Raw genomic sequence first — 44,282 nt, forward strand, 5'->3', positions numbered from 1 at the left:
CGCTTTGCAACTATCAAAACGTCTGCGAGGATTTCAAAGTCACGTTAACTTGATTCCCTATAATCCCATTCAGGAAGTAGATTATAAAAGACCAACCCGCGAGAGAATAGAAGCCTTTGTTAACGTTCTTCAAGAACAAAATACTGCGGTTAGTGTGCGTTATTCTCGCGGTTTAGAAGCTGACGCTGCTTGTGGACAATTAAGAACAACAAAAAGGTAACTAATAACTAATCATTAATCTTAGGGAACTCAACTCAGGACTAGCTCTTTTATCCATTTTCCCCCACCGTGAGTAGAGAGATAATCTACCATTTCCAGAAATAAAGTTTTAGGTCCTTGTCCTTCTCTAATATGGGGACTGACAAAATCAAATGTCCATTCTGGCAGAGGTTTTAGGGGTTTGAGATTTTCATATACATCGAAACTCACATTATTTAAAGTGATATAAGCTGGATGAAAATCAAACACTTTTAAGCCTGGAACATGAAGTCTTGGGTCAGACCAACTCCAAATAGGTTCTTCTTCAAACATCTCCATATCATCTTCTAAAAAATAGGGAATTCGCCATAAATTTGCTCCCTTCCATTTGAGACAAAAAGGTGCTAAATTAGGTACTCTAGGCAATAGTAATGAACTATCAATAGAAATACCATACTCTGAACTAGCTTTTCTTAAAAAGCGTGTATGTTGATAGAGAGCATGAGTTCTCATGCTAGTGGCTTCTGGGGCTAAATTTTTGATAAATTGTAATACTTCATCTTCCGTAGAACCCTGACTGCTTTCCGGTAAACAATTAGGATGAATACCAATTTCAAATAGCTGGTGATGAAATTTTAATTTATCGAGGAGGGGAGAATAATGAGTAATAAACCATGTTGCTTTTACTTGCTTTTCTATTAAACAATCAGCCACATATTCAATCATCCAATCTGCTGCCCAGTCTACATCAATAGTCAGTAAATAATCATTATTTGCGTGCATTTTATTATTTGCTAGAGTAGATAAATATTGAATGCTGATTTTCAGATTTTAGATATCTAAGCCCGCTCATTTTGCCACCAGTTGACAAGATTACGTAATCCCTCTTCCAGAGATATAGATACTTCAAAGCCTAACATCTCTTTTGCTTTCTTTGTATCAGCTAGACGACGCTGCACCGAATTGACTTTCCGTGCTGGACCATATTCGGGTTTTAAATTCGATTCCATGACTGCTAATAAACTTTGAGCGAGATCGTTGAGACTGGTTTCTACTCCACTAGCAATATTAAATACTTCATCGGTGATATCAGCTTGAGCAGCTAGAATATTGGCTCTAGCAATATCTTCAATATAAACAAAATCCATTGTTTGTGTACCATCACCGAGGATTAGTGGTGGTTTACCTGAAGCAATTCGTTCCATCCAGCGAATCAAAACTTCAGTATAAATACCATGTATATCCATGCGAGGTCCATAAACATTAAAGTAACGTAAAGCTACATAATTAAGACCGTACATTTCATGAAAACTCCGTAGTAATCCTTCATTAAAAGTTTTCGCTGCACCGTAGAGAGTTTGGTTATTGAAAGGATGATGTTTCTCTGAAGTAGGAAATTCCTCAGCCATACCATATACTGAGGCTGATGAGGCGGCTATCACCTTCTTGACACCAGTTTTAACCGCTGCTGCTAATACATTAAATGTGCCATCTACTAACACTTCTAATGCTAAACGGGGTTCTTCAGCGCATTGAGTGATGCGAATAGCTGCTTGGTGGAAAACCACATCCACTCCTTCCATGACCTCAGATAGTAACTTGTTGTCTCGAATATCACCTTCAACTACTGTTACAGAACCATTAGCTAATGCCCAAGCTATGTTTTCTCGCCGTCCACGCACAAAGTTATCTAAGATAATAATCTCAGCTATTCCCTGTTTGACTAACTGTTCTGTGATGTGAGAGCCAACTAAACCAGCCCCTCCCGTAATTAATACTCGTTTATTCTGCATCTTTTGAGTCCCCTTCGATTGTAGATTTTTTTCGCCACCGCAAAAAACGAGCCGGGACACCAGCAACAATTGCAAATGCTGGTACATCTTTGGTGACTACTGCTCCAGCACCAATAATACTTCCTTTGCCAACAGTTACACCAGGTAATATGACCGCATTCATGCCAATATCAGCCCCTGTTTCTATCTTGACAGGCTTAATTTCTAAGTCTGTTTGGATAATTGGTAGTTCAATGGGTAAGCCACTATGAGTCGAACCTAGCACTTTTGCCCCTGGACCCCAACCTACATCAGCTTCAATTTCTAGGTTACGGGCATCAAAGTAACTCTGGGGTCCAATCCAAACGCGATCGCCGATCACACATTTCCCGTCAAACCGTCCCTGAATATAAGTTTGCGAACCAATAAATACGTTATTCCCAATTTCCAAGGTTTCTAAGTGTTTAAATCCTACATTACTGCCAATGGATACATTATGCCCAAATTGACGTGTGACAGACCGCCAGATAGCTCGTCGCATCATTTGGTCGAAATCTCCCTCACCCATGGCAAAGCGGGCGTATAGCTCGATTAAAGCCTCTTTTGCATACTGATTGCTGAGATAGCTGGATAGCCCTATTTCAAATTCGGGATCGGCTTTGATTTCTTGTCTACCATGAATAGCTTTAACTACTTGCATTTCGTGAGTCATGGCTTTAGTTTTATCAATTTGCCTTGTTGTTGCATTGATTGGTTAGCGGCTTCGAGTATTTGTACTACTTGTAATCCATTTTGACCATCTGTGATGGGAAGGTTGTTAGTTTTAATGCAGTCAACAAAATGCTGTATTTCTAAATATAAAGGTTCAGTAATATCTAGTTGTGGGGCTAACATATCCCCCAGCCGATAATCAACCATCATTTTATAAAAGTTTTCAGGATTATTAGTAAGAGTAATTCCTTTGTCGTAAATTTTGACTTTTTCACTTGGTTCTAAATCATCATAAACAATCATCTTCATTTCTCCACCAATCAAGGTGCGCCGAATTTTCACAGGTGCTAACCAACTGACGTGAATGTGAGCAATTAAATTGGTATCGAATAATAAGGTTAAATAGCTAATATTTTCATGTCCTCCAGGAATATGACTCATGCCAAAACATGAAACTGCCACTGGCTTTGAGGGTAAAACGTAGTCCATAATTGCCAAATCATGAACTGCTAAATCCCAGATTACGTTCACATCCTGTTGAAACAATCCTAGATTAATCCGCACTGAATCGTAGTAATAAATATTAGCTAATTCTTGGTTGACGATCAGTTCTCGGATTTTGCGGACAGCACCTGTATAGATAAAAGTGTGATCTACCATTAATACAAGCTGACGGCGATATGCCTCTTCAATTAGTTGGCGAGCCTGTGCAGATGTTGCTGTGATCGGCTTTGATACCAAGACGTGTTTACCAGCCCGCAATGCTGCCAAAGCTAAATCAAAGTGGGTTGAGACTGGGGTAGCGATCGCAATAGCATCAATTTTAGGGTTTTCAAATAGCTCTTGACAATTTGTTGTTACTTGAATACTAGGATATCGAGCCAGCACCTTAGTTAAGTATTCCGGTTGGAAATCGCTGACTGCGACAACCTGTGTTTCTGGTACTTCAGCAAAATTCCGCACCAGATTCGGTCCCCAGTAGCCATAACCGATGACACCGATATTAATTGTTTCCATTTTTGATGACTATAGCAATCCCATTTGAGTGAATTAATTTAACCACTTCAGGCACAGAGGAAACAAGAAGCAGAAAATTTTCCGACTAACGCTGTCGCACATCACCGATAATCCGAGCGGGTACACCAGCGACGATTGCGTAATCGGGTACATCATGAGTGACCACTGCTCCAGCCCCTACTATGGCATTTTCGCCAATTGTGATTCTTGGTAAAATAGTAGCATTACTACCAATGGAAGCTCGACGTTTAACTAGGGTTGTGAGAGTTTCCCAATCGGCATCAGTTTTTAGGCTACCATCTTCATTAGTGGCGCGGGGGTATAAATCGTTGGTAAACATGACTCCATGAGCGATGATAACTTCATCTTCAATGGTTACGCCCTCACAAATAAAACTATGAGATGATATTTTGACTCTGGCTCCGACAACGACATTTTTCTGGATTTCCACAAATGTGCCAATTTTAGTTTCATGGCCAATCTTGCAACCATAGAGATTAACTAACTCTGGATGAAAAATTTTTACATTCTGACCCAGTTGGACATCTTCAGATATTGGCATTAATACTCTTTAATTTATTCATAATTCAAAAATCTTAAGCTAAAGTTGTCTCATAAATCAAACTCTTCACCAGAATATCCTAAAGTTGTCTCATGAATCAAACTCTTCACCAGAATATCCCTCAAATTAGTTTTAGCAAACCCTATTTGTTTGCTGAAGAAGAGGCTGCTGCTGCCGCTGCGATCGCTAGTGGTTGGATTGTCGGCGGTCCCAAGTTGGCAGAACTAGAACAATTATTTGCTCAAGCTGTAGGGGTTAGTTATGCAGTTGGTGTCTCTTCTTGGACTACAGGTGCTTTTTTGGTACTTCATGCTTGGGGAATTGGTTCTGGTGATGAAGTGATTGTCCCTTCTTACTCTTTTATTGCTACTGCTAATGTCGTGCGTCATGTTGGTGCTACTCCGGTTTTCTGCGATATTGACTTAGCAACCCACAATCTAGATGTCAATCATGTTGCTAGTTTAATTACACCCCGTACCCGTGCTATTATTCCTGTTGATCAATTGGGTATGCCCTGTGATATTGATGCTATTAACGAGTTAGCAGCCCGTCATAATTTGCACGTTCTTCAAGATGCAGCCTGTGCCATTGGTAGTCAGTCCCAAAATCGCCCCGTGGGAAAGGATGCAGAAGTGGCTGTATTTAGTCTCCATGCCCGCAAACTGGTTACTTGTGGGGAAGGGGGTATGGTGGTGACAAATGATGAGCAATTGGCTCATAAGCTGCGGTTACTGCGTCATCAAGGCATGGATTTAAACGATTTTCAACGACATCAGGCTGATCGCCCGCTAGTGGAATCCTATCCAGTCATTGGTTATAACACCAGGCTTACGGATATTCAAGCGGGGGTAGCAGTTGTACAAATGGGGCGACTGTCAGAAATCCTCCGTCTGCGTCGTCAAGTTGCTGAACATTATCAACAGCGATTGAGTCATTGTTCTCAACTGAGACTACCCCAAGAACCCAAAAACTGTCTCGGTAATTGGCAATCTTATATGGTGGCATTAAGCTCTGATGCGGGAATAACTCCTCTGGAATTGATGACAGCTTTGCACAGTCAGGGAATTCCCACCCGTCGGGGGGTGATGGCGGCGCATTTAGAACCTTGTTATCAGGAAGTTAGTATTGCTATAATTCCACCCTTACCAAAGACAGAATATGCGATCGCTCACAACTTCCAGTTACCTATCCATCCTACCCTGTCTGAGCAGCAAATTGATTATGTTTGCGATCGCTTTTTATTATTACTAAATTGATAAGATATCAAGATGAGAACAATCAAATTCCACAGGATTCGTAACTTAACCACATGAATAAACAGTCGCCAAACATTTATTTGTTGGGGCTGGAGAAGTAAATATTGCCAAGCAGTCCAAATAGGTAGATTTTCTTGAATGCGAAATAGAAGTGTGAAGTAGGTGTTTTCTGGTTCTTGTAACCAGCGTCTGATCAAAATTTTTAGAAGTTCGGTTTTTCTTCTTGGTGCTTGCATACCTAATTTGGGAGTGATAAACCAAATTAGCTGCCCGACAATCAATTGAATAAAAGCATCTGATTCACCAACAAGACACTTTTCAAAAGCAAGAAAAGACTCTTTTAAAAGTTGGGTATCTGAGTGAATAGTTGCTTCTAAAATATTTAGCATTGGTTTCATGAATGCTAACCGATTTGTTAATTTATCGGTGTCTTGGGGATGAATTTCCAAACGGTAATTCAAAGCATCCTCGGAAGTAGCGATCGCATCCTGAAAGTAGTTGAGAGTCTGTTGCGATCGCAAATCTATACTCATAGATTGTTCATGCTGACGGTATCCAACCGTAGCTGTTCGATTCTCGATGAGGGGTTGAGTAACGCTGAGTCTCTGCCAGGTGTAGGTGTCAGTACAACCCCCAAATTGGATAGGCCAACCCCCTAATTTATTCATTTCAGTGCGTCGAATGACAACCGCTGAGTTGGTGGGAATTTTAGCTACAGGGAAAATCTCCCAGGGATCAAATGGTATTGCATTCAATTTTGGTGGTGGAAAAACAAGACTATCATCTGATTCAAAAAGTTGGCAAGTTGCGATCGCGGCTGGACATTCGGGATGCTGTTCCAGAATATCATTCATAAGTCGTAGGTGACTAGGATGCCAGATATCATCATGATCTAAAAAAGTCACTAACTCCGCTTGCGTATGCTGGAAGCCAAAATTACAAGCCGATTGCGCTCCTTTACTAGGATTGCGAATTAACTTCACTCCTGAAAACGCTCTAACCATCTCTGGAGAATTATCCTCTGAACCATCATCCACAACAACAACTTCGGAGGGAGGATGTTCTTGAGATAAAACTGATTCTAGAGTTTGACGAATCCATTTTTCTCCATTGAATAGTGTGATAATAACGGCAACATCCATAGATTTATAAACGGTGTTAGTTTTATTCAGCAAGCCGTGAATACTCTAACATATTTAATTATATCTACTTACTTAACCATGAATAAAAAAGTACGTAGTCATACCAAAAGCTACCACTATCACCAATTTCCGCACCAAGCTGGGTTCTAGTCTGCGGGCAAAATGAGCGCATAAATAACCACCCAGAGAACCACCAACCGCCATAATAATAACTTGATGCCAGGCGATCAAATTAGCGAACATGAAAGGAATAATTGCCACACCATTAATACAACTACCCAACAAGGTTTTAAAAGCATTAATAGAGTGAATATTTTTAATCCCTAAAAAAGTTAAAGTTGCCAACATTAAGATGCCTACTCCAGCACCGAAAAAGCCACCATATATAGAGATTAGCAATTGAGAAACTAGGAGAATTAATAAAGGTGGCGGTGCAGAAGCATCGTTTTTACCTTGAAGTTGTAGCCAGCTTTTCAGAGATTCGCTAAATGTAAATATCAATGTTGCTGATAGTAACAAATAGGGCAGCATCTTTTTAAATACATCCGGTGATGTATATAATAAAGCTACAGAACCTATGACACCACCAACTAAACTTGTACCAGCTAGTAATAATAATTGTCGTTTTTCGATGTTTAAATCTCGACGATAAGCTCCTGCACTAGCGATCGCAGCTATCCATAAAGCAGTATTATTTGTAGCATTAGCCGCAATTGGTGCGACACCTGTAAATATCAGGGTAGGAAAGGTAATAAAACTGCCACCACCCGCTACAGCATTGAGTCCACCGGCAATAAATGCGGTGCTGAACAGAAGTAAGCTATGGATTAAAGTTAAATTTTGCGGCATTTTCTGTAATTAATAAACTCAGTTATACTGTTGTACAATAAAATACTGTAAGTTTATCAAATTATAGTTGATTTAACTTTATCTTCTGGGTGCTGTTAAACCAGGGTAAATTCTCGAAGGTAGTCCAGGAGTTGTTATCAACCCAGGAGAAGCAACTCTTCCATAGTTGGGGTTATTAATTAATGTTTGAATAACCTGGGGATTAAAGCCTAGTTGCGGTAAGTTAAACTGCTCTGTAGCTGTTCTTCCTAAATTTGATAATACACCAAGATTTGTCAGATTTGTACCCAAATTAACTGCACCAGGTTGGGTTAGATTTGTGAGTAAATTAGTATCAATCTTGCCACCAGTAATTGCAATATTTCCGGCTTGGGTAAAATCATTAATCTTCTGAAGAGAAGAGACAACACCATTGATAGTTATAGGAGTATTATTAAAAAGTAGAGAATTACCATCAGCAGTTTGTGATCTTCCAGTTATTAAACCAGATAAAATCCCAATTGTCGGTTGACCATTTTGGAGAATACCTGCTAAATTACTAACTTCTTTTAATTGACCAGTCCCTTGAAAATTAGATATTCTGCCGATGTCAGTTTCTAAATTAAATGAGTTAATATCTAACCCAGTGAATCTATTAGCAATAGGGACTATGGGATTGTCATAGTTATAATTCAGATTTCCAGATAGATTACCACCTTGAATCATAATTTGCCCTTGAGCAGGTAAACTAGCAGCTAAAATATAACTACTAAATATTCCCATTCCTAAAATATTGCTACTAAATTTAGTCCGCATTTTTTGCAACTCCCATTATAGAAAATTTGTATCTTAATTGGTAAAAATATAGTTTTAGAAACTAAAAGTTGTTCGGAGAACACCAATGGTAATCATGTCGCTATTCGAGCTATGTCTTGGCTCAAATATTAAAATTACACCAGGAGTAATATTAAGATTATCTGACATTCGATAACGATAGAAAGCTTCTACATGAGTAGTAGTTCCTGGTTGTCCTCCCGCATTACCAAGAGAATCTTTGAGAATACCCGGCAAATTATTACCTGTTGGTAAATCACTGCTGACAATTTTAGGAGGTTGTCCTACATAAATTCCCCCCAAATTTCCTTTTCCCAATAAATCAGGGAAATTGAGAAAAGCCATCCAATTATTAGTTTCTATACTCCCTGATTGTCCCGGTATGTGAGAAGTCGTAAAACCACCCCAACCACCAATTGTAAACTTTGGATTAACCTGCCAAGATGCAGTAGCACCAAAAGCATCAGTTGTCAGAGGACTATTACCTGTAGGTGTATAAGCCAATAAATCATCACCAATTCCAGTTCCTAAAAATCCTGTAGTTGAGTAGGAATTAATATAATTTAGTGCTAAATCAATGTTATTAGTAGGAGCAATATTTAATTGCACTCCGGTGGCATTTCCCCCATTAAATAATCCGGCATTTTGGCTACTATCGGCGGGTTTATTTGCTGTATAAACTGCTTGTAAACTAATTCGTTTATTCATTTGCCAATCAAATCCCAAACCACCTGTACCATTACCAATTGCTAAAATTGGGTTACGTTGAGCAAAGGCAGAAATGGGACCTTTACCTGCACTTTCTATGCGGTTTGCTCCTCGAAAAGTGTTGATAGGATTAACCCCTGCTGGCCCAACTATTACTGCTACTTTATCACCTACTAAAAACCGATAATTGAGGTCAGTTAAAACTAAGCTATTATCTGTATTACCTTCATAAGCCAATCGGGTATCATTAGTTATTCGTGGGGCATTGAAACTAGCTGTACCCCCATTACCAGCTTGTAATCCTGTTAGTAAAAAGCTGCGATTTTTAAATTGGGTAAGTAGTGTTAGTTGTAGATTACTAATAACGTTGATTTTTGTCCCGTTATCTGTTGTTTCTTTAATGCCATCTTTGGGTGATAAATCTGCACTATTTTCACTCCGTCCCTGAATACCAAAAATTGCTTGTCCAAATAGTTTGGTAGTTGTCGAAAATTGATTTGCTTCTAATGTTGTTGTTTTTGCCTCTAAAGTATCTATTCGTCCCCGGAGTGTGGCTAATTCGGTTGTAAATTCTTCTGTAAGTTTTTGTAATTTGATAAAATCTTCTTTTGTGACTGCGTTACTGGTGCTTGTAGCTATCAATTCATTAACTCTATCCAAACAAGCATTTAACCCAGCAGCAAATTCATAGCGCGTTAAAGCTCGATTTCCTCGAAAAGTTCCATTGGGATATCCAGCAATGCAAGCATATCGTTCTACTAGAGATTGTAAAGCCTGAAATGCCCAATCTGTGGGTTCTACATCTCTTAATTGAGAAACTGATGTAACTTGTTCTATCTCTAATGAATCAACATTTTCGGCATTAGCTATAGCATGACTAAATAAGGCATAAGTTAAATTAACTACAGATACCAGTAATATTCTTGTTATTAACGTTATCATCTTTGCTTGCACACCACATATTAATAAGTGATGATATATTGATATTTTTATTTTCGCAATATCTATGCAATATCAGAGACAAAATAGATAACTTTGGTTGTTTTTGCCTTGAAGCAACCAGAAACAATTAAGCTATGATGAAGTTAATTTATATTATTTTTGTATACTTTTTGCGGGCATTATGCCCGCATTACATATTTTTACTGATGAGATTCTAACCAGTTCAACAAATCCTCAATAGCTGTAAAATCTAGCAATGCTTCACCGAGGGATTCTAACTGATTTAAAGAAAGAGTTTGAATTTTTTTCCTAATTTCTTCTGGTAAATTTCCTACCCGTTTTTGTAGTTGTCGAACCACAAGATTTTGCTCACCTTCTTGTTTACCTTCTTGTTTACCTTCTGCTATTCCTCGCTCGTAGCCAATGCGCTCACCTGTAGTAATATAAGTCATAGTTCGCTCCTGTTCAAATTGTTTAAAATCTTGCCAAAAGTCCGCTTCTAATGCCTTTGGTAACATCATAACCCAGTCTATAAAGCGGTAAAGGTTACGAATATCCTTTTCTTGCAATCCTTGTTCATAAAATGCCGTGCCGTCAATGGCACAATCTTTCACTATGTGTAGGCCTTTACAAGAACTGATACCAAAAATATGTCGTTTTGATATTTTAGGATTATAGTTATAGAAGCAACTCTTAGTGCGTCTGACAATGGTTCTTCCCAATCCACTATATACTACAGACTGCGGTGCGGCTTATCTTGGTGATTCCCTACAATTGCTGGATCAATTGGAATCTGACTCAATAGATTTAGTGCTGACATCACCACCTTTTGCCTTGCAACGCAAAAAGGCTTATGGCAATGTAGAGCAGGAAGATTATGTTGATTGGTTGCTTGAGTTTTCCAAAAAAGTTTATCGAGTTCTGAATTCAACTGGTAGTTTCGTACTTGATTTAGGTGGAGCTTATGAAAGTAAACGTCCAGTTCGCTCTCTCTATAACTATCGGGTTTTAATTAAACTTTGTGATGAATTGGGATTTAGACTGGCTGAAGAATTTTTTTGGTATAACCCAGCTAAACTACCTTCACCAATTGAGTGGGTTAATAAGCGAAAAATTCGAGCAAAGGACTCTGTAAATACCGTCTGGTGGCTCTCAAAAACTGATCATCCTAAAGCAAATGTTAGTAATGTTTTAGTACCTTACTCTGAGCGAATGAAGAAGCTACAGGCAGATCCTCAAAAATACTATACACCGAAAGAAAGACCTTCAGGACATGATATCAGTAAGAATTTTGCTACTGATAATGGTGGTGCTATACCATCAAATTTATTAGAGATTGCAAATACTGAAAGTAATTCTAGTTATATTCAATTATGTAAATCTATTTCCATACCCCCTCATCCAGCGAGATTTCCTCAAAAGTTGCCAATGTTTTTCATTAAATTTTTGACTGATCCTGGAGATAAAGTTGTAGATATATTTGCAGGCTCAAATACTACAGGTTTTGTAGCTGAACAGCTAGAAAGAAGTTGGATGGCTTTTGAAAAAGAAGCATCTTATTTAGCATCTTCAGCTTTCCGGTTTCTAGATAAATCTCAAAGCTCGAAGGAGGCTCTGACTCTTTATGAATGTCTTGTTACTCAAAAAGAATCTGTTTGTTTAACTACTTCAAAGCAATTAGCTCTGAAATTATGAAGGTTACTTCAAATTGGCAAATTTCCTGGGATTGTTTATTCATTCTGTTTAGGATAAACCAACTCACCTTCTTTTTCTATTAAACTTAAAGGGATTTTAGGGTTATTAATAGATTCCATTCCTCCACGTATTCTAGATTCCCAGTAACTGAACTTAGTCTCAAGTGAAGTAGGGTCAACTCTGTATATAGCTTTTAATACTATTCCTTCATACACAGCAATGTACCAAGCTTTTACAGCACGATATTTGGCGAGGATATCAAGGTTAAGATGATGATTGGTGGTGACACTTTTACTTAAAAGTTTATTAATTGTTTTTAATTCATATTCATTTTTTTCTGCATCAATTGCATCATTGCCTTCACGTCCAGGTGATATCCGCAAACCAAGCAAGATTAAAACTTGAAGAACTTTCCCTCCATTGTCTTGAAAAACATCATTAATACCATACTCGTTTGCCAGACTCTGTAATTCCTGAATAGCCCCAAGTGCTGTCTGTAATCGTTCTAAATCTGAACGGCGCTCTTTAGTTGTATTAACTGCTTCCCTAACAGGTTCAACAAGAGAAGGAAGAACTACCGGAGTTTGTAATTCAGTGAGAAAGTTTGTACTGGTATCTGTTTGGGGTGTGACATTCATTAAGTATGCTACTGACACTTTCAGGGCTTCAGCAATATCTAAAATTGTTTCAAAAGACGGAGCGCGTTCACCTCGTTCTATGTAGCTAATATGCTCAACGGATTTATCAATATCCTCTGCCAACTGCTCTTGTGTAATACCTCTTTCTTTGCGAAGGGCTTGGACTCTATCACCAAAAAGCTGTTTAGCTTCTTTATACCTTTCAAAACTCATAAAAAATCAAAACGAACTAAAAGTACGTCTTGAATCTTATACAAAGCATCAAAATATAAAAACGAACTAAAAGTACGTTTATGCTTAGAGTTCAATTAACTACCTAAATTGGGTTAGTATTTGAACAAATTTTATTTACTACTTCCTTAATTCTGAAAGTTACAGAATAAGTATCTCAGATAATATTAGGTTTATTTAATCCTAGAAAAGCCTAATTTACCTAATTTCAACAACAAGCATAGGTGTACAAAATCTTAGAAAAATCCAACAGTTTCAGTGCAGAAGGCTGAATAAAAAAGTTACCAACTCCCTCATCTCCCCACATAATTGAATTCTCATCATCTGAGTTCATTTGCAATAGCAGAAAATCATAACCTTCCTCCTCCTGCAAATCTGCACGATCATCATTTTGCACAAATGCCGGATATCCTCCTAAACAGTGTCCTCCTAATAATTCCTCATATTTTTCTTCATACTCATTGAGAAAATCATCTACAAGTTCTTCTAAAGAATTTTCCTGTGCTTTAGTGAGATTACTTTGTTGAAAGATGGTAAAATGGCTTTTAACTAAGGATCTAAACCGATAATCTGATGCACTCATAGGAGTTGATTTAATAGCGAAATTTAAAGCCAGACAGTCTACTAATGGTAAACCTATTCCTGGAGGTAAAAAATCAAAATCATCTAAGAGATTATCAATATTCAAATCTGGTTCAGGAAAGTAAAGAACTCGAAAAGTTGTTTGTTTTAATTGCGGATATTCTTCAATTCCAAAGGCTGTTTCACCTGATGCTTCAATATAAAACTGAAGTATGCCTTTTTCTGGTAAATCTTCTAATTTAGGAGTTTCTGAAAAGTTGATTTGCGCTAAAAGATGCAAAGGAGTACCATCTGGTGCTTCAGGATAGGTCGTATTTTTAGGAAGGTAAGGTAAACCACCAAATTTACTTTGCCATAAGGTAGTTTCTGTTGTTAAAGATGGGGTAATTTCTATAGAAGGTTTGATAATTGCATTGGCAAATTCATCTATCTGATTTTTTAATTCTAAGAACATTCCATACAATTCATCTGGAGTAAAATCTTTGTTATTTTCATCTACGGTCACAGATTCGATATCATACCAACCATGTGTGAGTAATTCTTGAATACTTTCATTAAAAAAAGCTTCGGCTTCTGCTTCAGAAGAGAATTTATGCAGTTCTTGATAATGGGTAACATTGCAGCCGTCTAGATGAATGGACGTTCTCAGGGAACTTAATCTAAATATTTTATTGGATTTCATGATAATTAACCTTAGATGTGATAATGAATGATAGAAATATAAGCTAAAAAAAATTCGTAATTGATAATTCTTAAATGAGGAATTACAAATTACGAATTATGAATTATGCTGTAACCTTAGCTAATGCTTTTTCTACAGCTTCTAATGCTTGTTTGATTTCTGCCTCTGTGACAATAAGAGGAGGAACAAACCGCACGACTTTAGGCCCTGCGGGAACAAGTAATAAACCTTCTTCCATAGCAGCTTTCACAACTTCAGCAGCAGTTAAAGGAATATCGGCTTTGATTTCCATACCGCTGATTAAACCCCAACCGCGCACTTCTGAGATATGCTGAGGATATTGACGAGCGATCGCTCTTAATCCTTCTCTCAAATGTGCGCCCTGTTCTGTGACATTCTCTAAAATATTCTCTTTTTCCAAAGTCTCACAAACACTCAGCGCCACACCACAGACAAAGGGATTACCGCCAAATGTACTCGCGTGTTCTCCTGGTTGGAAAATATCGCAGAATTTCTTACTCATCATCGCACCGATGGGAATACCACCGCCCAAACCTTTCGCACTGGTGAAAATATCTGGTTCTACTCCCAAATGTTCATAACCCCATAATTTGCCACTGCGTCCCATACCCACTTGCACTTCGTCGAAAATCAACAAAATGCCGGTTTCGTCGCAAATTTCCCGTAATCGCTTAAAGTAGGCAACATTCCCAGGACGAACTCCACCTTCTCCCTGCAATGGTTCAATTAAAATTGCCCCGACCCGATAATTACCTTCATCTAACTCAGTAACAGCGGCTTCCACTGCCCTAATATCGTTGTAATTGACATAGTGGAAACCAGGAACTAAAGGATCAAAATGCTTTTGATATTTTGGTTGTCCAGTCGCAGTCACCGTGGCTAAAGTCCGTCCGTGAAAACTGGCATGGGCAGTTAAAATGATCGGGTGGGCAATTTCTAGGACAGTGTGGGCATATTTCCGCGCTAGTTTAATTGCTGCTTCGTTGGCTTCAGCACCAGAATTACAGAAAAATACTCTATCTGCACAGGAATGATTAACAATCCATTTAGCTAATTCACCCTGTTCAGGAATATAGTACAAATTAGAAACATGATGCAATTTCTGGATTTGTCTAGTTACAGCCTCTACCATTGCTGGATGGGCGTGTCCTAGAGTACAAGTGGCAATACCTGCAACAAAATCCAGATATTCGTTGCCCTGACTATCCCAAACACGGCAACCAGCACCCCGTTCTAAAGCCAAAGGAAACCGTCCATAAGTGGACATGACAGCCGCATCAAAGCTATCAACATCAAAAGGTGTAGATGGCATAATACCTGACTCCAAGGGGTTCGTGGCTTGTTCAATTAGAGTTTGCACGCTCACTACCGCTACTCCTGAAAAGCTTTTATCGTAATACTTTACTAGGTTCTTGGAAATATGAACAAAATTTCTCATGATTTAGGAGAGTTTTTTAATTTTTAATTCTTAATTTTTAATTGCCTGTGTATTCTACCCTTGAGCAAAAATATCAACGGATTCAAAAGGAGTTAATGGCTGGGGTGCTTGCCCTAGCTTGTATTTTTTTGATTGGAACTTTATGGTATTCCCTGGTGGAAGGTTGGAAATGGGAAGATGCAGCTTACATGACTGTGATTACCTTATCAACGGTAGGTTATGGAGAAACTAACCTATTAGGTAGTCGAGGGCGGTTGTTTACCATTGCTTTGATTTTAATGGGTGTGGTAAATCTTGGTTATATTGTCAATAGATTTACAGCCGCAGTCATTGAAGGCTATTTTTTAGAAGGAATCCGACTCCGACAACAAAGGCGTTTAATGGAATCATTATCAGAACATTATATTATCTGTGGATTTAGTAGGACTGGACGACAAATTGCTAGGGAGTTTCAGGCTGAAGGTGTTTCTTTTGTGATTATTGATGCGGAACTTGAATCTGTGCAAAAAGCCCAGGAAATTGGTTATACTGTTTTTCAAGGTGATGCCACATTGGATGATAGTTTGTTAAAAGTTGGCATTACTAAAGCAATTTGTATTGTGGCAGCTTTGCCTTCAGATGCGGAAAATTTATATACTGTTTTATCAGCAAAAACTCTAAATCCAGACATTAGAGCGATCGCTCGCGCTAGTACAGAAGAAGCGTTACAAAAATTACAGCGTGGTGGTGCAGATGCCGTAATTTCACCCTATATCACTGGGGGTAAACGGATGGCAGCAGCAGCCCTCAGACCCCAAATTTTGGACTTTGTGGATGGGATTCTTTCGGGGACAGACCGCCAGTTATATATGGAAGAATTTTTACTAGATCCGGGTAGATGTCCTTTCGTTGGTCAAAGTTTACAGAAGGCAAAATTGCGATCGCAATCAGGAGCATTAGTTCTGGCCATTCGCCGCATTGATGGTACTCTGATTGGGGGTCCAACTGGAGATACTATTTTAATATCAGGAGATACGCTAATTTGTATGGGTACGGCTGAACAATTGCGGGATTTAAATCAAATTCTCGGTCCGATTAATTCTCAGCAATTCCGAAAACCAAAACAAGGATAATTTCATGTAGATGCTATTCGACTAAACCATGTTTCATCGCAAATCTGACTAATTCTGCCCGGTTGCTGGTTTCGGTTTTTCTCAATAAACTACTCACATATTTCTCCACTGTGCGCGGACTTATATGTAAATGATTACCAATTTCTATATTAGAAAAACCATGAGTTAAGATATCTAAAACTTCCTGTTCCCTAACAGTTAGCGGTGTTAACATTTGAGATTTCTGCACCTGATTAGATCCAGAAATACGACCATTTTCTGCTTTTGTATAAGTAGGAATATTTGTTTCGTCTTGATTAGTAAAACGACATTCTGATTGGATGATATGCGATCGCTCTAACAAGTTACGAATAGCAGCACCTATTTCCTCCAGTTCAAAAGGCTTAGGCAAATACAAATCACACCCAGACTGATAACCCAAAATTCGTTCTTCAGTTTTAGTTCTCGCTGTTAACAAAATTACAGGTAATAGTCGAAATCCTGATAGTTGACGAATACGACGAACTAATTCATAGCCATTCATTCCCGGCATCATAATATCTGTCACCATCAAATCAGGATGATGCTTTTCAACCATAGACAAAGCATCTACACCGTTATTAGCCGTAATTACAGTGTAACCTGATAGATCCAGATAATCACTAATGGATAGACGTGTACCGAAATCGTCATCTGCTACCAGAATAGTCAAGGGCATGGATAGCACACCTTGAGAATTTTCCTGACTGATTAATTTGCTGTTATGGGCAATATCAATAGACACAAGCAAAAATAGTAATCCTATATTCCATCCTATGACAGAATTACCTACTAATAGCAGTATGAACAATAATTTATAAAGAAAATCTTAAATTTTTAGAAATTGTTTACAAAACTTCACATCTTGCGGAAGATGATTTTATCTCAATCACCTCTTCCCCAGTCCTTGTGAACTACAATCAACATAAGAGCTAGTCTAAAGAGATTTTTAGGCGTATTTATAAAAACTAAGAAGATTTTCAATGAGTGATAAACAGAGTGAAGGTTACAAAGTTATTTGTGATAATCGGCAAGCGCGATTTTTATATGAAATCATAGAGACCTATGAAGCGGGAGTTCAGTTAACGGGAACTGAGGTGAAATCAATTCGTGCAGGTAAAGCCAATTTACAAGATGGTTATGCGTTACTACGTGACGGTGAAGCATGGTTAATCAACGTCCATATTTCTCCATATACCTCTAGTGGTGCATATTTTAATCACGAACCAAGACGAACACGCAAGTTATTACTTCATAAACAAGAACTGCGTAAGCTGATTGGTAGGGTACAACAGGAAGGCTTAACCCTAGTCCCCTTAAAAATGTATCTGAAACGGGGTTGGGTAAAAATAGTTATTGCCCTTGGTAAAGGTAAAAAGCTGCACGACAAACGGGAAAGCCTCAAACGTCGTGATGATCAGCGGGATATGCAAAGGGCAATGAAGAGGTATTAAGAGGCAGGAGTCAGGAGTCAGGAGTCAGGAGGAAGAGAGAAGAAGAAAGAAGAAAGAAGAAGAAAATTCCTTACCAAGGACAACTGACAACTGACAACGAACCAATCACGTCACCTGATTATTTCTGCTTAAAGGTTGCCAATAGCTGGCAACTAAAGCCATCATTAACCACCAGAGAGTATTGACTTCAGGACGATAGAAAACTGTATCAACTAATCCATGAGAGAGTATACCTAGGATAGAGGCGATCGCCCCAATTAACCATAATCCTTCGATATTTCTAGTTTCTCGTAATCGTTGAAGTTGCAGTAATCCTGCATTAAAAGTCACAACTATTAACCACAGGAAACAGGTAAAACCTAAAAAGCCGGTTTCCACAATCGTTTCTAGAAACACAGAATAGGCACTTAAAGCTGTAAAACGAGGCTTTTGGTAGAGGGGATAAACCTTATTAAAAGAACCGTGACCGGGGCCAATTCCAGTGATTGGGCGATCGCGGATCATCTGAAATACAGCTTCCCAGACATTTTTGCGAAAATTATTACTGCTGTCTTGGCGGTCAGCAAATATACTGACAACCCGTATCCGGAAAGGTTCGACAAAGATCACTCCCATTACCAACACTCCAACCACACCCCCTAACAAAATTGGTAAAGACCAAGTTCGCCAAAATGGGGGCATATCTATACTCCACCAATAAAGGAGTAATACCGCTACACTAAATAATCCCACCAATAAAGCAATCCAGCCACCGCGACTAAAGGTAAGAATTAAGGTGGCAGTATTGACAATAAACATTGTTAGTGCAAGAGATTTTTTCATCCAACCTTGCCAAGCCACCATGGCCACCAAGCTTAAAACCACAGCGGGTAAAAGATATCCTGCTAGTAAGTTGGGATTGCCCAAATAACTGTAAACCCTGGTAGTCTTAGCTAAAGGGGATTCTGGATCAACCCATGTGGCTAAAGCTTTCGCGCCAAAAAACCATTGTCGTATCCCGTAGACGCTGACAATCAGGGATATATGCAAATAAAGAGTAATCAGCCAAGACCGAAACCGGGGGACTCTTAGCACCCTAGCACAGAGGGCAAACAGTAACAAATAAAGAGTTAATGTTTGTAAATCACCGAAAGCGGCCTTTTTGACTGGGGATAAAGCTGTGGATATAGCGGCAATACTCCAATACAGCAAGACTAGCAGGTGAATAGGAGTAACTGAAGCCGCATTTGGGCGTGTGGTTTCATCAGATAAAGTCAACAGCAACCAAAAGCCCACACAAGCCACTAACAATAAACCGATTAAAGTGCTAGAAACAAAGGGTGCGAGGGCATAAATGAGGCTAAGTAAGCCAACAGCAATGATATCTCCCCACTGCATTAAAATACTAGTTTGTCGCCAAGGAAGCAAAAGTCCCACCAGAAACCGATGTAGGTAACTACCAGATAAATATTCTTTGAGTGGTAAAGAAGATAAAGTCAATCTTTCCCAGACTAAATTCATTGAAAAACCTGCCAAATTTTAATTAAATTATCTTCACCACCACTAACTAGGAACTTCCCGTCAGCACTAAACCCAAGGGAAGTAACAATATTACTATGTCCTGTCAATGTGAACATTTCCTCACCTGTCGCCACATTCCATAGTTTAATGGTGTGATAGCTTTGTTCACCAGAAGTATTTCGTCCAGCACTGGCTAAAATTTTACCATCAGGACTAAAAGCAATAGTATTAACATTATTACCTCCTGCCGTGAGAGTGTGAATTTCTTTTAGGGTTTGCAGATTCCATAATTTAATGGTGCGATTACGGCTGGCACTGGCTAAAATTTTACCATTAGGACTAAAAGCTACAGCTATGACTGTCTGTGAACTAGTAGTTAAAGTCCGAATTGGTTTTTCTTGATTGATATTCCATAATTTAATAGTTTTATCAAAACTGCCACTTACTAAAGTAACACCATCGGGACTAATATCCACAGAACGCACCCAGTATTTATGACCGATTAAAGTGCGAATTAGCTTACCTGTTGTTAAATCCCAAATTTTGATAGTTTGATCATCACTACCACTCACTAAAGTTTTATTATCAGCACTAATAGCTAAACTGTGAATTGCATCAGTATGACCTTTTAAAGTGTGAATTAATTGATTTGTTTGTAAATTCCAAATTTTGATAGTTTGATCATCACTACCACTCACTAAAATTTTACCATTAGCGGTGATAGCTACTGCATTAACACTTTGGGAATGTCCCTCAAGACTGATAATTTCCCTTCCTGTAATTACATCCCATAATTTCAAATTACCATGACATTGACTATGATTAGTTTCTTCACAATTACCACCACTAACAATCATTTTCCCATGAGGACTCATAACCACAGATAAAACTTTACTTTTATTTCCAGAAAGAGTATTAACTAAAGACAAATCTTTTTCAGGAATGGGTGTAATATTCCAGGGTTGACTCAAACTAAAAGAAAAATTCGGTTTTAATTTACGAAATTCTTGATAACCAGATGCTGCTAACGCAAAAAAGACAAATATGCTAAATATGAAAATATATTTTTGCGGCTGTATCCGAGAATTATTTACAGAGGTTTTAATAATTGTACTATTCGCTGCTGGCAGAATATGAGTATGTTTTTTCATCAAATCTCTAATTACTTCATCAGCAGATTGATAGCGATATTGTATTTCTTTTTGTAGTAACTTATCTATAATTTCTGTTAATTCTCCACTTAAGGGAACACGTAAATAATGCTGCCAGTTCCCTACCCAACTATAGCCATATTCCATCCATAATTGAAAAGGAGAAATTCCCGTTAGCAAATGAAAACAAGTAGCACCTAAACCAAATAAATCACTGGCAGGATAAGCTTTTCCGTCTCTAATTTGTTCAATGGGAGAATAACCATGTGAACCAATAGAAGTACCATTCTTTCGCTGTACTTGTGCTGTCCACTGTTTGGAAGAACCAAAATCAATCAGGATTAATCTCCCGTCAGATTTACGACGAATAATATTTTCTGGCTTAATATCACGATGAATTACCCCCTGTTGATGGATAAATTTGATGATTGGTAATAAATCTAATAATATAGATTGAATATCCCAATCCCTATAAATTTTCCGGGATTTCAATTCATTGAATAAATTTTCACCCTCAATAAATTGCTGTACTAAATACAAACAATTATTTTGTTGAAAATAAGCTATTAAAGTTGGTACTTGTGGATGTTCTCCCAATTCCTGAAGTCGCTTTGCCTCTTCTGAAAATAACTGAATGGCTTTCTTTTGTGACCAAGTCCCTTGGAATTTTGGTGCTAGTTGTTTAATGACACATAATTCATTTAATTTATCAATATCTTCAGAAATATAAGTTCTACCAAATCCACCTTCGTCAGAAAGTACACGGATAACACGAAACCGATTTCTCAAAAGTGGCACTAGAGGGGTATGACAACTTTGACAAACTTTATTATTCTGATGATTTTGGGGATTTGAACAATCGGGATTTAGACAGCAGATCATAATCTATATGGTGCATCTGCATGATAAAATTCAGGAGTCAGGAATTAGGAGTCAAACTCTTTTTATAATTAATTTTGATAAAAATTTTTTACTTCATTTACTAATTATATTTAACATGAAAATTCTAAATTTACCTTTCCTAAATATGGAAAAGCATAAAAGATATATTATTGCCAATTTTTCTAATTATATAGCAGTTTAAAGAGGAAAATAGGGCATTTTGCCATAATTATATAGATGTATATTTTGCTTCAAGATTACATTTTTATTTTAAGTAAAAATAATTATTTATTTATCTGAATTATCCCATTGATGAACCTGTATTTTTATTTACAAAGGTGTAAAATCATGAGAGGAATTAAAGGAATTTTGTCTAGACTTTAATTTGCGAATTGCCATAGCAGCACGGATAGCAGGGGAAGTATATATTTGTGATTCTTCTGAAGAATTAACACTTGAATTTTTCGGCAGTTGTTGAGTTAAGCAACTGTTTAAATTAGCACTATATCTTCCCCAACCTAAATCAATCATCACATCTTTAGCAGTTTTAAATCTTCCTGCCAAAGATACTTTGACCATTTTCCCTAGAACTTGAGCAAAATCATCACTGATACTGATTTCTTTTTGCCAACAAATTTCACCAGTACCCAGATCATATTCAAAATCTAAAGGACCTTTACCAGTTAATAAATAAATACAAGTTATTCCCAAAGCATAAATATCACTTGCATAAACTGGCCGCAGTGATAACTGTTCTGGAGGTGCAAAACCGTTAGTACCAATAAAATTAGTAGAAACACTTTTATTCACCGAATTCCCATAGGTATCTATAAGTTTTTCTTTAACAGCACCAAAATCAATTAATACTATGCGTTGATCATTTTGACAACGGAGTAAATTCTGGGGTTTAATATCTCGATGAATAACACGATTTTGATGAATATAGTTTAAGACTGGGAGTATTTCTTGCAAAAACGATTTTACTTCTGTTTCATTTTTGTTACCATTTCGTCTGACTTCCCGCGCTAAAGTATGACCATGTACATATTCTTGGACTAGATAAAATTCCCCATTACATTCAAAATAGTCAATGAGCATGGGAATTTGACTATGACTACCTAACTGTGCTAAAGTTTTTGCTTCCTTTTCAAATCGTTGACAAGCTTTTCGTAAACTTTTTGGGTTACTGACTCTAGGACAAAGCTGTTTAATTACACATAAGGGATTTCCTGGTAAAATTGCATCTTTGGCTAAAAACGTAATGCCAAAACCACCTCTTCCCAAAATCCGTAATATGTGATATCGTTCTCGAAATAATACTTGAGAACCACATATTTGACCAAGTTGAGTATGCCGTAAAGTATAATCGTGTAGGTTTATGATATTTTGGGAAAAGCGATTCATTGTAATAAAGTCGCAAATGATAATATCTTCAATCTTATGTTATATCTTCTCAAGTGAAATTACCGTGACCGGATATTTAACAAATCCTGTAAAATTAAATTATGTATAAACAAATTAATAAAATAGTCGTCCTAGTGGTAACAAGTGCAATAGTGACTTTGTTACCACAAGTGAGTATTGCAGCACCGAAAGGTTTTCAGTCCCCTAGTGGTAATATTTTTTGTGAGCTAAATGAAGGAGAAACAAACAGTTTACGCTGTGAAATCAGTAGTTCACTGAAACCCACACCTCCTCAACCTTACCCTGGATATTGTGGATTTGATTGGGGACAAGGTTTTTTATTACCTGCTGACGCTAGACCAGAAATTTTGTGTATCAGTGATACTATTGCTGATAAAAATAAAAGCGTTTTGGCTTATGGAAAGACTTGGAACAATGGTGGTTTTAAATGTGTTTCCCAAAAAACTGGTTTGACTTGTACTAATAGTAATGGTATTGGCTTTTTTCTGAGTCGGGAAAAATGGCGAGTATTGGGACTTTCTCAACCCTAATTACAAATCGGCTGCTTTTGAAAACCCTTACTCTGTCCGTAATACACGGTTTTAAACTGCACCTGATTTGTCCCAGGATTGTAGAGAGTATAAGTTGCTTCTCCTGGTATTCCTCCCACGTTTCCCACTCCAATCACTTGAAGAGGGTTAATATTGACAGTTTGCGGGGACAATTGATGATCAAGGGTAGTAATTTCACTGCTAATAGAACCAGCTTGTAACTGATATTGAAAAGTTAACCCAGAACGACCACAAAATAGATTATTTGCTTGCATTCGTGACAATCTATCTAACATTTGAATTGGGGGAGTATCGGGAGTAAGTTCATCATTTACACCCGCTGTTGAACCGTGGATTAACAAACAATCTAATTCAAAAAAACCAAAATCCAAGTTTCTCAACCATTGTACTGTCTCACGGGAAACACAATCCCACAACATCTGCACAGTATCACCACCATATTTTTCCAGCAATTCCGGTGCGTCTCCAGTCGGACCCAAACCATGTAAAATCAAACACTGTTCTTCCCACCAGCCCTTACAAACCATTGGTTCTAATTCACCCCGTCGCGGTGATTTTACCCTTGCTACTAGCTGTTCACATTCTCGCCTTGGCCCGACTAAATCACCGATAATATATAGTGCCTCTACATAACGGTTTCTCAGCTTAATATCAGCTATCACAGCCTCATAAGCTGGCAAATTTCCTTCAATTCCACTCAATATCGCCCACATAATTTTAGGTTCTATATTTTTATATCTCACGCAAAGGCGCAAAGGCGCAAAGGAAGAAAGGAATACAGAGTTTTATTATTGTTCTTCCTAATCCCGTTATCTGGTACAAACATGAGTTGGATCTTCTGCCCGTTCAGCATACTCTAAACCACGCGCTAAACGCCAAGCAAAGATTTCTGGTAATCCCTTTTCGATAATTGCTGCACAGGTTTTTTGATAATCATAGGTAACTTCCCGCAAAGTCACCCCTTGAGTCTCAGTTTCATAAATTACATAAGTTGCATTTGGTCGTCCATGTCGAGGTTCTCCAACAGAACCAACATTAACAATCTTTTTCAGCGCAGATGAAAAGTTAATTTTCCGTAATTCTGCTTGACTACTAACCTGAACTTGTAACTCACCAGCATTAAGATTACGAGTATAAGGAACGTGAGTATGTCCACAAAATAACACATCTGCACCTGTGGAAAGTACCCTTTCTAAAGCGACAAAAGCATCAAGTTCAGGTAATAAATATTCATGGTTGCTATGGGGACTACCGTGAACAAAGGCTAAGTTTTGCCATTGGAGACTATGAGGTAAATTAGCTAAAAATTCCCGGTTTTCTGGAAGAATTTCTTTATTAGTCCATTCATGAGCTTTTAGTCCTCTTTTTTCCGCCAATATGGAAGGATAACTACAATCACAAGCATTCAATCCTTCCACAATATCTTCATCCCAACAACCAGCGCAGGTAGGAATATCTAAAGAACGAATTTGGTTAATTACCGCATTGGGGTGAGGTCCATATCCTACTAAATCACCAACACAAAAGATTTTCTCAGCTTTTTGATTGTCTATATCTAATAATACAGCGTCTAAGGCTTCGTAATTACCATGAATACATGACATGACAGCTATTTTCATACTTGTTGACCTTCTAGTAAAATTTGTTGTACTTGTTGTTGATATTGCAAAATCAATGATTCAGATAAACAGCAATCCGATAAAGTTGATTTTAAAGCTGTTTCATTTAAGTTTTTTCCGGCTATTTCTATGCCACTAAACCGCTGAGGTCTACCTTCTAAATACCTTGGCAAGTTTAATTCTAAAAAGTCTGTTTGGGGAACACCAGAGACAAAATCACAGTAAAGAGAACGTCCATCATTAACATCAAAAATTGCCTTAGCACGAGTAACAATACCATAAGCACCGTGAGTTATTTCATACCAAAATTCATCTAAACTATTTTCATCAATTACTTGACCCGTAGTTTCTACGCGCCATAAATTTTCTACAATTATAGTTGGAACTGGTGCGCCATAAATAATTTCATTTGCCCAACTATCATATTCAGAGTTTTTTAACTCCTCTGGAATAATTGCTATAGCGTGGTAAGTGAGATGATCTAATATTTTTGATATACTATTTAACTCTAGATAAGAACCTAATTCAACATAAACACTCTCTGCTGTGGGAATGTGATATAGAAATTCAATTTCTTGACCATCACCAAATATTTTCAGATCAGGAAATTCAGTAGCTATTTTAGTTTGATCAATGGGAATATTCCCCGTTCCTGGACAAAAATAAATTACTTTTTCAATAGATTTAATATCTCGAACTTGTTGACAGATCCAGGTAGTTTTTCCAGACCCAAATAATCCAGCGACGACGGTAATAATTGGTAAAGATAAAGTCATTATTTGAATTTGATGGGATGAGTTATGAGTTATGGTGGAAGTTAATAGTCGAATATCTATTAACTAAATTTGCTCATTAGTTACTACTATTAAACTATAACAAACATTTGTTAAGTTTTGTGTAAATCTCATTAGTATCCAGTTTTCTGCCAACAAAAACTACCTGATTTTTCGGTGAAGTATACCATTCATCAGCGTTCAATGTGTAACGAGGTCCACTCAGTTGGAAAATATGGCGTAACTCACTATCACTAAACCATAAAATACCCTTAGCTCGAAATACATTCTCTGGCATTTCTTCGGTTAAGAAATTCTCAAATTTATGCACATCAAATGGTTTATCACTTTGGAAAGAAATGGAAACAAACCCATCATTGTCTAAATGATTGGAGTGATGATGATGTTCATGTTTATGAGTATCTTCATCATCAATGGCAATGTACTTATGTTTTGGTGTTAAACCCACATCTAAAATTAGAGGTAAAGCAACTTTACCATATTGAGTATGTAAAATTTTCGCTCCATCTTTCACGTCATGGATGCAATTTTCTACTTCTTGAATTTTCTCTGGGGTAACAAGGTCTGTTTTATTGAGGAGAATAATATCCCCATAAGTAATCTGTTTTAAAGCTGCTTCACTCTGAAAGTGTTCTTCATCAAATGCTTCAGCATCTACAACTGTGAGAATCGAATCTATGTTAGTTAAATCTCTCAGTTCTGTGCTAAAAAAAGTTAAAATGATTGGCAAAGGATCAGCAACACCAGTGGTTTCAATTACTAGATAATCAATGCGTTCTTCTCTTTCTAAAACTCGATAAACAGCATCAACTAAACCATCATTAATTGTACAACATATACAGCCATTACTAAGTTCTACCATATCTTGGTCTACAGAAATTAGTAATTGACTATCAATGTTGATATCACCAAACTCATTGACGAGAACAGCGACTTTTAAATCTTGTTTATTTTGCAGGATTTGATTTAAAAGCGTAGTTTTACCACTTCCGAGAAATCCCGTAATAATAGTAATGGGCATTCCTTGTTTGGGAATTTCAGGAATTGTATTTGTTGTGTTTAAGGTGATGGTATTCATATCGAAATCTAATGATTTTACTTAACGAATCAAAGCACGAAAAATTTAGTCCTCTGTTATGTTAGACAACTAAAGACATTCAGAAATAATGAGAATCGTTATCATGATAACGCAAAAAAAATTTTAATGGTACAACTGCGATTAAAAAAAACTCAATTTTTTAAGACAGGGAATAGCAAACAGGTGAAAATTTAGCCAATCACATCAACATCAAAGCCACTTCCTTGGCAAAGTAAGTTAAAATCAGATCAGCACCAGCCCGTTTCATACTGGTTAAAGTCTCTAAAATCACCTTTTTCTCATCAATCCAACCATATTGAGCAGCCGCTTTAATCATTGCGTATTCACCGCTAACGTCATAAGCTGCGACTGGTAAATTTGTGGCTGCTTTTACCTGACAGATTATATCTAGATACGCTAGGGCGGGTTTGACCATAATGATGTCTGCACCTTCAGCAATATCCAATTCAATTTCCTTTAAAGCTTCTTTAGCGTTAGCTGCGTCCATTTGATAGGTTTTTTTATCGCCAAATTTGGGAGCAGAATCCAAAGCATCCCGGAATGGTCCATAATAGGCAGAGGCATATTTTGCGGAGTATGCCAAAATCCCTACATTGATATAACCTTCAGCATCTAAAGCCGTGCGAATTGCCCCAATTCTACCATCCATCATATCAGAAGGGGCAACAAAATCAGTTCCCGCTTCCGCTTGGGAAAGTGCCATTTTGACTAACACTTCTAAAGTTTGATCATTGAGAATTTTGCCATTTTCATCAACCAAACCATCATGACCATGAGTAGTAAAAGGGTCAAGGGCTACATCAGTAATAATCAAGATTTCCGGGACTGCTTTTTTAATAGCTTTAACAGTTTCCTGTATCAATCCTTCCGGGTTGTAGCTTTCTGTACCTGTGTCGTCTTTTTGGTTTTCTGGAATAACCGGGAAAAGCGCAACAGCATTAATACCCAACCGTGACACTTCCGCAATTTCTTCCAGGAGTAAATCTAGAGAATAGCGATAACATCCTGGCATAGAAGCGATTTCTACTTTTTCTTCTTCCCCCTCCATAACAAACATGGGATAAATCAGATCATCCACACTTAAAGTAGTTTCCCGTACCATTTTCCGTAAAGTTTCAGTCCGACGGAGACGACGGGGACGTTGAGGGAGATTCAAAGGTTGAGACGACATAATAACTTACCAAAAATGATAATCATTATTATACTCATACTCCAGAACTCCCAACAACCAGAAAAATACAACTCTTCCTTTGCGCCTTTGCTCCTTTGTACCTACCCTGCGGGATCTCTAAGAGAGATTGCGCGAAACCGTCCTCACTAAGGAACATCAATAGGAATCAAACCATTTTCCGGCACATAACCAGAAAAACAACCATCATCAGAAGAAACCAAAATCAACCGCAGAGGATAATCTGGAGGGACTTGCAAATCAGCCCAGGGTATTGCTATTTCCAAACAAGAACCTAACGCAACTTGAGCGCGAGTAGCACGAGGATACCATAAATGATCGTCTCCTGCTGCTCGAAATTGCACAGATAGACTGAGTAAATTCACTTCCAAATGATGGTGAAATAGATAATTCAAAGGTGCGCTGTCCGGTACTTCGGCTAGAGGTATGGAACTATTCACCATTGTTCTATCTGGATAATACCAAAGTAAGTGTAAATCCGGTGGTATATCCTTACCAGGAACAGCACCAGTTTTAAAATCTACTCGCACATAAAAATTCAAATGGTCTACCCCATACCATAGACGCTGAATAGTGCTGCTGTTGTGCATTGTTCCCCTTGCACCACCAACTTCAATGCGTCCGGCTTTATCCCAGTCCTGTTCATCACCTTTACCATCTATGACAGGATGAATAAAGCCTTCTGGTCTATGGTCAGAACGGGCTTCATGGATTTCTAGGGGGGTGTGCAGATATGGGGGTATGGGTTCATTTAAGGCTTTGTAAATGCCATAGAGATGTTCTCTGAATAATTGGTCAAAAATGGCATCTTGATTGGAAGAATGTCCTTCACCGAACCACCAAAACCAGTCTGAACCTTCAGCCGCATATAGGGCTTCCCACGCTGCGGGGTTGTTTTCTTCTGTGGCTTCGGGGTGATTTGCTAAGACTTGTCTGGCTGCGGTGAGATAGTCCCAAGCGCGGTTTTTAACTGGATCTCCGATCCATGTGGTAAAATTGCCATCTACCCAAGAACCACTATGGAGTTGTTCACCGGGAATAGTTGCGGTGGGGGGAAATTCGTCAAGAAATTCGGAAACTGTGACAAGTTTGATCTGGGATTGATTACTTAAACTTGCGTATAATGTTTCTAGGAATTCTTTCCCATCTTGGGGATAAAATTCCCAACAATTTTCCCCATCTAGGGCAATTGTCACTAACCAAGGTTGATCATCATTACTTTCTTTGTGTTGTTTAGCTATAGCTTGCAAATGTCCGACTAAATCTGCTGCTGCTTTTTTCGCCGGCATGGCACTATATGTAAAGCCAATTAAATCTGATAATCTGTGATCACGGAAAACAATCGCCACTTCACCGGCTGGAGTTTGCAGACGATAGGGACGATACAGCAATTCTGGTTCTTGGACATTTCCCGCAGCGTCACGATGAAAGAAGTGTTTTAATGACCAACCTAAAACGGCTTCATCAGAACAAATCCATTTAAAGCCTTGTTTAATAATATACGGTAAAATTTCTGGACTAACGGACTGTTCTGAAGGCCATAAACCCCTAGGATCTTGTCCAAACCTGTCTATATATAAATCCCATGATTTTTGTAAATGTCGAGGAATATCTTCCACCCATTGAAACCGTTGCTTAGGTAGTGTCATCTGTGGCACAGCTACCTGTCCGGCATTAGTATCAGCTAATAAAGGTAAAATCGGGTGAGTGTAGGGTGTGGTGGTAACTTCTAGTTGTCCACTGTCCTGCATTTTCCGATGTTGGGGAATAATTTGACTGAGAATTTGCCGTTGTTTAGAATAAATGCGCTGGCGATCGCCTAAACTAAAATTACGTCCTTGTGCTAACCAAGCAGCAATTTCTGGGTCATTCCAGAACAAAGGATCAATCCAAGCTAAATTATGCCAAGCTAGTAAATCACCATAATCTGACAACTGCCAATTTGCTAGACACCAACTTTGTCCTTGTTCCTGTCTTTGGTAATATAATTCGGCATAACGAGGATGAGGATCAATCAAGGTATGATGGTTAGCATCAAAGAAATGTTGAACAATAAACTCTTTTTGTTCACGGGTTAACTTTTCCACCGGCGTTAAACTAGCGGTTAAATAAGGGTCAAAAGCTGTACCTGCAACATAATCTTCTATTTGCAATATCAACGAAGGCACTAAATTCACCGTTTGGTGCAACTTAGGATATTTCTCTAACAATAATACTAAATCCAAATAATCCTTAGTTCCATGTAAACGTACCCAAGGCAAGCGATACTGCTGACTTGTCACCAAAGAACTACCATTTTCAGGAGACTTGTACAACGGTTGATGTTGATGCCAGATAAATGCAACGTGCAGAGGATGAGACATAGAATTTGTAAAATAAGGAACAGGGGAAATAGGGAAGGGGGAACAGGTGACAAGTATATCTTACCAATTACCTCTTCCCCCATTCCCCATTACCAGTGATTTACATGATTTGTTCTATCTCAGAAATTTCGGGAATCATTTCCTTGAGACGGCGTTCAATTCCCATTCTCAGAGTCATCGTAGAACTAGGACAAGAACCACAAGCACCCTGTAATCGGAGTTTAACAATTGGGCCATCCAATTCTACGACTTCCACGTTACCACCATCGGAGATGAGATAAGGGCGCATTTCATCTAATACGGTTTCTACATTTTCTAGCGTTAGTTCCATGCTTTCAGGCCTGCTTAGTTGATAAATTGGTAATTATCCAAGTTGCTAATTATCTAGTTTAGGCTGGGAATGGCTAATTGGTCATTAGTTATTGGTCATTGGTCATTGGGAAGAAAAATATTCTCCCTTGCTTCCTGCTTCTTGCCTCTTGTCTATTCCAGGAGCTTAATATGAGAATAAATAAACTCAGTCATTGATTGAGGAGTTTCAGTATTCCCATCTTCATATTCTGCCACTACCTGCTTTGTCAAAATGTAATAATTACCAAACTTTTGATATATATCCGTAAACTTGAGAATGCTATTAACATCACCTGTTTGCGAATTACGAAAAACCACATCATAAGCAGAAGGGATATAACCGGAGTCTGTATCTAGGAATTCCTGAGAATTAATCTCCAAAGCCATCCGACCCATTAAGCGAGTTTCCTGATATATTTTTTGGTTACGAATTTGATAGTGAGAATCAGTATTTTCCCCCTTGACAAAAATCATGACTGCATCGGTTTGGGCTGCTTCACCCAAAGTAAACTCATGTTGACCGTAAAAACTGTGAAAATCGCTTCTTTGACAGCGGGTAATTATTTCCTGTAACTGAATATCAATTCCTGCTTCTATTTGTTGATCTGCAACTTCTGTAATTTCTACATTCAAGTTACGGTCAATCTGAATCTTACCAGTGTAAACTTCACTTTCCTGTAGAAGTTGCACATCGGCAGCATAACCAGGAAAGTTTTCATCCCAAGTGTAACGACTTTCATAAGCAGTTTGAAATAAAATTTCTGCTGTTGACTGAATTGCCATATCACCACTTTGACTGTGCTTTTCTAACAGTTTATTCAAAGTTAATGATTAATGCTCCCTATCTAAGGGGATGTAGAAACCCCATCTTACTTCGTTGAAGATGGGGCAGTTCATAAACCTAGTGGATTAGCGATCGCATTTTGAGTGAGAGTAGAGAGAGGGATCGCCTATGCTGCTTTAATTTATGCAACGCCCAAAATAAATATCAAAATGTCCAGAACAGCTAAAAAAGTTGGGAAATGTGTACTGGATTAAGACGCGATATACTGTATCTGCATTAATTCTTATCTCAATTACCCATGACTCAAACATTAGACTTTATCAGAGTTTCTCCACCAACAGGACAAACGCCAGACGCTTTAATCGTTACTTTACATGGTTGGGGTGCAAATGCCCAGGATGTCGCATCTTTAATACCTCATGTCAACTTACCAGATTACGAATTTTTACTCCCCAATGCCCCCTATCCTTATCCTCATGGTGATACAGGTAGGGCATGGTATGACCTGCGGACAGAAAATATGTATGATGGATTAAATGAAAGTAAACAACTACTCATAGATTGGTTGCAATCTTTAGAAAGTAATACAGGTGTTCCCTTATCTCGCACGATTTTGAGTGGATTTTCTCAAGGTGGGGCGATGACTTTAGATGTAGGATTAAGCTTACCCTTGGCGGGTTTAGTGGTAATGAGTGGCTATTTACATCCTAGTGTAGCAACGCTGAACAAAGGCAATTTTCCGCCGACATTAATCATGCACGGTACACAGGATGAAGTTGTACCACTAAAAGCGGCGATAAAGTCTAAAGATGTGGCACAATCTCTAGGCGTAGCAGTGGAATATCATGAATTTGCTATGGGACATGAAATCAATTTCCAAATGTTAGAAGTGCTACGAACTTTTGTTGTCAACACCATTGGTTAGCTTTAGTTACAAAATTTTTACAAATTCCGGTAAAAATCACAAGAATTTTTACAAATTTCATGGTCATTAATGGGTAAGATAGAACAGGTGGAAACAACTCCACCCTAAGCTGAATACAAGTGCTGCAAAAGGGAGGGGCAAAAATTATGAAAACTCTAAGCATTTCCAAAACAGAAATTTCTGCTATGACTGCAACAGAGGTGCAAGAATTAGCTACGCGTCTAGAATTAGATAACTATAGTAATGCTTTTGAGGGTTTGAATGATTGGCATCTACTGCGGGCAATTGCTTTTCAGCGTCCAGAATTAGTTGAACCCTATATCTACCTCTTAGATTTAGAAGCCTACGACGAAGCCTAAAGATTGTAGATTGCGTGGGACGGGCTAAAATCAAAGGTAATCGGAATTTTACCCCAAAATGCCATCATCTACAAATCTCAAATCTAAGCGGGTTCTTATCTGTGTAGGCGGTGGTATCGCCGCCTATAAAGTCTGTGAATTGGTGTCTACACTGTTCAAATCGGGGCTAGAAGTGCGAGTTATTCTCACTAAATCTGCCCAAGAATTTATTACTCCTTTAACTTTATCTACTTTATCCCGTCATCAAGCTTATACAGATGATAATTTTTGGCAACCAATTTATTCCCGTCCCTTGCATATTGAGTTGGGTCAATGGGCTGATTTAATTGTGATTGCGCCTTTAACTGCTAATACTTTGGCTAAGTTAGCTTATGGTATGGCAGATAATTTGCTAACAAATACTGTTCTCGCTTCTACCTGTCCTGCATTGTTAGCACCGGCAATGAATACGGATATGTGGGAACAGGTGGCAGTCCAAAGAAATTGGCGGCAGCTATTGACAGATGGCAGATTTTATGGTATCGAAACGGGTTCTGGTTTATTAGCGTGCGATCGCATTGGTGCTGGTAGAATGGCAGAAGCCGCCGAAATATTTGTTTATATTCAATCTTTATTACACACCCAAGGAAACAGAGATTTAGCTGGGAAACAGGTTTTAATCAGTGCTGGGGGAACGCGAGAATTTTTAGATCCGGTGCGATTTATTGGCAATCCCTCAACTGGTAAAATGGGTTTAGCATTGGCACAGGCTGCACTGCACAGAGGTGCAAAGGTAATATTAGTCCATTGTCCTGCCAGTTGGGATGTACCTTTGGGAATAGAAGCAATTCCGGTTGTGAGTGCGGAGGAAATGCAACAGGTAATGTTCAAGCATTTAGCCAATGCAGATATAATTATCATGTCAGCCGCAGTTGCAGACGTAAAGCCTAGAGATTATAGTAGCGAAAAATTGCCCAAGCGATCGCTTCCTGAAAATCTTCCTCTAGCACCAGTACCGGATATTGTTGCTGAAATCGGAAATCGCAAACAACCCCATCAATATTTAATTGGTTTTGCAGCACAAACTGGGGATATTATTACTCCTGCAAAAGAGAAGTTGCAAAGAAAGAAATTAGATGCAATTGTCGCAAATCCTATTGATAAAGTCGATAGTGGTTTTGGGAGTGATAATAATCAAGCGGTGTTTTTAGATAAGTCAGGAAGAGAGGTAGAAATTCCCGCTTGTTCTAAGTTGGAAATGGCGCATTATTTGTTTGATTTTGTTGTTTAATGGAATGGAATTATATTGTACTTTCTTTAGCATTCTGGAAATCAGCAAATAATTCATCTTCACTAATACCTCTTGTTTCCAGCAATTGTTGGATTTTTTGGACTGCTGCTTGTAAAGCCATTAAATCTTGTTTTTGAGGAGTAGGTTGTGTTGGTATGTAGTAACCTATTGGGACTCCATGAGAAGTAATTGCAATTGGTTCAGATGCTTGTTGTGTGTACTTATGTAAATTAGCACGAAATTTTTTGATTCCTACAGATTGGATGTCCATAATAGTGAATTGACAAAATGTGTACACCTACCTACTTATAATATTAACTTTGATGTATTGAAATTATTGATAATAAAAATCTATCTTTTCCCACGCCTGAAAAGGGACAACTTTGACCGTCTTCGGTCGTATTTATCCCTAGCAAGTCAGGATTATAGAGATTTTTGTTTATCAAAAGCTCAGTAAATAATTTAACAAATACAAAATATTATACAAGTACGAGTGATTTAATTAGGGTAAATAATGAAATAAATTTAGTCCTATAGTGTATGATGGATATGTCCAGTCAATACTACTGGAATATGAACAATTCCGATCTTGATAGAAATCTTGATAGAAATCTTGATATAGAAGAACTAGCTGAGTATATAGCTACGGCATCTCAAACGATAGTTAATGAGATGAAAAAACAAGGTGAAAATCATTTGGATTTTGATGAAGCTGTTCAAGCAATGAAAAATGAATCATTAATAGAGCAACAGAAATATCAGGATAATTTTAATGCAAGAAAAACTCAAATTAAACGAAAATTTAATAGAAGAAGATGAGATTTTCAGCCTAAAACATTTTATTTATTTAGATAAAATCAAATTACATTCTTATTCTTCTCAATTATTTGGAGGTATAGTACAGATTAGAAGATTAACAGAAAATGAAGGTACTAAATCTACACAAAGCTCAGGTGAAGAATATAAGGAAACAATTCAAGAGGATGGTAAAGAAGGTGAAATAAGTGTTGGTCCTAAAAATATTGCGGGTGGTGCTAGTGGGAAAACAGTAGATAAAACTACCCAGAAACATGGATATAAAACAGGAATTAATACTAAAGCTGATGAATATTTAAATTCTACTACTGAAGATATTGTTGAACATGATTATGGCTATCTAAAATTTGAACAAATCTTAATAAATAAAGGAATTTTAAAAGAAATAAAAGACATAGAGGAATTAGAAAAATATTCATCGTTAATAAAAATAACTGGAGTTTGTAGATTCACTGATTGGGATTCTATTATGGAATTATTTCGTAATGATAATGTAATAAATCTTTTTTTACAAAACTCTGACCAAACTATTAATAAAGGTTTTAAGCAGAAGAAAAATGAAGCACAAAATTTTAAAGCTTTGGTAGAGGTAATAAAAGTATTTTCAATTGGTTCTGTTACTGTCAATACTAACATAGGAGATTCAAATATAATAGGAACTATAAATCCAGAACACCTTTGTATAACAAGAGATCAACTTAGATCAGCATATATTATGCCAGGAGATGTAGAAATGACAATAGTTGGATTTATACCAAGAAGAGGAATAGAAAAAATTACTGTCCCTGGTGTTTCGGGTTCAATAAATATGACAGAATTATGGGAAGCTTTGACAGGAGAAATTGATCTAGTAATAGAACCAATAGCAATATATACGGAAATTAAATAGAAATTTATATTCAACTTATCTTCTAGTTCTAATTGTAGTGATTGTAGATTGGGTTAAGCAAAGCGCAACTCAACAAAAAATTAATCAATGTAAAAATTACGCTACTTTCAAAAACTTGCCTAAAACTTGCGCTTCGGGAAGAGTTTCACCATCTTCTAAACATGACTCAATCAGCATTTCTAACACTTCCTGACCATTTTTTAAAGCTTCTTCGTAAGTTTCGCCATGAGTACAAGGCTGCATTACATTAGTAAAATCAGGTAATAAAACTACATAACATTTATCTTCTTTAGACCATTGAATAATTATTGTATATTTCATTCTTTTGGTTTCTCCTGTTCATCTGCTTCGATCTTCTTTAATTCTGCCAGTGCTTCCGTTACCTGTTTTTCTAAATAGAGTTTAGCATCACTGCTGTCTTTACCTGCAATAATAATAGCTTCTGATAATTTTGTATGTATCCATTTGCTATGACTTCCCTTGGCAGATTTATAAGCAAACCCAGCCTGTACTTTGTTATAAAATAAAAATATAAGTAGTCACATTAATGGGTAAATACTAATGAGTTCAGAACAAGAGTTATTAACAAAGTGGCGTTCCCTACCACAAGATAAACAAGAGGAAGTTTTAGAGTTTGTGGAATTTCTTTACTTCAAAAACTCTGCAAATAAACCTCCTCTAGGGGAACGGTTGCGACAAATTCGGTCTAGAATTGTTGCTGCTGGTAAGCCCTTATTAAATGAAGAGGAAATAGAAAAGGAACTTGCTAGTCGCAGAGGTGGACTACAAGGTAGAGAAGAATGAAAATAACTTATATTGATTCAGGGGTGTTAATTAGTGCGACAAATGGTGTTGGTGCAATTGCTGAGAAAGCACTGGAAATATTAGGAGATTCCCAACGGGAATTTGCTTCAAGTGAGTTTGTCAAATTAGAGGTAAATCCCAAAGCATTGTATAGCAAGCAAACTGAAGAAGCTCAATTCTATGAAGAATTTTTTAGCGATGTTACCTACTGGGCAAGCGATTTAACTCATATTGTTAAAGAGGCTTATCAAATTGCTTCCCAGTATGGTTTAGCTGCTATGGACGCGCTTCATGTAGCTGCGGCGTTATCAGTTGGTGCGGAAGAATTAGTCACAACTGAGAAAAAAACAAAGCCTATGCACCGAGTAACTGGGATTAAAGTAGTTTCTATTTTTGATTAATTACTAGAAATAGATATGATTTCATATTTCATAATTAATCTATTTCTTCCTTTGCGTCTTTGCTCCCTTGCGTCTTTGCGCGAAACAGAAAATTTAACAAACCAGGGATAACCAATGAAAAAAATATTTCTAAAATGGCAACGTCAAACGAGAAAATTGGGATTTTTAGCAGCTATGATGGCCGTGAGTATGATGGCTTTCGTAATGCTATCATTCCCCTTAAATGCACAAATTCCTAAATCCACAGAATTACGGGGAGTATGGTTAACAAATATTGATAGTGATGTTTTATTTGAGAGTAATAGACTAAAACAAAGTTTACGAACATTACAACAACTCAACTTTAACACCGTTTATCCCGCCGTATGGAATTGGGGATATACACTTTATCCTAGCAAAGTAGCAGCCAAAGTCATTGGTAAATCAGTTGACCCTACCCCCGGACTGCAAAAGCGGGATATGCTCAAAGAAATAGTCACCGAGGGACATAAACAAAGTTTAACCGTGATTCCCTGGTTTGAATTTGGCTTTATGGCTCCTGCTGATTCTCTCCTCGCTAAAAATCGTCCTACTTGGTTGACAAACCGCAGAGATGGCACAAAAATAGTCAAAGAAGGCATACATAACCGAGTTTGGTTAAATCCCTTTCGTCCCGAAGTGCAAAAATTTATCCAAGATTTGATAGTCGAAATAGTCAAAAATTATGACATTGATGGGATTCAATTTGATGATCATTTTGGTTTACCATCAGAACTAGGATATGATGCCTACACCACAGCATTATACAAAAAAGAACACAAAGGTAAACTTCCCCCGGCAGACTTCAAAGATCCAGAATGGGTAAGTTGGAGAGCGAACAAAATTACCGACTTTATGAAGCGAGTCTTTACAGCAATTAAAGCAAATAAAAAAGATTGTATCGTTTCCGTTGCTCCTAATCCCCAGCGATTTTCCTACGAATATTATCTTGCAGATTGGCAAAGATGGGAAAGAATGGGAATAGTTGAAGACCTAGTTTTGCAAATTTATCGGAATGATTTAAACGTCTTTATCAGCGAATTAGAATATCCCGAAGTTAAACAAGCCCAAACTCATATTCCCGTCAGCATTGGGATTTTAAGTGGGTTAAAAAATCGCACAGTTCCCATGGAACAAATCAAAACCCAAATAGAGAAAGTGCGAGAGAGAAAATTTGCTGGTGTTTCCTTCTTCTTCTACGAAACCCTCTGGAACATGAGTCAAGAAAAACCCCAACAACGTCAACAAGCATGGCAGAAAATATTCCCCACACCAACAAACTACCCCAACCTATTAGCAAACTGGAAACCCTAAAAAATCTGACATTGCCGAATTGAAATTAATAAATTCAACCTTTGCGCCTTTGCGTGAGATATATTATTTCAATCAGCAACGCCAAAATTCCTAACTACCGATACCCAAACGCCCAGCTAAAGCCGGAGTTAAAGGTAAAAGAGTAGCAATCATTAAAAACAAAGCCAAAAGACATAAAGCCGCCCTAGCATCATCTGGTTCACTGATTTCATTCAAACTAGGACGTTCTAAATCCCGTTGTAAAAACAAAATCACAATTGCCCAATACATTGCTAAAGGATTACCTAATGATACAATAGCTAGTAAAACTATCGTCGCAAAAGTCGTTCTCCCTGCGGTTTTGCGGCCATAAATCGCTTGCACAATTCGCCCCCCGTCTAATTGTCCAGCGGGCATTAAATTCAACGCTGTTATCACTAATCCTAACCAACCAACAATTACCAAAGGATGAATATTCACCAACGGAGATTGTAAAGCCGAACCGAGGACAACCCGTGCCAAACTACCAACTAAAATTGAACCTTGAAAAAACTGATTAGGTAATTGAAATAAACTGCCTGGGTGGGACAGTAGCAATCCTATTACCAGTAATAATAAGGAAGTAATCCCCCCAAAAGCTGGCCCAGCTAAAGCAATATCAAATAAGGCATTACGGCTAGGGACAAGGGACTCAAATCTAGTAATTGCCCCAAAAGAACCAATTTGCACTGCTGGTAAAAAGAACGGCCAACTTAATTTGACTTGGTGACGACGCGCTAATAACCAATGTCCGATTTCGTGAGAGATCAAAATTACCAATAAGCCTAAAGCAATAGGTAAAGCTTCTGCAAAGCGTTCGGGGTTACTGAATAAATCAAAATTCTGTAATATACCCCCGACTTCTAAGCTTGTAGCGATGGTTGCTATCAATAAAATCACCGCAAAAGCTTTTTGTGCTAACTGGGTGCGCTGGGGGTCTGTGCGGCTAGGTAGAACAATCATCACAGGTTTACTGTCAGTATCTTCTACTAAAAACAGCCGATATTTATCATCTAACCGTTCTTGCAAAGTTTTCGTCAGTCGGTTGTGAACGGCTTCTGGTTCTCCGCGCAAGTTGCCTTTAAAAACTACTCCTTCTTGGTAGGGAATAGTTTCGGTGGCAAAAAATGTATCAATGCCGAAAATGCCTCTAATTAGGCTTAAATCTGCTTCAGGTATGGGAGTTGGTGCTAATTGCAGTTCTGAGACTACAACTGAACTGTCTTTATCACCTTCGCTTGCAGTTTGGGCAGCGAGTCTATCTGTTGCCCGTTGTTTGAGAATAGCATCTTGTCCCGCGTCCCGTAATTTTCTGCCGAGGAAAATATACAATCCAGCGGAAGCTACTACCAAGAACAAGATACCAACGATGTTGATATAAATCCCAGCGGCAAATAATCCAAAGAACAAAAGCCAGGGAGTCATTAAAACGACGGATTGTAACCAGGCTAAGATACCTAGTTTACCAAAAGGTCTGGCGCGATAAAAGCCCCAGCCTAAAATGCCGGACGCTATCAGCACAATGGCTGCAATTATAGGAGTTTCCGATGAAGTCAACATCTCTAAACCTTTGCTATTGAGACCGAAGCTAGTACCGCAGTGCGGAATTAAAAATTAAAAATTAAAACTTAAAAAAGCAGATTACACAAGCTTTTGTCAAATTTTTAATGGTTGATTGACTTACGCCGTTGTGTACTAGAACAAGTCTGTTTTTCTATATATTTTACCATTTTTGAGGATAAAATCAATAAATAAGTTGATTTTTCTTCTGCTCAAATTGCGCTATGTTGTGGTGACACTACACGCAGTTATCAGGCTTTGAATTATATTATTTTGCCAAAGAATTGACAAGGTGCAATTTTTATGATTTGAAAATTCGCCACAAAAGGAGGGTGTTAAAGTTCTGATGCTGTTTCAGGGGCAATAATTTCTCCAGAACCCAGTTTTAAGATTATATCCTGATCGGTAATCAGTTCTCTCAGTTCTTTCACTTGCAAATTCATTTTTTCACAAGCTTGGCGTAATTCTTGAGCAAATGTATTAATATCATCCCCATAACCACACTGACACGCAGCGGTTTCTATTCCCTGGTTAGCATTCGCTCTAGCACAATCTACTAATTCTGTATCATGTAATGGTTTTGGAGATGCCATAAGTGGATTTTTTAGTATTTATCTATTTCCATTTTGGGATTATATTAGTTATTAAATATTTATTCATCTCTCTTTAGTCTGAAGTTTTTAGTAATTAATATCGCAATCGTTTGTGTGGTGAACTATAATTTTTTTTAACTAACCGCAGAGGCGCAGAGGTCGCAGAGGTGGAGAAAGAAGAGATAGAGATTTTTATATTTAACAAAACGATACATTTACAATCTTTATTTGCACTCTCTCTTGGGGTATATATTAGGTAGGAAGGTAGTATGGGAAGTAATATCGGGTTGGGGATATGGTGACATTAAATATTGATGATTTGCAGGAAATTGATAAATTTCGTAATTTACAATTAACATTACGCGATCGCTGGAAAACTAGCGAGTTATTTGATAATAGCGAAGCGGATATTTTAATTATTCCTTCTTTGAGTATAGATCAAGGAGAGTTGCTTAAGGTTGAAGGCTGTGAGCATTATGAGGAAAGGTTACTTTTTTCGTTAATGCGGTTACGAAATCCCCGCACTAGGTTAATTTATGTGACTTCAATGCCGCTTCATCCTAGCATTATTGACTATTATCTGCAATTACTTCCGGGGATTCCTTTTTCTCATGCTCGTCATCGGTTATTATTACTTTCTACTTATGATGCTTCTTTAAAACCTCTGAGTCAAAAAATATTAGAACGTCCTCGCTTATTAGAAAGAATTCACAAGGCTTTGCGGTTAGACAAGGCTTTTATGGTCTGTTATAATTCCACTTTTTGGGAATCGGAATTATCTTTAAAGTTGGCTGTACCTTTATATGCTGCTGCACCAGATTTACAAATTTGGGGAACAAAAAGCGGCAGTAGACAAATTTTTCAGGAAAGTGATGTGCCTCTTCCCGACGGTAGTGAGTTAGTCAAGAATTGCGAAGATTTAGCCAATGCTGCGGCTGATTTGTGGGAACGTCAACCCACATTACAAAGAATGGTAATTAAGTTAAATGAAGGTTTTTCGGGAGAGGGAAATGCAATATTAGATTTAAGACAAATTATGGATTTTGCACCGGGAAAAGCTGATCATATTCACAGGGTAGCAGCTATTAGCGATCGCTTTCTCCATTTACGTTTTCAATCTTTACAAGAAACTTGGGCAAATTTTTCTCAACGCATTCCCGAATTAGGGGCAATTGTTGAAGCTTTTATCGAAGGAGAAATCAAACATTCTCCCAGTGTTCAAGGCAGAATTACACCCAATGGAGAAGTAGAAATTCTTTCTACCCATGACCAAATTTTAGGGGGGCCAGACGGACAAATTTATATAGGTTGTCGTTTTCCTGCGGATGCAAATTATCGCTGTGAATTACAGGAATTAGGTTTAAGAGTTGGCAAAAAATTAGCAGAAAAAGGAGCTTTGGAAAGATTTGCAGTTGACTTTGTCACTGTTGACAAAGGTAATGGTAAATGGGATATTCAAGCCATTGAAATTAATCTTCGCAAAGGGGGAACAACTCACCCATTTATGACTTTGAAATTATTAACCAATGGTCGTTATGATTTATCCACGGGTTTATTTTATAGTCAACAAGGCAGACCTAAATATTATATTGCCACAGACAATTTACAAAAACCTAGTTATCAGGGATTATTACCTAATGACTTAATGGATATTATCGCCCACCATAGATTACATTTTGACAGTGGCACGGAAACAGGTACAGTTTTTCATCTCATGGGTTGTCTTTCCCAATTCGGTAAATTAGGATTAACAAGTATTGGTGATTCTCCCCAAGAAGCGGAAGATATTTATAATAAGGTCATTGAAGTTCTTGATCAAGAAACTAGCGGTGATCATAGTGATCATGCTATCTTTTCTGATTATAATTTTCCTATGACTGGGGATGGATATAGTTGTTAACTAAAAGATGAAATTATCTTATCCTCTTGTTAATTTAATAGTTCGCTTGTATCTATAATAAAGCATCCAGAGGCTGTTAAAAATAAAAGTTTTGTGCTTTATTCACAGGAATATCTAGAACTAAAGTGAAATAGACGCTAAAATCGATCCAGCCTTTGTATTTTCGTGGTTTTGACCCAGATAACTCAGAGTGCGGTTAACTGCATAAATCCCCATTGTCAACGTCCCTATCCTCAACCCTGGGGAAACAAATTCTGTAACAGTTGTGGCGCACCGCTGCATCTGTTAGACCGCTATTTCTCTCTTAAACCTCTCGGTGCGGGAGGATTTGCCCAAATTTACACAATTTGGGATGAAAAGACACAGACAGAAAAAGTGCTGAAGGTGCTAGTAGAAACTTCACCCAAGGCGCTGGAATTATTCAAGCAAGAAGCGGAAGTTCTAAGTAGTTTCCGCAACTCTGGTGTGCCTAAAGTTGATAGTGATGGTTATTTTGAAGTTAACTTAGTTAACCCTAAACCCCATCAATTACCATGTTTGGTGATGGAAAAAATCAATGGCTATACTTTAGAGGAAGTATTGAATAATTCTCCTCAAGGTTGTTCCGAAGATTTGGTAATAGGTTGGTTTATTCAAGCTGTACAGATTTTACAGGAATTACATAAACGCCAAATTATTCACCGAGATATAAAACCTTCTAATTTGATGTTGCGGACTTCCACACCAGTATCTCCTGCGAAAAGTGATCAATTGGTGCTAATTGATTTTGGCGGTGCTAAACAATTTAGTGGTTCAGTTTTGCGGTCACATCCCACATCTACACGATTATACTCTTCCGGTTATAGTCCTCACGAACAAATTCGTGGCGGTAATGTGGGACCAGCAGCAGATTTTTATGCTTTGGGACGGACAATGATTCAATTACTTACGGGTAAGTATCCATCTGATTTGGAAGATGGTTTAACTGGAAAACTACAATGGCGTAATTACAAACAGATTAAACCAGATTTAGCAGATTTGCTCGATGAAATGGTACAGGATGATGTGCGATTACGTCCAGCAGGTGCAGATAGTATTCAAAAAAGATTACTCAAGATTGCTTCCCCTTCTCCACGGAAAGGTTTAATTAGTAGTCCGGGTAAATCTGTAGTAACATCTATAACTGAACTTACTCAAGCTGTAAGTAATACCACTTTATTGATAATTCAGGGAATATGCAAATTTTTATTAGCTTGTTTGGCGACTATTTGGGTAATGATTCTGACTAGCATCTGCGCGGGAATCGGGACTATGATTGGTTTTTTCCTGGCTTACCATACCAGTTTAGGCGATCGCTGGTTGGAATTACTAGCCTATCAATTACCAACTTTAGTCGAAAAGCAACCTTATATGGCAGCAGAAACTATAGTTTATGGTTTTGCAGGTTCAGGAACAGCTTGGGGATTAACCTTATCCGGCTGTTTTGGCCAAAAGCGGCGGTTTCTCACGGCAGCTTTCCTGGGTTTTCTGGGTTATGCTTTAGGCTGGATAGCTTGTCAATTTATCACCACTCAGAATCCTGCTGAAAGCTTGGTAACATGGATTTTAATCTCACTTCCCCTATTAAGTCTAGGTTTAGGTCTTCGCACTCATCAAATAGCTTATGCTGTAATCGCAGGTTTAGGTAGTGCTAACCTGATAGCTATTTTCGTGCGTTTAGGATTCACAGCACATTTATTCCATTTTTCCAGTCAACCTAACGCCCTTAATATATTTTCACCCATAGGTTTCTTTAGTCTGGTAAGTATCTTAATCAGTTTTTGCTTAAGTATAAGCCATTACCTGATTATCCCTTGTTTGCGCTGGTTAGGTTGGCGATAACAGGAG

The 44,282-nt window shown here is 37.9% G+C and carries 44 protein-coding genes and 1 pseudogene (1 of these 45 running past the window's edge); 16 read left to right on the plus strand and 29 right to left on the minus strand.

Annotated elements, in window-relative coordinates:
- Positions 1–220 carry the end of a 23S rRNA (adenine(2503)-C(2))-methyltransferase RlmN gene (gene rlmN / locus FJR11_RS16155; RefSeq protein WP_168505420.1) on the plus strand. It extends 851 nt beyond the left edge of the window, so only the last 220 of its 1,071 coding nucleotides appear in the window; its start codon lies beyond the left edge, outside the window; it ends in the stop codon at positions 218–220.
- A gap of 29 nt (positions 221–249) precedes the next feature.
- On the opposite strand, the gene FJR11_RS16160 is transcribed toward rlmN, so the two are convergent.
- The 5 genes from FJR11_RS16160 to FJR11_RS16180 form a co-directional block, all read right to left on the minus strand.
- Positions 250–981 carry a hypothetical protein gene (locus FJR11_RS16160; RefSeq protein WP_168505422.1) on the minus strand — a complete coding sequence of 244 codons (732 nt, stop codon included), beginning with the start codon at positions 979–981 and terminating at the stop codon, positions 250–252.
- A gap of 56 nt (positions 982–1,037) precedes the next feature.
- A complete protein-coding gene (locus FJR11_RS16165) occupies positions 1,038–1,991 on the minus strand; it encodes an SDR family NAD(P)-dependent oxidoreductase (RefSeq protein ID WP_168505424.1) in 954 nt (317 codons plus the stop codon).
- Entirely contained in the window at positions 1,981–2,682 is a 702-nt protein-coding gene (locus FJR11_RS16170) for a DapH/DapD/GlmU-related protein (protein WP_168505426.1), read from the minus strand. The genes FJR11_RS16165 and FJR11_RS16170 overlap by 11 nt, the downstream gene beginning before the upstream one ends.
- The gene (locus FJR11_RS16175; protein ID WP_168505428.1) at positions 2,679–3,698 is read right to left on the minus strand and encodes a Gfo/Idh/MocA family protein; all 1,020 of its coding nucleotides are present in this window, start codon (positions 3,696–3,698) and stop codon (positions 2,679–2,681) included. Before FJR11_RS16175 ends, FJR11_RS16170 begins: the two co-directional genes overlap by 4 nt.
- 85 nt (positions 3,699–3,783) lie before the next feature.
- Positions 3,784–4,260, minus strand: a complete 477-nt coding sequence (locus tag FJR11_RS16180; protein WP_168505430.1) for an acyltransferase — start codon at positions 4,258–4,260, stop codon at positions 3,784–3,786.
- A 92-nt stretch (positions 4,261–4,352) separates the two neighbouring features.
- Here FJR11_RS16180 and FJR11_RS16185 point away from each other — a divergent pair, with 92 nt between their 5' ends.
- Complete coding sequence (locus FJR11_RS16185) at positions 4,353–5,516, plus strand: DegT/DnrJ/EryC1/StrS aminotransferase family protein (RefSeq protein ID WP_168505432.1); 1,164 nt, start codon at positions 4,353–4,355, stop codon at positions 5,514–5,516.
- Here the strand turns inward: FJR11_RS16185 and FJR11_RS23615 are convergent.
- The 5 genes and pseudogenes from FJR11_RS23615 to FJR11_RS16210 form a co-directional block, all read right to left on the minus strand.
- The gene (locus FJR11_RS23615) at positions 5,480–6,691 is read right to left on the minus strand and encodes a glycosyltransferase family A protein (RefSeq protein WP_254444763.1); all 1,212 of its coding nucleotides are present in this window, start codon (positions 6,689–6,691) and stop codon (positions 5,480–5,482) included. The genes FJR11_RS16185 and FJR11_RS23615 overlap by 37 nt on opposite strands.
- 39 nt (positions 6,692–6,730) lie before the next feature.
- Positions 6,731–7,507 carry a sulfite exporter TauE/SafE family protein gene (locus tag FJR11_RS16195; protein WP_168505434.1) on the minus strand — a complete coding sequence of 259 codons (777 nt, stop codon included), beginning with the start codon at positions 7,505–7,507 and terminating at the stop codon, positions 6,731–6,733.
- A gap of 78 nt (positions 7,508–7,585) precedes the next feature.
- On the minus strand, positions 7,586–8,302 hold the full coding sequence (locus FJR11_RS16200; protein ID WP_168505436.1) for a hypothetical protein: 717 nt from the start codon (positions 8,300–8,302) through the stop codon (positions 7,586–7,588).
- Between the two features lie 54 nt (positions 8,303–8,356).
- Positions 8,357–9,970 (minus strand): iron uptake porin, encoded by a 1,614-nt coding sequence (locus FJR11_RS16205; protein WP_168505438.1) that lies wholly within the window; start codon positions 9,968–9,970, stop codon positions 8,357–8,359.
- 200 nt (positions 9,971–10,170) lie between these two features.
- Positions 10,171–10,551 (minus strand): annotated as a pseudogene (locus FJR11_RS16210) (DUF4351 domain-containing protein); the annotation flags it as partial.
- A 127-nt stretch (positions 10,552–10,678) separates the two neighbouring features.
- On the opposite strand from FJR11_RS16210, the gene FJR11_RS16215 reads away from it, so the two are divergent.
- Positions 10,679–11,665, plus strand: a complete 987-nt coding sequence (locus FJR11_RS16215) for a site-specific DNA-methyltransferase (protein WP_168505440.1) — start codon at positions 10,679–10,681, stop codon at positions 11,663–11,665.
- Between the two features lie 35 nt (positions 11,666–11,700).
- Here the strand turns inward: FJR11_RS16215 and FJR11_RS16220 are convergent, their stop codons facing one another.
- The 3 genes from FJR11_RS16220 to FJR11_RS16230 form a co-directional block, all read right to left on the minus strand.
- Positions 11,701–12,516: a helix-turn-helix domain-containing protein gene (locus FJR11_RS16220; RefSeq protein ID WP_168505442.1), complete on the minus strand. Its 816-nt coding sequence runs from the start codon at positions 12,514–12,516 to the stop codon at positions 11,701–11,703.
- Positions 12,517–12,742: 226 nt separating this feature from the next.
- Positions 12,743–13,798, minus strand: coding sequence for a YwqG family protein (locus FJR11_RS16225; protein WP_174763063.1), 1,056 nt, complete (start codon positions 13,796–13,798; stop codon positions 12,743–12,745).
- Between the two features lie 103 nt (positions 13,799–13,901).
- On the minus strand, positions 13,902–15,185 hold the full coding sequence (locus tag FJR11_RS16230; protein WP_168505597.1) for an aspartate aminotransferase family protein: 1,284 nt from the start codon (positions 15,183–15,185) through the stop codon (positions 13,902–13,904).
- Positions 15,186–15,304: 119 nt separating this feature from the next.
- Between FJR11_RS16230 and FJR11_RS16235 the strand changes: the two genes are divergently transcribed.
- Entirely contained in the window at positions 15,305–16,369 is a 1,065-nt protein-coding gene (locus FJR11_RS16235) for a potassium channel protein (protein ID WP_168505444.1), read from the plus strand.
- A gap of 13 nt (positions 16,370–16,382) precedes the next feature.
- On the opposite strand, the gene FJR11_RS16240 is transcribed toward FJR11_RS16235, so the two are convergent.
- Positions 16,383–17,066, minus strand: coding sequence for a response regulator transcription factor (locus FJR11_RS16240; RefSeq protein ID WP_168505599.1), 684 nt, complete (start codon positions 17,064–17,066; stop codon positions 16,383–16,385).
- Positions 17,067–17,370: 304 nt separating this feature from the next.
- Here FJR11_RS16240 and smpB point away from each other — a divergent pair, with 304 nt between their 5' ends.
- Positions 17,371–17,841, plus strand: a complete 471-nt coding sequence (gene smpB / locus FJR11_RS16245; RefSeq protein WP_168495958.1) for an SsrA-binding protein SmpB — start codon at positions 17,371–17,373, stop codon at positions 17,839–17,841.
- A 105-nt stretch (positions 17,842–17,946) separates the two neighbouring features.
- Here the strand turns inward: smpB and FJR11_RS16250 are convergent, their stop codons facing one another.
- The 3 genes from FJR11_RS16250 to FJR11_RS16260 all read right to left on the minus strand — a co-directional run bounded on the left by FJR11_RS16250 (position 17,947) and on the right by FJR11_RS16260 (position 22,778).
- Positions 17,947–19,341, minus strand: a complete 1,395-nt coding sequence (locus tag FJR11_RS16250; RefSeq protein WP_168505446.1) for an IctB family putative bicarbonate transporter — start codon at positions 19,339–19,341, stop codon at positions 17,947–17,949.
- Positions 19,338–21,374, minus strand: a complete 2,037-nt coding sequence (locus FJR11_RS16255; RefSeq protein ID WP_168505449.1) for a serine/threonine-protein kinase — start codon at positions 21,372–21,374, stop codon at positions 19,338–19,340. Before FJR11_RS16255 ends, FJR11_RS16250 begins: the two co-directional genes overlap by 4 nt.
- A gap of 330 nt (positions 21,375–21,704) precedes the next feature.
- Complete coding sequence (locus tag FJR11_RS16260; protein WP_168505451.1) at positions 21,705–22,778, minus strand: serine/threonine-protein kinase; 1,074 nt, start codon at positions 22,776–22,778, stop codon at positions 21,705–21,707.
- Between the two features lie 101 nt (positions 22,779–22,879).
- Here FJR11_RS16260 and FJR11_RS16265 point away from each other — a divergent pair, with 101 nt between their 5' ends.
- Positions 22,880–23,329, plus strand: coding sequence for a DUF6636 domain-containing protein (locus FJR11_RS16265; RefSeq protein ID WP_168505453.1), 450 nt, complete (start codon positions 22,880–22,882; stop codon positions 23,327–23,329).
- On the opposite strand, the gene FJR11_RS16270 is transcribed toward FJR11_RS16265, so the two are convergent.
- From FJR11_RS16270 to FJR11_RS16305, 8 genes are all read right to left on the minus strand, one after another.
- Complete coding sequence (locus FJR11_RS16270; protein WP_168505455.1) at positions 23,326–24,063, minus strand: metallophosphatase; 738 nt, start codon at positions 24,061–24,063, stop codon at positions 23,326–23,328. The genes FJR11_RS16265 and FJR11_RS16270 overlap by 4 nt on opposite strands.
- Before the next feature lie 96 nt (positions 24,064–24,159).
- A complete protein-coding gene (locus tag FJR11_RS16275) occupies positions 24,160–24,969 on the minus strand; it encodes a metallophosphoesterase (RefSeq protein WP_168505457.1) in 810 nt (269 codons plus the stop codon).
- A complete protein-coding gene (locus tag FJR11_RS16280) occupies positions 24,966–25,745 on the minus strand; it encodes a GTP-binding protein (protein WP_168505459.1) in 780 nt (259 codons plus the stop codon). The genes FJR11_RS16275 and FJR11_RS16280 overlap by 4 nt, the downstream gene beginning before the upstream one ends.
- Positions 25,746–25,839: 94 nt before the next feature.
- A complete protein-coding gene (locus tag FJR11_RS16285) occupies positions 25,840–26,841 on the minus strand; it encodes a GTP-binding protein (RefSeq protein WP_168505461.1) in 1,002 nt (333 codons plus the stop codon).
- Positions 26,842–27,040: 199 nt separating this feature from the next.
- Positions 27,041–28,033 carry a porphobilinogen synthase gene (hemB, locus tag FJR11_RS16290; RefSeq protein WP_168505463.1) on the minus strand — a complete coding sequence of 331 codons (993 nt, stop codon included), beginning with the start codon at positions 28,031–28,033 and terminating at the stop codon, positions 27,041–27,043.
- Between the two features lie 146 nt (positions 28,034–28,179).
- Positions 28,180–30,414: a glycoside hydrolase gene (locus FJR11_RS16295; protein WP_168505466.1), complete on the minus strand. Its 2,235-nt coding sequence runs from the start codon at positions 30,412–30,414 to the stop codon at positions 28,180–28,182.
- 100 nt (positions 30,415–30,514) lie between these two features.
- Complete coding sequence (locus tag FJR11_RS16300) at positions 30,515–30,745, minus strand: NifU family protein (protein ID WP_027402712.1); 231 nt, start codon at positions 30,743–30,745, stop codon at positions 30,515–30,517.
- A 152-nt stretch (positions 30,746–30,897) separates the two neighbouring features.
- The gene (locus FJR11_RS16305) at positions 30,898–31,548 is read right to left on the minus strand and encodes a DUF3386 domain-containing protein (protein ID WP_168505601.1); all 651 of its coding nucleotides are present in this window, start codon (positions 31,546–31,548) and stop codon (positions 30,898–30,900) included.
- Positions 31,549–31,847: 299 nt separating this feature from the next.
- Here FJR11_RS16305 and FJR11_RS16310 point away from each other — a divergent pair, with 299 nt between their 5' ends.
- The 3 genes from FJR11_RS16310 (at position 31,848) to coaBC (ending at position 34,103) form a co-directional block, all read left to right on the plus strand.
- Positions 31,848–32,474 (plus strand): alpha/beta hydrolase, encoded by a 627-nt coding sequence (locus tag FJR11_RS16310; protein ID WP_168505468.1) that lies wholly within the window; start codon positions 31,848–31,850, stop codon positions 32,472–32,474.
- Between the two features lie 146 nt (positions 32,475–32,620).
- Positions 32,621–32,833: a DUF2555 domain-containing protein gene (locus FJR11_RS16315; protein WP_168505470.1), complete on the plus strand. Its 213-nt coding sequence runs from the start codon at positions 32,621–32,623 to the stop codon at positions 32,831–32,833.
- Between the two features lie 58 nt (positions 32,834–32,891).
- Positions 32,892–34,103, plus strand: coding sequence for a bifunctional phosphopantothenoylcysteine decarboxylase/phosphopantothenate--cysteine ligase CoaBC (coaBC, locus tag FJR11_RS16320; protein ID WP_168505472.1), 1,212 nt, complete (start codon positions 32,892–32,894; stop codon positions 34,101–34,103).
- Positions 34,104–34,113: 10 nt separating this feature from the next.
- Here the strand turns inward: coaBC and FJR11_RS16325 are convergent, their stop codons facing one another.
- Entirely contained in the window at positions 34,114–34,374 is a 261-nt protein-coding gene (locus tag FJR11_RS16325) for a prevent-host-death family protein (protein ID WP_168505474.1), read from the minus strand.
- 302 nt (positions 34,375–34,676) lie between these two features.
- Between FJR11_RS16325 and FJR11_RS16330 the strand changes: the two genes are divergently transcribed.
- The gene (locus FJR11_RS16330) at positions 34,677–34,922 is read left to right on the plus strand and encodes a hypothetical protein (protein WP_168505476.1); all 246 of its coding nucleotides are present in this window, start codon (positions 34,677–34,679) and stop codon (positions 34,920–34,922) included.
- Positions 34,876–35,808 (plus strand): hypothetical protein, encoded by a 933-nt coding sequence (locus FJR11_RS16335; RefSeq protein ID WP_168505478.1) that lies wholly within the window; start codon positions 34,876–34,878, stop codon positions 35,806–35,808. Before FJR11_RS16330 ends, FJR11_RS16335 begins: the two co-directional genes overlap by 47 nt.
- A gap of 96 nt (positions 35,809–35,904) precedes the next feature.
- Here FJR11_RS16335 and FJR11_RS16340 read toward each other — a convergent pair whose 3' ends face one another.
- Positions 35,905–36,129, minus strand: a complete 225-nt coding sequence (locus FJR11_RS16340) for a type II toxin-antitoxin system HicB family antitoxin (RefSeq protein ID WP_168505480.1) — start codon at positions 36,127–36,129, stop codon at positions 35,905–35,907.
- 240 nt (positions 36,130–36,369) lie between these two features.
- Between FJR11_RS16340 and FJR11_RS16350 the strand changes: the two genes are divergently transcribed.
- The 3 genes from FJR11_RS16350 to FJR11_RS16360 all read left to right on the plus strand — a co-directional run bounded on the left by FJR11_RS16350 (position 36,370) and on the right by FJR11_RS16360 (position 38,345).
- On the plus strand, positions 36,370–36,612 hold the full coding sequence (locus tag FJR11_RS16350) for a hypothetical protein (protein WP_168505482.1): 243 nt from the start codon (positions 36,370–36,372) through the stop codon (positions 36,610–36,612).
- Positions 36,609–37,013, plus strand: coding sequence for a PIN domain-containing protein (locus tag FJR11_RS16355; RefSeq protein ID WP_168505484.1), 405 nt, complete (start codon positions 36,609–36,611; stop codon positions 37,011–37,013). Before FJR11_RS16350 ends, FJR11_RS16355 begins: the two co-directional genes overlap by 4 nt.
- Before the next feature lie 114 nt (positions 37,014–37,127).
- A complete protein-coding gene (locus tag FJR11_RS16360; RefSeq protein ID WP_168505487.1) occupies positions 37,128–38,345 on the plus strand; it encodes a glycoside hydrolase family 10 protein in 1,218 nt (405 codons plus the stop codon).
- 90 nt (positions 38,346–38,435) lie between these two features.
- On the opposite strand, the gene FJR11_RS16365 is transcribed toward FJR11_RS16360, so the two are convergent.
- Both FJR11_RS16365 and FJR11_RS16370 read right to left on the minus strand, forming a co-directional pair.
- Positions 38,436–39,923, minus strand: coding sequence for a site-2 protease family protein (locus FJR11_RS16365; protein ID WP_168505489.1), 1,488 nt, complete (start codon positions 39,921–39,923; stop codon positions 38,436–38,438).
- Between the two features lie 335 nt (positions 39,924–40,258).
- On the minus strand, positions 40,259–40,516 hold the full coding sequence (locus FJR11_RS16370; protein WP_168505491.1) for a hypothetical protein: 258 nt from the start codon (positions 40,514–40,516) through the stop codon (positions 40,259–40,261).
- Positions 40,517–40,811: 295 nt separating this feature from the next.
- Here FJR11_RS16370 and FJR11_RS16375 point away from each other — a divergent pair, with 295 nt between their 5' ends.
- Positions 40,812–42,416: a peptide ligase PGM1-related protein gene (locus tag FJR11_RS16375; RefSeq protein WP_168505493.1), complete on the plus strand. Its 1,605-nt coding sequence runs from the start codon at positions 40,812–40,814 to the stop codon at positions 42,414–42,416.
- Between the two features lie 165 nt (positions 42,417–42,581).
- The gene (locus FJR11_RS16380) at positions 42,582–44,276 is read left to right on the plus strand and encodes a protein kinase (protein WP_371417552.1); all 1,695 of its coding nucleotides are present in this window, start codon (positions 42,582–42,584) and stop codon (positions 44,274–44,276) included.
- Positions 44,277–44,282: the final 6 nt, after the last annotated feature.

Source organism: Anabaena sp. UHCC 0187, from assembly GCF_009712035.1.
Lineage (GTDB): Bacteria > Cyanobacteriota > Cyanobacteriia > Cyanobacteriales > Nostocaceae > Dolichospermum.

Excerpts from the sequence above, each read along its gene's own strand:
- FJR11_RS16240 (WP_168505599.1), bottom strand. The coding sequence starts at position 17,066 with ATGCCCTTGACTATTCTGGTAGCAGATGACGATTTCGGTACACGTCTA.
- FJR11_RS16250 (WP_168505446.1), bottom strand. The coding sequence starts at position 19,341 with ATGAATTTAGTCTGGGAAAGATTGACTTTATCTTCTTTACCACTCAAA.
- FJR11_RS16265 (WP_168505453.1), top strand. The coding sequence starts at position 22,880 with ATGTATAAACAAATTAATAAAATAGTCGTCCTAGTGGTAACAAGTGCA.
- FJR11_RS16175 (WP_168505428.1), bottom strand. The coding sequence starts at position 3,698 with ATGGAAACAATTAATATCGGTGTCATCGGTTATGGCTACTGGGGACCG.
- FJR11_RS16295 (WP_168505466.1), bottom strand. The coding sequence starts at position 30,414 with ATGTCTCATCCTCTGCACGTTGCATTTATCTGGCATCAACATCAACCG.
- smpB (WP_168495958.1), top strand. The coding sequence starts at position 17,371 with ATGAGTGATAAACAGAGTGAAGGTTACAAAGTTATTTGTGATAATCGG.
- FJR11_RS16185 (WP_168505432.1), top strand. The coding sequence starts at position 4,353 with ATGAATCAAACTCTTCACCAGAATATCCCTCAAATTAGTTTTAGCAAA.
- FJR11_RS16160 (WP_168505422.1), bottom strand. The coding sequence starts at position 981 with ATGCACGCAAATAATGATTATTTACTGACTATTGATGTAGACTGGGCA.
- FJR11_RS16370 (WP_168505491.1), bottom strand. The coding sequence starts at position 40,516 with ATGGCATCTCCAAAACCATTACATGATACAGAATTAGTAGATTGTGCT.
- FJR11_RS16220 (WP_168505442.1), bottom strand. The coding sequence starts at position 12,516 with ATGAGTTTTGAAAGGTATAAAGAAGCTAAACAGCTTTTTGGTGATAGA.
- FJR11_RS16315 (WP_168505470.1), top strand. The coding sequence starts at position 32,621 with ATGAAAACTCTAAGCATTTCCAAAACAGAAATTTCTGCTATGACTGCA.
- FJR11_RS16170 (WP_168505426.1), bottom strand. The coding sequence starts at position 2,682 with ATGACTCACGAAATGCAAGTAGTTAAAGCTATTCATGGTAGACAAGAA.
- FJR11_RS16255 (WP_168505449.1), bottom strand. The coding sequence starts at position 21,374 with ATGATCTGCTGTCTAAATCCCGATTGTTCAAATCCCCAAAATCATCAG.
- FJR11_RS16305 (WP_168505601.1), bottom strand. The coding sequence starts at position 31,548 with ATGGCAATTCAGTCAACAGCAGAAATTTTATTTCAAACTGCTTATGAA.
- FJR11_RS16165 (WP_168505424.1), bottom strand. The coding sequence starts at position 1,991 with ATGCAGAATAAACGAGTATTAATTACGGGAGGGGCTGGTTTAGTTGGC.
- FJR11_RS16285 (WP_168505461.1), bottom strand. The coding sequence starts at position 26,841 with ATGAATACCATCACCTTAAACACAACAAATACAATTCCTGAAATTCCC.
- FJR11_RS16310 (WP_168505468.1), top strand. The coding sequence starts at position 31,848 with ATGACTCAAACATTAGACTTTATCAGAGTTTCTCCACCAACAGGACAA.
- FJR11_RS16195 (WP_168505434.1), bottom strand. The coding sequence starts at position 7,507 with ATGCCGCAAAATTTAACTTTAATCCATAGCTTACTTCTGTTCAGCACC.
- FJR11_RS16270 (WP_168505455.1), bottom strand. The coding sequence starts at position 24,063 with ATGTGGGCGATATTGAGTGGAATTGAAGGAAATTTGCCAGCTTATGAG.
- FJR11_RS16325 (WP_168505474.1), bottom strand. The coding sequence starts at position 34,374 with ATGGACATCCAATCTGTAGGAATCAAAAAATTTCGTGCTAATTTACAT.
- coaBC (WP_168505472.1), top strand. The coding sequence starts at position 32,892 with ATGCCATCATCTACAAATCTCAAATCTAAGCGGGTTCTTATCTGTGTA.
- FJR11_RS16260 (WP_168505451.1), bottom strand. The coding sequence starts at position 22,778 with ATGAATCGCTTTTCCCAAAATATCATAAACCTACACGATTATACTTTA.
- FJR11_RS16350 (WP_168505482.1), top strand. The coding sequence starts at position 36,370 with ATGAGTTCAGAACAAGAGTTATTAACAAAGTGGCGTTCCCTACCACAA.
- FJR11_RS16225 (WP_174763063.1), bottom strand. The coding sequence starts at position 13,798 with ATGAAATCCAATAAAATATTTAGATTAAGTTCCCTGAGAACGTCCATT.
- FJR11_RS16365 (WP_168505489.1), bottom strand. The coding sequence starts at position 39,923 with ATGTTGACTTCATCGGAAACTCCTATAATTGCAGCCATTGTGCTGATA.
- FJR11_RS16275 (WP_168505457.1), bottom strand. The coding sequence starts at position 24,969 with ATGAAAATAGCTGTCATGTCATGTATTCATGGTAATTACGAAGCCTTA.
- FJR11_RS16335 (WP_168505478.1), top strand. The coding sequence starts at position 34,876 with ATGCAAGAAAAACTCAAATTAAACGAAAATTTAATAGAAGAAGATGAG.
- FJR11_RS16360 (WP_168505487.1), top strand. The coding sequence starts at position 37,128 with ATGAAAAAAATATTTCTAAAATGGCAACGTCAAACGAGAAAATTGGGA.
- FJR11_RS16355 (WP_168505484.1), top strand. The coding sequence starts at position 36,609 with ATGAAAATAACTTATATTGATTCAGGGGTGTTAATTAGTGCGACAAAT.
- FJR11_RS16375 (WP_168505493.1), top strand. The coding sequence starts at position 40,812 with ATGGTGACATTAAATATTGATGATTTGCAGGAAATTGATAAATTTCGT.
- FJR11_RS16180 (WP_168505430.1), bottom strand. The coding sequence starts at position 4,260 with ATGCCAATATCTGAAGATGTCCAACTGGGTCAGAATGTAAAAATTTTT.
- FJR11_RS16215 (WP_168505440.1), top strand. The coding sequence starts at position 10,679 with ATGGTTCTTCCCAATCCACTATATACTACAGACTGCGGTGCGGCTTAT.
- FJR11_RS16200 (WP_168505436.1), bottom strand. The coding sequence starts at position 8,302 with ATGCGGACTAAATTTAGTAGCAATATTTTAGGAATGGGAATATTTAGT.
- FJR11_RS16205 (WP_168505438.1), bottom strand. The coding sequence starts at position 9,970 with ATGATAACGTTAATAACAAGAATATTACTGGTATCTGTAGTTAATTTA.
- FJR11_RS16340 (WP_168505480.1), bottom strand. The coding sequence starts at position 36,129 with ATGAAATATACAATAATTATTCAATGGTCTAAAGAAGATAAATGTTAT.
- hemB (WP_168505463.1), bottom strand. The coding sequence starts at position 28,033 with ATGTCGTCTCAACCTTTGAATCTCCCTCAACGTCCCCGTCGTCTCCGT.
- FJR11_RS16300 (WP_027402712.1), bottom strand. The coding sequence starts at position 30,745 with ATGGAACTAACGCTAGAAAATGTAGAAACCGTATTAGATGAAATGCGC.
- FJR11_RS16280 (WP_168505459.1), bottom strand. The coding sequence starts at position 25,745 with ATGACTTTATCTTTACCAATTATTACCGTCGTCGCTGGATTATTTGGG.
- FJR11_RS16330 (WP_168505476.1), top strand. The coding sequence starts at position 34,677 with ATGAACAATTCCGATCTTGATAGAAATCTTGATAGAAATCTTGATATA.